Here is a 55,910-nt window from a genome sequence, read left to right as displayed (position 1 = left end):
CGCCCTGCGGACCAGCGTGGCACTGTCCCGGCTCGCCGAGTCGCGCGGCTACCACCGGCACTGGGTGGCCGAGCACCACTCCATGCCCGGCGTCGCCAGCTCCTCGCCCGCCGTGATCCTCGCCCACCTCGCGGCCCACACCGACCGGATACGCCTCGGCTCCGGCGGCGTGATGCTCCCCAACCACGCCCCGCTGGCCATCGCCGAGCAGTTCGGCACCCTCGAAGCGCTCGCCCCCGGCCGCGTCGACCTGGGCCTCGGCCGGGCCCCCGGCACCGACGGCGGCACCGCGGCCGCCCTGCGCGGCGCCGCCCGCCCCGACCGCGGCGGGGACGACTTCCCGCGGCAGCTGGCCGAGCTGACCCGGTTCCTCGACGACGACTTCCCCGACGGACACCCGTACGCCCGGGTGCACGCCGTGCCCGGGCCGGTGCAGGGGCCCACCGGGCGGCCGCCGCTGTGGCTGCTCGGGTCCTCCGGCTTCAGCGCCCGGCTGGCCGGCGAGCTGGGGCTGCCGTTCGCCTTCGCCCACCACTTCTCGGCCGCCAACACCGTGCCCGCGCTCGACCTCTACCGGGAGTCCTTCCGGCCCTCCGCCGTGCTCGACGCCCCGTACGCGCTCATCGGGGTCGGCGTGCTGGCCGCCGACGACGCCGAGCAGGCCCGCCGGCAGGCCATGACCGGCGCCCTGTCGATGCTGCGGCTGCGCACCGGCCGCCCCGGCCTGATCCCGACCCCCGAGGAGGCCGCGGCGTACGACTACTCCCCGGCGGAGCGGGAGTTCGTCGACGGCTGGCTGCGCAACGTGGTGCACGGGTCGCCCGAGGACGTCCGCAAGGGCCTCGACGCCCTGGTGGCGCGGACCGGCGCGGACGAGCTGATGCTGACCTCCAACGCCCACGGAGGGGACGCCCGGTTGCGTTCGTACGAGCTCGTCGCAGATGTGTACGGGCTGCCGGGGGCCGCCGGCTGAGCCGTCAACGGGGTGCGAACGGGGATTGGCTGGTTTGTTGCCAAAACCTGTCGCAGGGCCACCTGAAGAGATCCTTAAACCGCTCGTCACCGGGGGTGGCGGGCGGTTTCTCGTGCCCGGTCACGTCTCTGACCGGCCATTTTGCCTCGGGACTGGTCTAGTCCTTATTTGGCCTGAACCATTGACGCGGTCATGGCGGGACGACTATCACTCTCCTCAACACGTGGACCCCCCACCCCTCCCAACTCCGGAGGCAGTTCATGCACATCCGTAAACCGCTGCTCGCGGCCGCCACCACCGCCGCGCTTGCCGCCGGAGCGCTGGCCGGTTTCGCAGGACTCACCACCGCCGAGGCGGCCGCCACCGCCACGGCCGGCACCACGGCCGGCGGCGTGAGGATCGCCTACTACGACCAGTGGAGCGTCTACGGCAACGCCTTCTACCCCAAGCACCTCGACACCCGGGGCATCGCGGGCAAGCTGGACGTCATCAACTACTCGTTCGGCAACATCCACCCGACCAACCTCACCTGCTTCGAGGCCAACAAGGCGGCCGGCGACGACAACAACCCGAACGCCGGCGACGGCGCGGGCGACTCGTACGCCGACTACCAGAAATCCTTCAGCGCCGCCGACAGCGTGGACGGCGTGGCCGACAAGTGGGACCAGCCGATCGTGGGCGTCTTCAACCAGTTCAAGGAACTGAAGGCGAAGTACCCCCACCTGAAGATCAACATCTCCCTCGGCGGCTGGACGTACTCGAAGTACTTCCACGACGCGGCGCTCACCGACGCCAGCCGGAAGAAGTTCGTCTCCTCCTGCATCGACCAGTACATCAAGGGCAACCTGCCCGTCGAGGGCGGCTACGGCGGCCCCGGCACCGCGGCCGGCATCTTCGACGGCATCGACATCGACTGGGAGTACCCCGGCTCCTCCGGCGGCCACCTGGGCAACCACTACGGACCCGAGGACAAGGCCAACTTCACGCTGCTGCTGAAGGAGTTCCGCACCCAGCTCGACGCCCACGGCGCGGCCAACGGCGGCAAGAAGTACATGCTGACCGCGGCCCTCCCGGCCGGCCAGGACAAGATCAAGCACATCGAGACCGACAAGATCGGCGCGTACCTCGACTACGCGAACATCATGACGTACGACATGCACGGCGCCTGGGACGGCGACGGGCCGACGTACCACCAGTCCCCGCTGTACTCCGGTGCCAACGACCCGACCGACCCGATCGCTCCGGGCACCCAGAAGTACAGCATCGACAACGCCATCGACTCCTGGATCGACGGCAACCCGGCCTACGGCATCGCGGGCGGCTTCCCGGCGAACAAGCTGACGCTGGGCTACGAGTTCTACTACCGCGGCTGGAAGGGCGTGCCCGCAGGCACCGCGAACGGCCTCGCCCAGCCGGCCACCGGCGCCTCCGGCGCCCGGCCCACCAGCCAGCAGGCCGGCATCGCGATGTACAAGGAGCTCGGCGGCATCGTCGACAACCCGGCGACCACCTTCTGGGACGACCAGGCCAAGGCCTCGTACTTCTACAAGGACGGCGAGTGGTTCACCGGCCTGGACCGGAAGGCGATCCAGGCCCGGGTCGACTACGGCAGGCAGCGCGGCCTGGGCGGCGCCATGATGTACTCGCTGCTCGGCCTCGACGCCAACACCACGCTGCTCAACCAGATCTCGGACGCCCTCGGCGGAGCCACCCAGCCGCCGACCACCCCGCCCACGACGCCGCCGACCACCCCGCCGACGACGCCGCCCACCACCCCGCCGACGACCCCGCCGGCCGGCAGCTGCACCGCCCCGGCCTACGTCGCGGGCAGCGTCTACACCGGAGGCACCCAGGTCTCCCACAAGGGCCGCACCTGGAAGGCCAAGTGGTGGACCCAGAACGAGGAGCCCGGCACCACCGGTGACTGGGGCGTCTGGCAGGACCTCGGCGCCTGCTGATCCCCCCACCCGCGCGCCGAGCAGCGAACCGCCCCGCACCCCCGACCGGGGTGCGGGGCGGTCCCGTGCGCAGGGCGCCTACCGGTCCTGCTGCGAGGGCACCGCCCGGGCGCCGATCATCTCGGCGATCCGCTCCGGGGCCACCGCCCGCGAGTACAGCCAGCCCTGGCCGGTGTCGCAGCCCACCCGGCGCAGCCGCGCCGCCTGCCCGGCCGTCTCCACGCACTCGGCGGTCACCGTCAGCCCGAGCCGGTGCGCCAGCTGCACCAGGGCCTCCACGATGGTCTCGTCCGCCGGATTGGGGTGCGTCCCCTCCTCGTAGCGGAAGCCGCGGACGAACGAGCCGTCCAGTTTGAGGACGGACACCGGCAGCCGGCTCAGGTAGGCGAGGTTCGAGTAGCCGGTGCCGAAGTCGTCGATGGCGATCCGCACGCCCATGTCGCTCAGCTCCTGAAGGGCCTGGAGCGGCCGGCCCGCCGAGCCCATCACCGCCGACTCGGTCAGCTCCAGCTGGAGCAGCTGCGGGGCCAGCCCGGTCTCGGCGAGGATCGCCGCCACGTCGCCGACCAGGTCCGAGTCCCAGACCTGCCGGACGGCCACGTTGACGCTCACGAACACCGGGTTCTCGGACGGGTGGTCCAGCTGCCACCGGCGGGCCTGCCGGCACGCGGTCCGCAGCACCCACTGCCCGAGCTGGACGATCGAGCCGTCCTCTTCGGCAATTCCGATGAACCGATTCGGCGTCAGCACGCCGAACTGCGGGTGGTTCCAGCGCACCAGCGCCTCCACCCCGCGCACCACTCCGGTCTCCAGGTCCACCAGCGGCTGGTACTCCAGCGCGAACTCGCCGCGCTCCACCGCCGGCCGCAGCGTCGAGGACAGCGCCTGCCGGGTCATCCGGTGGGCGTTGCGCTCCGGGTCGAACAGCGTCCAGCGGGCCTTGCCGTCGGCCTTCGCCCAGTACAGCGTGGTGTCGGCCATCTGCATCAGGGCGGTCGCCGAGGTGCCGTCGGTGGCCCGCTCCACCACCCCGATCGAGGCCGACACCGACAGCCGCTGCCCGGCCAGGTCGAACGGCTCCTGCACCGCCGCCAGCACCGCCCGGGCCAGCTCCGCCAGCTGCTCGGTGCCGGTGGAGTCCTCCACGAGTAGCGCGAACTCGTCGCCGCCCAGCCGGGCCACCAGGTGCCCGCCGCTGCGTCCGTACCCGGCCTGGTCCGCGCAGTGCGTCAGCCGGGCCGCCACGGCGGTCAGCAGCCGGTCGCCGACCCGGTGCCCGAGGGTGTCGTTGACTGCCTTGAACCCGTCGAGGTCCAGGTAGCACAGCCCGATCCGGCCGGTGCCGCCGTGCTCGTACGCCGAGGACTCCAGGGCGGCGGAGACCCGCTCGAAGAACAGGGCGCGGTTGGGCAGCCGGGTCACCGGGTCGTGCATCTGGAGGTGCCGCAGCCGGGCCTGGAGGTCGCGCCGGTCGCTGATGTCGGACACCGACAGCAGCACGTCCCGGGTGCCGGGCACCGGCCCGAGGGTGACCTCCGTCCACAGCGAGTGCCCGTCGGCGTGCTTGAGCCGCCGGGTGCAGCGCAGCCGGGCCTGCCGGCCGCGCAGCACCTCCAGGTACGCCTGCCAGGTCCGGGCCTCCGCGCCGAGGTCCACCAGCTCGGCCGCGGACTGCTCGACGAGCGAATGCGGCTCGGCGCCGAGCAGTTGGGCGAGGGCGTGGTTGGCCGCGACCACCAGCCCCTCGCGGTCGACGACGGCCATGGCGAGGTGGGCCGCGTTGAAGGCGGCCCGGTAGTCGCGCAGTTCGGCGGCCGACCGACCGGTGAAGTGACGTTCCGTAGTGGTTCCCCGGAGGCTTTCGGCCACTGCACGGGGTCCTTCCGATGTTCCGCTCACGGGCTCGCTCCCGGTGTCCGCGCAGGAAAGTGTGCCGATCATAGAGGCACGTCGGAGCCCTATCCAGCTGCACGGCGGTCATTCCGGGCCGGTGGAAGGGGGTGTCGATGATCGTCCCGGATGCCAGGCCGATCGTTTCTGCGCAGCTGCGCGCGTTTGTGCGCGGCCGTGTGCATGACTGAACAGCCCTGGCTGTCACTCGATCGAATGTGACGTTCCGTGATGTTAACGAGGGTCAGCAGCGTGGTGTCGTGCTCACTCGTGTGGGGCACTGGAACAGGACAACACGCCTGATTTCGGCACAAGGTGGATGGGATGTTCCGATCCCTCACCGGAGGTCCATGTGCCGCGACAGCAGACACCCGGCCCAGGGGAGCGCGTCCGTGCCCGCAGTGCGGCGGCGGCGCTCACCTCCCTGACGGCACTCGCCGCGATGTCGCTCGTCGCCGGACCCGCGGACGCGGCCTCCGGAGCAGTCCCGTGCGCGCTGACCCGGACCTCCGCCCACCACTCACTGGGCCTCGACACCTGGAACACGGCCTACCCGAAGCCCGCCCGCACCCTGAACGCCGTCATGGTGTTCCTGTCGTTCCCCGACGCCCGCCCGCACACCACCCCCGAGGAGCTCGCCGCCGACCACTTCCCCGCGACCAGCCGCTTCTTCGAGCAGGCCTCCTACGGGAAGTTCCGGCTGGTGCCGCATCCGGGCGCCGCGTGGATCCCGATGCCCAAGCCGTCCACCGCCTACCGGATAAAGAGGGACTGGGCCCCCGAGGACCGGGCCGCCTACCTGCGCGACGCGGTTGCCGCCGCCGACCGGACCGTGGACTTCAGCCGGTACGACGTCGTCTACTTCGTCGCCGACCCGGACGCCCCCGGTGTGGACTCCGACGCCACCAAGGTCGTCAACTTCGACCGCCCGGTCCGCGCGGACGGCGCCGACCTGTGGCGCATCGTCACCGTCTTCGAGCAGCACCCGCCGGACCGCAACGTGCTGGCCCACGAGACCGGGCACGTCTTCGACCTGCCGGACCTCTACCACCGGCCGACCGACGGCAAGGGCGACTGGGACACCCACGTGGGCGACTGGGACGTCATGGGCAGCCAGTTCGGAATGGCCCCCGACCTGTTCGCCTGGCACAAGTGGAAGCTGGGCTGGCTGGAGCCGGACCAGGTGGACTGCGTACGGAGCGGCACCTCGCTGCACACGCTCCAGTCCCTCGGTGCGCCCCCGGCCCGCGGTGCCCGCGGCGGCACCCGGCTCGCCGTGGTCCGCACCGGCGAGAACAGTGCGATCGCCGTCGAGGCGCGCGGCTCGGCCGGCAACGACGAGGGCACCTGCACCGAGGGGGTCCTGATCTACCGGGTGCGCAACGAGGCGCCCTCGGGCGGCGGACCGGTCGAGGTGCTGGACACCCACCCGGACACCGAGGCCTGCTGGGACGACTCGGTCTACCCGGCGCTCGCGGACGCGCCGCTGGACGTGGGGGAGGCGTACACGGTGCCGGGCGACGGCATCCGGGTGGAGGTGGCCGACCGGACCCCGTCGGGGGACTGGATCGTCAAGATCACGGCCTAGCCGGGCGGCGGCCTCGAGCGCCGTCGCCGGGAGCCGCCGGAATACGAAGAAGCCCCTCGCTGCTGCGAGGGGCTTCTTCTGTCGGTGCGCCGCCAGGGACTCGAACCCCGGACCCGCTGATTAAGAGTCAGCTGCTCTAACCAACTGAGCTAGCGGCGCCTGCTGACGTCGTAGACATTAGCATCCGGACCGGCCGGAGGAAAAATCGATACCCGCACCGCCGCGGCCGAGGCGGCGCGCGCGGCCCGCACGCAGGCCCACAGGAGCACCTCGGGGCCCGGCAGCCAGGGCTGCCGGCTGTCCGGTGCGACCAGCCAGCGGGAGGTGGTCCGCGCGCCGTCCGCCGGGGCGCTGAGCGCGGGTACGGCCACCGCGTCGCCGCGGCCGTGGCACAGCAGGGACGGGATCGCCCCGCCCCACTCCTCCCAGTGCAGCAGCGCGGGCAGCCGGTGGGCCGTGCCGGGCGCGGCGAACAGCAGCATCCGCCCGCGGTGCACGGCCACCGGGCCCGAGCCCGGGCCTTCCTCCCAGAGCCGGTCCAGCATCCGCCGCCCGAACACCGCGGGCACGTTCACGACGTCGAAGGCCGAACCACAGGGCAGCACCGCGGGCGCCGTGGGGCGCGACTCCCACAGGGAGAGGGTGCTGCGGGGGTAGGGGGAGGCGGAGGCGAGCCACGCGGCGCCGGGCGGGGTCACGTGGGCGGCCGCGTGCCGGCCGAGCCCCTCCGCCTCCAGCAGCCCGAACAGATCGGCCTCGTCGGCGCCCAAGGCGGCCTGACACCCGGTGGCCGGTTCGTCTCGCGTCTCGTCTCGCACCCAAGAGCTCATGGACCAGGTGTACCGGGCGTGCCGATCCGGTTGCGAGGAGTTGCCGGAAACCGGGACAGGGCGCCGCGGGGTGGGGTATCTTCCGCCCCGGCATATGCCAGTGGCGTCCCCGGCCGGGTGTTCGCGTGATCACCCCGGCCGGATGTTCGCAACGTCACCCTCGGCCGTACGGGGTACGCCCCCGCCCGGCCGCGGCCTACGCCGGGTCGTGCTTGCCGCTCAGCAGGCCGCGGCCGAACTCGATCATGCGGTCCGCGTAGTCCTCGGTCCACTCCGCCCGGGCCGCCACCTCCGCCGCCGACAGGCTGTCGAACCGGCGCGGATCGGCCAGCTGCGCCGCCGCCACCGCCTGGAACTCCATGGCCCGGTCCTGCGCCGCCCGGAAGGCCAGCGTCAGCTCCGTGGCCCGCGCCAGCAGCTCCCGCGGGTCCTCGATGGACTCCAGGTCGAAGAAGTGCTCCGGGTCCGCGACGGCCTCCGAGGGCTCGAAGAGCAGCGGCGCCGGCCGCATCCTCCGCTCGGTCCGCTCGGGCTCTGCCATGCGATTCCTCCGGCTGGTCTGTGCGTACGCGCGGCGCGACGAGGGCCGCCGCGCCGTCCGGCCCCTGCTTCCGGGCCACCCTCCATTGTCCAGCCCCACGCAAGACCGCCCCGGCGGGACGGCCCGGCCGGCCCGGCCGGCCCACCCGGCCCACCCGGCCCACCCGGCCCACCCGGCCCACCCGGCCCACCCGGCTCAGCCGTCAAGGTGGCCTGTGTCGTTCCACCGCTCCAGCGCCGGCGCGCCGTACGCCCAGCCCAGCACCGACAGCGACGTCGGGTCCAGCCGGATGCGGGCGCCGAACGACACGTCCTCGCCCAGCCAGCGCGCCGCCAGCGCCCGCAGCACGTGGCCGTGCGCGAAGACCAGCACGTCCCGCTCCGAGGACCGCGCCCACGCCACCACCTCGTCGGCGCGCGCCGCCACGTCCGCGGTGCCCTCGCCGGCCGGCACGCCGTCCCGCCAGATCAGCCAGCCCGGCCGGACCGCCTGGATCTCCGCCGGGGTCATGCCCTCGTAGTCGCCGTAGTCCCACTCCAGCAGCGCGTCCCACGGCTCCGCCTGCAGCCCGAAGCCCGCCAGGTCGCACGTCTCGCTCGCCCGCACCAGCGGACTCGTACGGACCTCCACGCCGGGCAGCCCCGACCACGGCGCCCGCGCCAGCCGTTCGCCCAGCAGTTTCGCCCCCTGGCGCCCCTCCTCCAGCAGCGGGACGTCGGTGCGCCCGGTGTGCCTGCCGGAGCGGGACCACTCGGTCTGTCCGTGACGGGCGAGCAGGATGCGCGGTGCCATGACGTTTCTCCCGGAATGAGGCGGTGCGGACTCCCGGCCATCATCGCCCACGTGAACATCACACAACTCCCGGGCAACCCCCGGATGGGAACACGCGTCTTACCGCGTATGCCTGAACGTCTGGACCGCCGCCCCCGCTGGTGGGCCGAGCTCCTGCTCATAGCCGTCGTGTACGCCGCCTACTCCGGCGGCCGGCTGCTCGCCCGCGGAGACGTCTCCACGGCCGTCGACCACGGCCTGGCGATCCTCCACTACGAGAAGCTCCTGTACCTCAACGCGGAGCACCCGCTCAACCGGCTCTTCACCGCCGAACCCTGGATCGGCATACCCGCCGACTTCGCCTACGCCTCCCTGCACTACCTCGTCACCCCGGCCGTCCTCGTCTGGCTCTACCTGCGCCGCCCCGGCAGCTACCTCGCCGCCCGCACCTGGCTGATGGCCTCCACGCTCCTCGGCCTGGTCGGCTTCACCCTCATGCCGACCTGCCCGCCGCGCCTCCTCGACGCCGCGTACGGCTTCACCGACACCATGGCCCAGTACAGCTCGTACGGCTGGTGGGGCGGCGAGGCCAGCGCCCCGCGCGGCCTGGGCGGACTCACCAACCAGTACGCCGCCATGCCGAGCCTGCACGTCGGCTGGGCCCTGTGGTGCGGCATCCTCGTCTGGCAGCACGCCCGCACCCCGCTGGTCCGCTACCTCGGCGCCGCCTACCCGGCGCTCACCCTGCTCATCGTCCTCGGCACCGCCAACCACTACCTCCTCGACGGCGTCGCCGGCGCCGCCGTCATGGGCATCGGGTGGCTGCTGACCCCGCACGCCCTGCGGCTGGCCGGGCGTTTCCGCCGGAAGTCCCCGGATGTCAGTGGCGGATGGGACACTTCCGCGGGTGAGCTCCTACCCGCCCAGCGGTCCAGCGCAGACGACGACACTCCGGCAGCGGCTCGCTGAGCTGCGCGGCCCCGCGGTGCCGCCGCGCCCCCTGGACGCGCGCGCCCTGGCGGCCCTCGCCGCGAACCCCGGCTGCCGCAGACGGGCCCTCCTGGACGGCGCCGGGGTCGACAAGCCGGCCCTCGCCGCCGCCCTCGGCGCCCCGGCGGGATACGGCCAGTCGCAGTTCGCGATGATCCGCGGCAACTCCTTCGAGGCCAAGGTCAAGGCCGACGGCGGCACCGAGCTGCTGCGGCTCGTCCACGAGAAGCTCGGGCGCGGCGCCGAACCGCCGCGCGCCGCGCACCTCCCCGACCTGGCCGCCGCCGGGCCCGAGGGCCGCGCGGCCCGCACCGCGCTCGCCCTGCGCGAGGCGACCGCGTCCGGCACCTGGACCCTGCTCGACCACCCGATGCTCGCGCTGGAGGTGGCCGGCACCCCCGCCTACCTGGAGCCGGACGCGGTCGTCGTGCACCCCGACGGCCGGTGGACCGTCGTTGAGATCAAGTCGTTCCCGCTGATCGACGGGGCCGCCGACCCCGCCAAGGTCGGCGCCGCCGCCCGCCAGGCCGCCGTCTACGTGCTCGCCCTCGAACGCGTCGCCGCCAAGCTCGACGGCGCCCGGGTCGGCCACGAGGCCCTCCTGGTGTGCCCGAAGGACTTCTCGAACGTGCCGGCCGCGGCCGCCGTCGACATCCGCAAGCAGCGCGCCGTCACCCGGCGCCAGCTCGACCGGCTCGCCCGCGTCGAAGACCTCGCCGCCGCCCTGCCCGACGGCACCAGCTTCGCCCCCGACCGCACCCGCGCCCAGCTCACCGAAGCCGTCGAAGCCGTCGGCGCCGCCTACGCCCCGGACTGCCTCGCGGCCTGCGAGCTGGCCTTCCACTGCCGGGACCGGGCCCGCGCCGCCGGCGCCGTCGGCACCCTCGGCCGCCAGGTCCGCGGCGAACTCGGCACCCTCACCACCGTCGAGGCCGCCCTCGACGCCGCCGCCGGCGGCTGCCCCGGAGGCCCGGCCGAGGACCCCACCGCCGAAGCCCTGCACCGGGCCGCCCGGCTGCGCGCGGGCGCCCTGGCCGCCGCCGGACTGCCCGCCGACCGCACGGAGGGCCCCGGATGTCCCTCCTGACCACCCTCGCCCGCCTCGAAGCCGTCCGCGCCGGACGGGCCCGGCCGCTCGCGACCGTCCGCCACCGCCACCTCACCGACCGGCCCCTGGTCTTCGTACCGCTGACCACCGCCGGTGAAGCCGGTGCGCCGCTCGGCGCGCTCGTCGGCACCGACCGGGACGCCCCGCGGCTGCTCGTCGTCCCGCAGCCCCGCGACCGGGACCTGCGCTGGACCTTCCTCGCCGACCTCGCCGAGGAAGTCCTCCCGTACATCGACGCGTACGCCGACCACGTCGAGCCCGCCGAGCGCACCGAGACCGACCCCGTCACCGGCAAGAAGGCCAAGGTCGCCACCGAGCTGTGCCTCGACGCCCCGCAGATCGTCGTCCCCAGCCCCGCCGGCATCGAGTACGTCCGCCTGCTCGGCCGGTCCATGCGGTTCCGCCGCACCGCCGAGGAGGACCCCGACGCCCCCTACCCGGCGCCCGCCCGGGTGCCGCTGCTCGGCCGCTGGTTCACCCACCTCGCCGAGCGCTCCCGGATGCCCGGATCCGCGCTGCTGCTGTCCGCCACCGGACTCCTCTCCCGGCACTGGGCCACCGGCCAGAGCAGCCTGGAGGACCAGCACCTCGGCGCCCTGCTCGCCTGGATAGCGCCCGACCCGAAGACCGGCGGCACCGGCGCCGAGCAGGCGCTGCGCGCCGAACTCGCCCGTGACGCGCAGGGCCTGCTGCTCGTGCCGCCCGCCGGCCCGGCCACCGACCCCGCCTTCGACAACAAGCTGCTGGCCCCCGCCATGGCCCGGTTCGACGCGGCCCGTGCCGCAGACCCCGCCGACCCGGCCGCCCGCAGCGCCGCCGAGGACGCCGTCCGCGCCCTGGTCGCCTCCCAGCTCCGGCCCACCTGGGACGCCGTCTGGCGCAGCCTCGACCTGGTACGGGAGCTGCCGCCCGGCGCGCACACCGAGCAGCGCTGGACCGGCGACCGCTGGTCGTACACCGGCCACCGGGACCGGGTACGTGCCGGCGAACCGCCGCAGCCGCGCCGCGACGACGCCGTCACCGCCGCCCGCAAGCTCGGCCGCCGCGAGACCGAGCAGGTCCGGCTCGACGCGCAGGAGGCCCTCGACGACCCGCTGGTGATGGCCGCCCGCCGGTTCGCCGGCGAGGCCTTCGCGGGCGAGATCACCGAAGTCGTCATGGAGTGGACCGACTCCAAGCGGCCCAGCCCGCGGCCGCTGCTGGCCGTCGCCACCGAGGACGGGCCGCAGTTCGACGGCCCCGCCAAGGTCTACCGCTCGCTCGACGGCCGCGCCCAGACCGCCGAACACGTCCGGACCGAGGAGGACGGCACCGTGGTGCTGCGGCTCCTCGACAAGATGGGCCGCGGCCGGGAACCCGAACCGGGCACGGTGCCGGAGAAGGGCGACCAGGTCTGCTGGACCCTGTTCGAGCACGAGCCGCGCAGCGGTCCCCGGCTGCCGGAACCCGAGGACACCCCCTGGACCCACGGCGGCCCGCCCGCGGCCGGCCCCGAAGCAACCGACCCCGTGACCGACGAGGACATGCTGTGACCACGCCCGCCCCCGAAGCAGACGGCCCGGTCGCCGACCCCGGTGCGGCGGCCGCCCGGGCCACCGCCGGGATCCTGCACGACACCCTGCACGGGACGGCGCGCGGCGTGGTCGTGGACTCCCCGCCGGGGGCGGGGAAGTCCACCCTCGTGGTCACCGCCGCCCGTGAACTCGCGGCCGCAGGCCGCCGGCTGATGATCGTCGCGCAGACCAACGCCCAGGTGGACGACCTGGTGCTGCGGCTGGCCGACAAGGACCCGGAGCTGCCGGTCGGACGGCTGCACAGCAGCGACGGCGACGCCTACGACAAGGCGCTGCTGGACCTGCCCGCGGTCACGCTGTCCGCCAAGGCCGCCGACCTGGCACCGCTGCCCGTGGTGATCTCCACCGCCGCCAAGTGGGCGCACACGCAGGTGGACGGGGCCTGGGAGCACGCCATCGTGGACGAGGCGTACCAGATGCGCTCGGACGCGCTGCTGGCCGTGGCCGGGCTCTTCGAACGGGCGCTGTTCGTCGGCGACCCGGGGCAGCTGGACCCGTTCAGTGTGGTCGGCGCCGAGCAGTGGGCGGGGCTGTCGCACGACCCGTCGGCCAGTGCGGTCGCCACCCTCCTCGCGCACAACCCGGACCTGCCCCAGCACCGGCTGCCGGTGTCCTGGCGGCTGCCCGCCTCCGCCGCACCGCTGGTCTCCGCCGCGTTCTACCCGTACACGCCGTTCCGCAGCGGCACCGGGCCCGCGGACCGCCGGCTGTCGTACGCGGCGGCCTCGGACGGGTCGGGCCCGGACCGGGTGCTCGACGAGGCCGCGGAGGCCGGCTGGGGGCTGCTGGAACTCCCCGCCCGGCACGCCCCGCGCACCGACCCGGAGGCCGTGCGGGCGGTGGCGCTGGTGGTGCGGCGGGCGCTGGACCGGGGTGCGGTCGCGGTCTCCGAGCAGTCCCCGGACCCGGTGCCGCTGACCGCCGCGCGGATCGCCGTGGGCACCGCCCACCGCGACCAGGCGGCCGCGGTCCGGGCCGCGCTGGCCGGACTCGGGGTCACCGGAGTCACCGTGGACACCGCCAACCGGCTCCAGGGCCGCGAGTACGACCTGACGGTGGTGCTGCACCCGCTGTCCGGCCGCCCCGACGCCACCGCCTTCCACCTGGAGACGGGCCGCCTCTGCGTCCTCGCCTCCCGCCACCGCCACGCCTGCATCGTGGTCGCCCGCGCCGGCATCCCCGACCTCCTGGACGAGCACCCCAGCACCGACCCGGTCCAACTCGGCGCCGCAGTCAAATTCCCCGACGGCTGGGAAGCGAACCACGCGGTGCTGGCCCATCTGTCGGAGCACCGGGTGCCCTGGCGGCCGTGACCGGCTTGGCGGCCGCAACACCCCATAGCCGGGCGGAGTCCGGCCTGCCGCCGGAGGCGGCTGTTGGTTGCAGCCCCGACGGCTGGGAAGCGAACCACGCGGTACTGGCCCACTTGTCGGAGCACCGGGTGCCCTGGCGGCCGTGACCGGCGGGTCCGGGCGGTGGATTCATGCGGTGACCGGCCGGGCGGTCACCCCGCGACGTGCCGGGACAGGAATTCCGACACCCGGGGCGAGCGCTGGTGCGGCAGGAGGGCCGCGGCCGTGGCCGACAGCAGGGTCGTCACGCGCTGGGACTGGACCTGCGGCAGGAGGTCGAGCACCTGGTGCCCGGCCGCGGCCGCCTGGTCCGGCACCCCGGCCCGCGCCAGGTCGTCCGCCAACTGCGCCGTGTACAGGGCCACGTTGCGGGCGAAGTGCGGCTCCTGGAGGTTCGCCGCCCGGCCCGCGTGCCGGGCGGCCCGGCCCCACTCGCCGAGCGCGGACCAGCACCCCGCCTCCTGGGCCTCCAGCTCCGCCTCGCCGAAGAAGCTCATCCACTCCGGGTCGGCCGGCCCGGCCCCGCGCCCGAACAGCGTGTGGGCCCGCCCCAGCGCCTCCTGGCACCCGGCCCGGTCGCCCAGCCCGGCCCACCCGGCCGCCTCCCGCAGCGTGAGCAGGCACGACAGCCGCGCCGAGCCCACCGACCGGGCCGCCCGCTGCCCCGCCTGCGCGGCCCGTACGCACTCCCGCGGCCGGCCCGCGTCCCGGGCCAGGAAGCTCATGTTCGCGAACGCGTGCGCCTCCAGCCCCGCGTCCCCGGACACCCGCGCGGTCGCCAGCGCCTCCGCGTAGTGCGAGCGGGCGTCACCGAACCGGCGCGAGTCGTGCGCCAGCCAGCCCACCGAGATGGCGAGCTCACCGGCCCCCGCGTGCAGCCGGTCGGCCGTCGACTGCCGGGCGGTACCGGCGTCCAGCAGCGCGTACGCGGTGCGCAGCGGCTCGGCCGCCCGCCGGTAGAGGCCGTCGGCGCCGTGCCGGTCGTCCAGCAGCCGGATCTGCCGTACGGCCGCCTCGACGGCTTCGGCTTCGGCCTCGCCCGCACGGCGCGGGAGCTCGGACCGGCGGGGCAGGGTGAAGCCCAGGGTCGCGGCCGCCATGGTGGCGGATCCGCCGGAAATGAACGCGCGACGCAGCACGTCGCTCTCCTCGGAGGAAGGGGGATCGGTGGCAGGAGGTGCGGGGAAACGGTTCGGCCCCCGCCCGCGCACGGTTTCGCGCGGCGAGAAGCCCAGGTCGGCGAGCGTGCGCCCGGGGAACATGTGGAGGAACACCCGTTCGTACGCGTAGTTGGGGCAGCGGATCTCGCCGGCCTCCACCCGCCCGATGTAGCGGGCGTCGCACGCGACCGTCTCGCCGATCTCCCGGGCGGCCCGGCGCACCAGGGCCGCGAACTCGGCGGGGGATTGCTGCCCGCGCAGCCGCCGGAAGGACTCGTTGGGTGACGCCGCCATGGGACGTGCCTCTCTGGCCAAGGTGCCGCCGGAGCCTGGGGGCCGGCGCGCATGAACGTACCGCCAGTCAAAGACGCCCCTGCCAGCGTTTGGCTACAAAACGGATATCTCACCCGCGATCCGCCATGAACTGCCATCCTTTGCGGCAGCATGCCGCCGCCACCGTTGACGACTCCGCGCGTTGAACCATGCGGAGTGGGAGCTGGCTCCCCGCGCACGAGGACGACCGAGGAGGGGTTCCCCATGGTGGAGGCTGGTTTCGAGACGGGCACGGCCGCCGGCGGCACCGGAACCGAGCCGGGTGCGGCCCCCGATCTGGTGACCGTGCCGGCCCGGCAGGGCCTGGAGGCGGTCGACATCATCCGCCGCACCGCGGCCGCCGCCCCCGGCGGTGCGGCCGGCGGCGTCGGCCCCGTCCTGCACGACGGCTCCGGCGACACCCTCGGCTTCCTGGTGCCCCACGGCACCGCCGACTGCTGGGACCTGCCGGGCAGTGCCTGTACGCACACCTCCGGCCGCGGCATGCGCTTCGACGTGGCGGCCGCCCCCACCAGCGAGGGCACCGGCTGGCTGCTCCCGCCCGAGGCGGCCGGCCCGGTCACCGACCCCGAGGTCCTGCGCGCCGCCCTCGGCGAGGCGGCCCGCCTCATCGAGGCCGCCGACAACTGCCGCTGAGGCCGCCTCCCGGGCCACTGCCGGAGCCGGCCCGCCGCGCAGCGGCGATAATGGCCGGATGGCAAAGGGCAGGCGTGGCCGAATATCCTCCGAGGCCGTCGTCGCACAGGTGGACGGCGGTCTGGCCGAGCTGGAGCCGGACCGGGAGCGGACCGGCGCCCGGACCCTGCTGATCGACGGCGCCCCGCAGTCCCACGTGGACCTCGACGACCCGACGTGCCTGGACTTCGCGTACCAGCGGCGGATCGGGCACGTCATCGACCTCGCGGCCCCCGCCCGGCAGCCGCTGAACGTGGTCCACCTCGGCGGCGGCGCCTTCACCCTGGCCCGCTACACCGCGGCCACCCGGCCCCGCTCCACCCAGCAGGTCGTGGAGATCGACGCCCGCCTGGTGGCCTTCGTACGGGAGCACCTGCCGCTCGATCCGCAGGCCCGCATCCGGGTCCGCACGACGGACGCCCGGGCCGGGCTCGCCAAGGTGCCCGACGGCTGGGCGGACCTCGTGATCGCCGACGTGTTCAGCGCCGCCCGCACCCCCGCGCACCTGACCAGCGCCGAGTTCCTGGACGACGTACGGCGGGCGCTGTCGCCCACCGGCTGGTACGTGGCCAACCTCGCGGACGGGCCGCCGCTCGCGCACCTGCGCGGCCAGATCGCCACCGCCGCCACCCGGTTCGAGGCGCTGGCGCTTGCCGCCGACCCGGTCGTCTTCCGGGGGAAACGATTCGGCAATGCCGTGCTCGTGGCGGCCGACCGGGAGCTGCCGGTCGCCGAGCTGACCCGGCGGGTGGCGAGCGACCCGCACCCGGGCCGGGTCGAACACGGCCGCGCGCTGGCCGACTTCACCGGCGGCGCGAGCGCGGTCACCGACGCCTCGGCGGCCGCCTCGCCGGCCCCGCCGCCGTCGGTGTTCCGGTGAAACGTTTCAGCTGACCCTTCCGCCGGATCTTCCGCCGACGTGCCCCGCCGTTCTCAGCGCTCGTCGACCTCGATCGCCGGCGCGTGGTCGTGCCACGTGCAGAACACGTTCACCTCGCGCCCGTCGCGCGTGAACGTCACCCGGATCCAGAACTCCTGCTTCCACACCTGCATCCGCCAGCCCGGCGCCGGCGTCGCCGACACCAGCTCCGCCGAGGACGCGCCCAGGTCGAACGCCACCCGGCCGCCCGCCACCGTACGGCTCTCCACCGAACCGGAGCCCGTGCCCCGCGCCCCGGACCGCTTCGCCCCGGACCGCCCGCCCGCGGACCCCGACGGCCCGGGAGCGGCCGCCGACGACACGGCCGGCGACGGCTCGCGCGACGGCGGCACGGACGGCGAGGGCGGCGCGGCCGACGGCGCCGGCCCCACCGGGAACGACGGCGGGGCACCGCGCTGCGTCGACGAGGACAGCGGCCGGTCCGCCGAGGACAGCGGCAGCGCACGCGGCGGGTCGTACGCCGTCCCCGCCATCACCGTGTGCACCCCCCACCACGACAGGGTCACGGCCGCACCCGTCGCCAGGGACCACGCCAGCGCGTGGACAAGTCCTCGTCTCATCGGGGGACATACTGCACCACCGCCCCAGAACCCGTCCCGGCGCCCGTACGGGTCCCCCGCATGGCGTACGGTGCCGCCCATGGCAAGTGTGCTCGTGGTCGAGGACGACCAGTTCGTACGATCCGCCCTCATCCGGCACCTCAGCGAGGCCGCGCACACCGTGCGCAGCGTCGGCACGGCCCTCGAAGCCCTGCGCGAGGTCGCGCACTTCCGCTTCGACGTGGTCGTGCTCGACCTGGGCCTGCCCGACCTCGACGGGGCCGAGGCGCTGAAGATGCTGCGCGGGATCACCGACGTGCCCGTGATCGTCGCCACCGCCCGCGACGACGAGGCCGAGATCGTCCGGCTGCTCAACGACGGCGCCGACGACTACCTGACGAAACCGTTCTCCGTGGAGCACCTCTCGGCCCGCATGGCCGCCGTGCTGCGCCGTTCCCGGTCCGTCGCCGGGGCCGAGCCGCCGTCCCGGGTGCTGCGCGTCGGCGGCCTGGCCATCGACCCGCTGCGCCGCTCCGCCGAGCTGGACGGGACCGTACTGGACCTGACCCGGCGGGAGTTCGACCTGCTGACCTTCCTCGCCGGCCGGCCCGGCGTGGTCGTCCCGCGCAAGGAGCTGCTCGCCGAGGTCTGGCAGCAGTCGTACGGCGACGACCAGACCATCGACGTCCACCTGTCCTGGCTGCGCCGCAAGCTGGGCGAGACCGCCGCGAACCCCCGCTACCTGCACACCCTGCGCGGGGTGGGCGTGAAGCTGGAACCCCCGCAGTGAGCCGCCGGTGAGGACGCCCGAAGGGAGCGGCCGGCGGGCCGGGGCGGGCCGGGACGGCGGTGGGCCGATGCGGTGGGCGCTGGTCCGGGTCTGCCTGGCCGTCACCACCATGGTGGTCCTCGCGTTCGCCGTGCCGCTGGGCCTGGTCGTCCAGGAGATGGCCCGCGACCGGGCCGTGTCCAACGCCGAACGGCAGGCCGCGGCCATCGGCCCGACCCTGTCGATCACCACCGACCGCCGCCAGCTCGCCCGCGCCGTCGCCTCCACGCAGATGGGTGCGGCCGGCCGGATGGCCGTGCACGTGCCGGCGGTGGCCGCCGATCCCGGCGCCGGGGTGCCGGGCAGCGGGCCGGTGGACATCGGCGCCGGCTGGGCCGGCGAGCGGGCCGTCGCCGACACCCGGCAGCTGGGCCGGGCCACCACCGTCGGCCTCGGCGGCGGTGCGTCCGTGCTGCTCCAGCCCACCGCCCTCGGCTCCGGCGGCATCGCCGTCGTGGAGATCCTCATCCCGGAGGGCGAGGTCAGCAACGGGGTGGCCACCGCCTGGCTGGTGCTCGCCGGCGTCGGCGCCGCCCTGATCGTCGGCTCGGTGGCGGTCGCGGACCGGCTCGGCGTCCGGATGGTCCGCCCCGCCCGGCGGCTGGCCGACGCGGCCCAGCAGCTCGGCGAAGGGCGGCTGGGGGCACGGGTCCCGGAGGACGGGCCCAAGGAACTCCGCTCGGCGGCCGCCGCGTTCAACTCGATGGCCGACCAGGTCGTGGAACTCCTCGCCAACGAGCGGGAACTCGCCGCCGACCTCTCGCACCGGCTGCGCACCCCGCTCACCGTGCTCCGGCTCAACGCCGCCTCGCTCGGCGACGGCCCGGCCGCCGAGCAGACCCGCGCGGCGGTGGAGCAGCTGGAGCGCGAGGTGGACACGATCATCCGCACCGCCCGCCAGCAGCGGCCGCAGGCCGGCCAGCCCGGCGCGGGTGCCGGCTGCGACGCCTCCGAGGTGATCCGCGAGCGGATGGCGTTCTGGTCGGCGCTGGCCGAGGACGAGGGCCGGGAGGTCCGGCTGGCCGGCGTGGACCGCACGGTGCGGGTCCCGGTGGCCCGGCCCGAACTGGCCGCCGCCCTGGACGCGATGCTCGGCAACGTGTTCCGGCACACCCCCGAGGGCACCCCCTTCGCGGTGGACGTCCACGACGCCGGCGAGGCCGTGATCGTGCTGGTCTCGGACGCCGGTCCGGGCATCGCCGACCCCGACGCGGCGCTGCGCCGCGGCAACGACGGGGACCGCGACGGCTCCACCGGTCTGGGCCTGGACATCGTCCGCCGGGTGGCCGAGGCCACCGGCGGGGACGTGCGCATCGGGCGGTCGGTGCTCGGCGGCACCGAGGTGCGGGTGTGGATCGGCCCGGACGGACGGAGCCGGGCGGGGGAGCGGGCGCGGCGCGGCCACCGCGGGGCGGTCCGGCGCCGGAAACGGGCATCGGCGTAGTCGGGACCGGGGCGCGGGCGCGCCTCATGGGGCGTATGTCCTGATCTGGGTACCGTCCGGGCTCATGGACACCCTCATCTTCGGCGGCATCCTCGCCACACTGCTGGCCGTCTACCGGCAGGCGTCCAGGACGGTCGTCCTGGGAGCCTGGTTCGTCATGCTCGTCGCCGTGATCCTGCTGATGGCCCACCACATCACCAGCAGCCTCGCCCTCGACCTGAGCTACTGACCCATGGCGATGAACAGCATCCTCCCCGACGCCGCCCCGATCGCGGGCGGCGTCCTGGGGCGGGTCCAGTACTGGTTCGCGTGCTTCTTCGCCGTCGGCTGGACGGGTGTGGTGTGCGGCGGGCTCTACTACCAGTTCGTCGAGTGGGAGTACCCGTGCCCGCTGTGCATCGTCCAGCGGATGTTCATGCTGCTGGCCGCCATCGGCGCCGGGGTGATCGTCCGGCGCGGCATGGACGGCACGGTCTCGGGCCGCGACTACATGATGGGCTGGGGCCTGTCCCTGGTCGCCGTCATGGCCGGCTCCTTCGCCTCCTGGCGGCAGACGATGCTGCACATCCTGCCCGGCGACAAGGGGTACGGCAGCGAGGTCTTCGGCCTCCACCTGTACGTGTGGGCGTGGATCCTCTTCTCCGCCTCCGTCGTCGCGATCGGCATCGTGCTCGCGTTCGCGCACTCGACCGCGGACCGGGCGCTGCCGCCCTCGTACCGGCTGCCGGGGCAGCTCGTGCTCGGCTTCCTCGGCGTGGTGATCGCGATCAACGTGGTCGCCGTGTTCTTCGAGGAGGGCTTCCACTGGTTCCTCCCGGACGACCCGACCCGCTACGAACTCCTCTACGACCTGGGGATCCTGGACTGACCCGGACCCCGCCCGGACCCCGCCGCGCACCGGGCCTGTCCGGGTGAGGCGGTGCGCGGACGGGGGCCCGCCGGCGTTCGCACCGGCGGGCCCGTCTCAGGAGGCCGGGGGCAGGGCGCCGGTGCGGGCCAAGTCCGCGTACCAGCGGGCGCTGGAGCGGGGCGTGCGGACCTGCGTGCCGTAGTCGACGTGGACGATGCCGAACCGCTTCGCGTAGCCGTAGGACCACTCGAAGTTGTCCATCAGCGACCAGAGGTAGTACCCCTCCACGGGCGCGCCGTCCGCCAGGGCACGGTGGACGGCCGACAGGTGCGCGTGCAGGTAGGAGATGCGGGCCGGATCGTGCAGGTCGGCGGTGAAGGCCGCGCCGTTCTCCGTCACCAGCAGGGGCAGCCCCGGCGCCTCCCGGGTGAAGCGCATCAGCAGGTCGTACAGGCCCGTGGGATCGATCGACCAGGCCATGTCGGTCAGCTCGCCGGGCGGCTGGTGGAAGGCCACCCCGTCGGCGGCCGGCCAGGGGGAGTGGGCGGAGGCGCCGTGCCCGTCGGACCGCGGGCCGCCGGATGCCGCCGACACCACCGCCGGCGTGTAGTAGTTCACGCCCAGGAACGACAGCGGCTGGTGGATCAGGGCCTCGTCGCCGGGGCGCACGAAGGACCAGTCGGTCAGCTCCGCGGTGTCCGCCAGCAGGTCCTGCGGGTAGCCGCCGTGCAGCAGCGGGCCCGTGAAGATGCGGTTGGCCAGCGCGTCGATGCGGCGCTGCGCGTCCAGATCGGCCGCCGAATCCGTCAGTGGCCGCACCGCGCTCGGATTGAGCGCGATCCCCGCCCGGGAGCCCGCCGGCAGGGCCCGGACGGCCAGCCCGTGGGCCAGGTTCAGGTGGTGCGCCGCCTTCAGCGCATCCGCCGGAGACGTCCGGCCGGGCGCGTGCACCCCCGAGGCGTAGCCCAGGAAGGCGCTGCACCACGGCTCGTTGAGGGTCGTCCACAGCGACACCCGGTCGCCCAGCACCCGCGCCACCGTGTCCGCGTACGTGGCGAAGGCGTACGCGGTCTCCCGCACCGGCCAGCCGCCCGCCTGTTCCAGATGCTGCGGGAGGTCCCAGTGGTACAGCGTCAGGCACGGCTCGATGCCCCGCGCGAGCAGTGCGTCCACCAGCCGGTCGTAGAAGCCGATGCCGCCGGCCAGCACCCGCGGCCACGACACCGAGAACCGGTACGAACCGAGGTTGAGCTCCGACATCAGCCGCACGTCCTGCTGCCAGAGCCGGACGTGGTCGGCGGCGACGTCACCCGTGTCGCCCGCCGCCACCTTCCCCGGCGTACGGCAGAAGGAGTCCCAGATCGACGGGCCGCGGCCGTCCGCCGCCCCCTCGATCTGGAAGGCCGCGGTGGCCGCACCCCAGAGGAATCCGGGCGGAAACTGAATCGCTGTCATCCCTTGACGGCTCCCTGCATGATGCCGCCGACGATCTGGCGGCCGAAGAGGACGAAGACCAGGAGGAGGGGAAGGGTGCCGAGCAGCGCGCCGGCCATGATGACCGACTGGTCCGGGATGTAGCCCCGGCCCAGGCCCGTCAGGGCCACCTGCACGGTCGGGCTGCCGTTCTGCGTCAGCGCGATCACCGGCCAGAAGAAGTCGTTCCAGGCCATGACGAAGGTCAGCATCCCGAGCACCGCCATCGCCGGGCGGGCCACCGGGAACACCACGTGCCAGACCACCCGGAGCGAACTCGCCCCGTCCACCCGCGCGGCCTCCACCAGCTCCGCCGGCAGGGCCTGGGCCAGGTACTGGCGCATGAAGAACACACCGAACGCCGAGACCAGCGCGGGCAGCACCACCGCCTGCAACCGGTCCGTCCAGGACAGCTCCGCGATCATCATGTACAGCGGGACCACGCTCAGCTGCGGCGGCACCAGCATCGTGCCGATCACCAGCATGAGCAGCAGCCGCCGGCCGCGGAACCGCAGCCGGGCGAACGCGAAGCCGGCCAGCGTGGAGAACACCACCGTGCCGGCCGCGACCGTGCCGGCCACCACGGCCGTGTTCAGCAGCGCCGTGCCCATGTTGGCGTCCGTCCACGCGACGGACAGGTTCCGGCCCAGGTTGCCGCCGAACCAGAACGGCGGCGGGGTCTGCGCCAGCCGCGTGTTGCTCCGCGACGCCGCAACGGCCGTCCACAGCAGGGGGAAAAGGGACCCGAGGGTGAAGAGGCCGAGGACCACGTAGGTCAGCCGGCCCGCCCGGAGCGCTCTCACCGGCCCTCACCCCGACCCCGCAGCAGCCGGGCCAGCCCGCCGACCAGCACCAGGATCAGGAACATCGCCCAGGCGATCGCCGACGCCCGCCCCAGGTGCAGGTTCACCCAGCCCTGCTCGTACAGGTACAGCCCCAGGGTCTGGAACTGGTGGTCGGACCCGCCGGTCGCCCCCGCGCCCCCGTTGAACAGCAGCGGCTCACCGAACAGCTGGGTCGCCCCGATCGTCGAGACCACGCACGTGAACAGGATCGTGGGACGCAGCGAGGGAACGGTGACGTGCAGGAACTGCCGGAACCGCGAGGCCCCGTCCAGCTCCGCCGACTCGTACAGCTCGTGCGGCACCGCCTGCATCGCCGCCAGGTAGATCAGGGCGTTGTAGCCCGTCCACCGCCAGATCACGATCGTCGACACCGCCAGCTGGCTCGCGAACGTGCCGTTCTGCCAGTCCACGGCATCGAACCCGGCCAGCCCCAGCACCCAGTTGACCATCCCGTGGTCCCGGCCGAAAAGCAGCACGAACACCAGCGTCGCCGCCGCCACCGACGTCGCGTACGGGGTGAGCACCGCCACCCGGAAGAACGCCGAGCCGCGCAGCCGGTAGTTCAGCAGGTGCGCCAGGCCCAGCGCGATCAGCAGTTGCGGGACCGTGGACAGCAGCCCGATCGTCACCGTGTTGCGCAGCGCGTTCCAGAAGAACTCGTCACTCAGCAGCCGGGTGAAGTTCCGCGCCCCCACCCACCGCATCGTGTCCGGATCGGTCAGCTCCACCTGGTGCAGCGCCGCCCAGCCCGTGTACAGCAGCGGGAACAGCCCGAAGGCCGCGAAGAACAGGAAGAACGGCGCCACGAACGCGTACGGGCTCCAGCGCAGGTCCCACCGGTAGCGCCGGGACCGCCAGGCCCCGGCCCGGTCCCCCGCCCGCACCGCGCGGGCGGGGAGCACCGCCGCCGGGGCGGCGGACTCGTCGGTCAGAGAGGTCTCGGCCATCCCCGGTCACTGGTCCAGCGCGTTGTCGATCGCCTTCACCGCGGCCTGCCAGCCCTGCTCCGGCGTACGGCCCTTCTGGTCCACCTGGAGCATGCCGACGTCGGCCAGGTTCTGCGCGATCACCAGGTCCTTGGGGCCGACGGTCTGCACGGGCACGCCCTGCGCGGCCTTCGCGAAGATCTCGCCGATCGGCGCGCCGCCGAAGTACGCGTGCTTCGCCCCCGACACCGCCGGCAGCGCGTACGCGGCCTGCGCGCTCGGGAAACTGCCCCGCTTCTCGAACAGCCGGGCCTGCTGCGCCGGCGCGGTCAGCCAGGCGGCCAGCTTCGCCGCCTCCGCGGAGTGCCGGCCCGCCTTCGGCACCACGAGGAACGAGCCGCCCCAGTTGCTCGGCCGCGGGGCCTGCGCCACGTCCCACTTGTCCCGCCCGGCCGGACCCGCCTTGTCCTGGATGTAGCCGAGCATCCAGGCCGGGCAGGACACCGTCGCGAAACCGCCGTTGGCGAAGCCCTGGTCCCAGCCGGGGGTGAACTGCTGGAGCTTCGCGCTCAGCCCGCCGGTGGCGAACGCGGCCGCCAGGTCGAAGGCACTGCGGACCGCCGGGTTCGACTTGTAGACGACCTTGCCGTCGGCGTCGTAGAACCGCCGGGCACTGCTGCCGGTGACGGCCGCCATCACCCCCGACGCCGAGTCGACGAACGGCTTGCCCGCGCCCGCCTTCGCCCGGTACTGCCGGCCCACCTCCAGATAGCGCTTCCAGTCGCCCGCCCACAGCGCACCCACCGCGGCCCGGTCCGTGGGCAGCCCGGCCGCGGCGAACAGGTCCTTGCGGTAGCAGATGCCCTGCGGGCCGACGTCGGTGCCGAGGCCCACCGTCCGCCCGTCGCGGGCCGTGCCCTGCGCCCACTTCCACGGCAGGAACGCCGACCGGTCCACACCCGGCGCCGTGCCCAGGTCCACCAGCTTGTCGGCCTGCGTGGCGGTGATCTCCGCGATGTTGTTGACCTCCACCGCCTGGATGTCGGCCAGGCCGCTGCCGGCGCCCAGGTGGGTGAGGAGCTGCGGGTAGTAGTTCTCGTTCCGCTCGATCGAGGTCTGCTTGATCACGACGCCCGGGTTCGCCGCCATGTACTCGTCGTAGAGCCCGGCCTCCTTGAGGCCGAAGGCCCCGAAGACCCCCACCGTGAGGGTGGTCTTCCCCTTGCCGCCGGCCGTTCCCCGGTCCTCGGGGCCCTCCGGGTCGGAGGCGCACCCGGCGAGCAGCAGGGCGGCTCCGAGGGCGGCGGCGAGGGACGTGCGGAGAGCTGTACCGGGACCTGTTCTGGCGCGCATGGGCTTCTCCCTGAAGGGCTGACGTGCCGAGTGTCGTGTGCCACAGTGTGGGAGCGCTCCCACACCCGTCAAGAGGTAGATTCCAGGAGGGAGGAAGCCATGAATGGTCGTGGGCGCAGCGGGGGACGGCCGACCCTCGAGGAAGTGGCGGCGCGGGCGGGGGTGGGCCGCGGCACCGCGTCCCGGGTGATCAACGGGTCGTCCCGGGTCAGCGAGCACACCAGGGCCCTGGTCGAGGCCGCCGTCGCCGAACTCGGCTACGTGCCCAACCGCGCGGCCCGGGCGCTCGCCGCCAACCGGACCGACGCCATCGCCCTCGTCGTCCCCGAGCCGGAGTCCCGCTTCTTCGCCGAGCCGTACTTCTCGGACGTGCTGCGCGGGGTCGGCGCGGCGCTCGCCGAGACCGACATGCAGCTGCTCCTCACCCTGGCCGGCAGCGACCGGGAGCGCCGCCGGCTGGCCCAGTACCTGGCCGCGCACCGGGTGGACGGGGTCCTGCTGGTGTCCGTGCACGCCGACGACCCGCTGCCGGAGCTGCTGGAGGAGCTCGGCATCCCCGCCGTGATCACCGGCCGCCGGTCCGCCGACGAGCCGCTGGCCTGTGTGGACTCCGACAACCTGGAGGGCGCCCGGGCGGCCGTCCGGCACCTCCTGGGCCGCGGCCGCCGGGCCATAGCCACCATCACCGGCCCGCTGGACGTGTACGGCGCCCAGTGCCGCCTCGACGGCTACCGGCAGGCGCTGGCGGCCGCCGGAGCGGCCCCGGACGAGGGGCTGACGGCGGTGGGCGACTTCACCGAGGAGGGCGGCGGCCGGGCCATGGCGGAGCTGCTGGAGCGCCGCCCGCAGCTGGACGCGGTGTTCGCGGCCTCCGACGTGATGGCCGCGGGCGCCCGCCAGGTGCTGCGGGCCGCCGGCCGCCGGATACCGCAGGACGTGGCCCTGGTCGGCTTCGACGACTCGGTGGTGGCCCGGCACATGGACCCGGCGCTGACCAGCGTGCGCCAGCCGATCGAGGAGATGGGCCGGACCATGACCCGGGTGCTGCTGGAGCAGATAGCCCGCGGCCCGGCGGCCCCCGGCGAGCGGCCGCGGATCGTCCTCCCCACGGAGCTGGTCGTACGGGAGTCCACGTAGGGCCGACAGGCCCTGGCGGGGCGGCGGGGCCGGAAACGGCGAGGGCCCCGGTCCGCTTCCGCGTACCGGGGCCCTCGTGCAGGGTGAGTGACGGGACTCGAACCCGCGGCCACCTGGACCACAACCAGGTGCTCTACCAACTGAGCTACACCCACCATGTCCGGTCGGAACTCCGACCGGCCGAGGAAAAGAGTACAGGGTCCGGGCGGGTGCTCGCTCCTCCGTTTCCCCGCGGCCCTTCTCCCCGGGGCCGCCGGACGGGTGTCAGGCGGCCGCCGACGCTATTCGGCGGGCAGTACGTGCCGGGCGGCGATGGTCTTCGCGGTGTCCGAGTCCGGTCCGGGCTGGGGCACGAAGACGGCCTCGCGGTAGTAGCGCAGCTCCGCGATGGATTCCCTGATGTCGGCGAGGGCGCGGTGGTTGCCGTTCTTCGGCGGGCTGTTGAAGTACGCCCGCGGGTACCAGCGCCGGGCCAGCTCCTTGACCGAGGACACGTCCACGATCCGGTAGTGGAGGTGGCGCTCCAGGGCGGGCATGTCGCGGGACAGGAAGCCGCGGTCGGTGCCGACCGAGTTCCCGCACAGCGGGGCCTTGCCCGGCTCCTTGACGTGCTCGCGGATGTACGCGAGGACCCGCGCCTCGGCGTCCTCCAGGGTGGTCCCGCCGGCCAGCTCGTCGAGCAGACCGGAGGCCGTGTGCATCTCGCGCACCACGTCGGGCATCTGGTCCAGCGCGCCCTCCGGCGGCCGGATCACGATGTCCACGCCGTCGCCGAGCACGTTGAGCTCCGAGTCGGTGACCAGTGCGGCCACCTCGATAAGTGCGTCGTCCGTCAGCGAGAGCCCGGTCATCTCGCAGTCGATCCACACCATGCGATCGTTCATGGCCCCCACCCTATGGGAGGTCCCGCGGATCGTACGTCGACAGATCCGCGGGACCTCGGCTCATCCGGGCGTGGCGGCGACCGCTACGCGTGCTCCCGCAGCGCCCGGCCGGGCGCGTACAGCTCCGTCACGGACGGACCGCTGGCCGCGAGGGCCGCCGCCGTCCGCTGGGGCTGCGGGGTGCGCTGGTGCGGCACCGGACCGCCCGGCAGGTCCGACACCGGGACGTCGGCCTGCGGCCGCCGGGCCCGGTACGCGGACCGGTAGGCGGCCGGGGAGGACCCCAGCTGCCGCCGGAAGTGGCCGCGCAGCGCGACCGGCGAGCGGAAGCCGCACCGGCCGGCGACCTCGTCGACCGAGTAGTCGGAGGTCTCCAGCAGCCGCTGTGCCTGGAGCACCCGCTGGGTGATCAGCCACTGCAGCGGCGCGCTGCCGGTCAGCGAACGGAACCGCCGGTCGAACGTGCGCCGGCTCATGTACGCCCGGGCCGCCAGCGTCTCCACGTCGAACTGCTCGTGGAGGTGCTCCAACGCCCAGGCGACCACCTCGGCCAGCGGGTCGGCGCCGATCTCCTCCGGCAGCGACCGGTCGAGGTAGCGCTCCTGGCCGCCGGTGCGGCGCGGCGGCACGACCAGCCGGCGGGCCAGTGCTCCGGCCGCCTCGCTGCCGTGGTCCGTGCGCACGATGTGGAGGCACAGATCGATTCCGGCCGCGGTGCCCGCGGACGTCAGTACGTCGCCGTCGTCCACGAACAGCTCGCGCGGGTCGACATGGACGGACGGGTACCGCTTGGCCAGCGTCGGCGCGTACATCCAGTGCGTCGTGGCGGGCCGGCCGTCGAGCAGTCCGGCGGCGGCGAGCACGAAGGCACCCGTGCACAGTCCGACGATCCGGGCGCCCTCCTCGTGCGCCAGACGCAGTGCGTCCAGCGCCTCCGGCGGCGGCGGTGAAGTGATGGACCGCCAGGCCGGGACGACGACGGTGCCCGCGCGGGCGATCGCCTCCAGGCCGTACGGCGCGGAGAGTTCGAGCCCGCCGGTGGTCCGGAGCGGCCCTTCCTCGCCGGCGCACACCAGCAGTCGGTAGCGTGGAACTCCTGCGTCCTGCCGGTCAATGCCGAACACAGAGAGTGGAATGGAACTCTCGAAAATCGGACCGCCGCTGAAGAGCAGCACCGCGACAATCTCCCTGCGGCGGCGCCCCGCGAGCTTTCGTCCCGCGTCCGCGATGACGGCGGTGGAATCCTGGCTCATGGCGCTAAGCCCCCCTTGGGTGTCGCGACTCCTTGGTCTGGTCGCACCTGCACGTTTCCCCTCGGCCTTGCACGTGGTTCCCCCGCCGTAAAAACATGATCGAATCTACTGCGTCGCGTGCTGTCGGCGTGACAAGTTCAGCACGCACCGCTATGTCGACTTGGCAACTTGGCGTGAAGCATTCGATCAGGAAGCGTTCCATTACGCGACCTTGGTGGGAAGCTCGCCGGACCCGGGTGGCCTGTACGCATCGGGTCCAGACCCCCCTCCTGGGCCGTCGTCGCTGGTGGTGGGGGGGTTGGGTGGACATTCCGCCAAGGGTTGTGCTCGGACGTGAAGTTGGCTGAAAACCTACGTTGTGCGGGTGTGCGAACCAGTCAGCCCTGCGGGGGCCGGGAGTGCCGGCCCCGCGCGACGGCCGGCGGCTCGGCCGCGAGCACCCGGGCGGCGGAGCGCTCCGTCTTCTCCGCGTGCCGCAGCATGATGCGGCACGCGGTGGTGACGGCGACCAGTCCCAGAGTGGCCACGGCGGCTCCGCCGAATGACGTGCCGTACACCACGAGCACCACGGGGACGAGGATGCAGCTGAAGGCTGCCCACCGGACGACCTCGCCGGCCGGGTCCCCGGAAGGGTGAACCGGATGCGGGGTCGTGGGCGACTGGACGGGGTGAACCGGATGACCGGGCACGGAGTGCTCCCTGCGGGCTCTTCCTGGGCAGTCGGACTCTTGTCCAACGCGGGCCGCCCGGACTCGGTCACTCTTCCAAAGGGTGGGTCGTCACTGACCGTAGGGGGCTCCGGGCATTGCCAAGGAGGCCCGGCTCCGGCATGCTCCGGGGGACGCTCTCCCAAGGGCGGCGGGCCCTGTGCAGGAGAGGAGTGTCGCCGTACCCTTGGGGGTATGGGCTTGGGAAGATGCTTCCCGGACATAGCCCCGGACAGCACCGTCACCCTCTGTTGCCTCTCCAAGGACTTTCTTCGCCGAGACATCCATGGCCGGTCACGAATTCCACGAACCCGCGGACCGCAAGCGCAAGCAGGTCGCCGACCCCGCGTCGGACCTCCGAGCGGTCGAAGAGGCACGCCATCCCTGCGACCCGGCCTTCCGGCACGGCGTCGTCGTCGGATTCGACGGTTCCACATCCAGTGAGCGGGCGCTCGCGTACGCCATCGGCATGGCCCGCCGCTCCGGATCCGGCCTGATCATCGTCCATGTGGCGAACCGGCTGCCCACCACGGTGTGGGCCGGCTGCGAGCCGCCCGTCTTCGTCGACGTGCCGGACCACCGCACCGAGGTGCTGGGGCTGGAACTCGCCTGTGCCGACTACCTGTCCGAGGTCCCCTGGATCCTCGTCGAGCGGGGCGGCGACATCTGCCACGAGCTGGAGGAGGTCGGCCGCGAGTACTCGGCCGACGCCATCGTGGTCGGCTCCACCCACGGCATCGTCGGCCGGATCTTCGGCTCCGTCGCCGGCCGGCTGGCCAAACGCGCACAGCGACCGGTCGTTGTCATCCCGTGACCGAATTCGCGATGCTTGGCCGGTTGTGGCGGGTTGTGAAGGGTACATAAAAGTCGCTGGACGACAGCCAAACAACTGCAGATCGAAGGGAGCCCGCCGTGGACAACGAAGTCTCCGCGGGAAACACTGCCTCCATCTCGACCCTGGGCCACGTCGCTCTCGGTCTCACCCTTCTCGCGATCGGTCTCGGCCAGACCGGCGTCCTCGACGGCGTCGGTGCCGGGGACGCGGTCACTCTCGCCAAGTACGTCGGCGGCGGCGCGCTGTTCCTGCTCGGGCTGCTGGAGTTCCGGGGCGGGAACGGCTTCAACGGCACCGCGTTCGCCGGTATCGGAGCCTTCTTCTACACGTGGGCCGCGGGCAGTGGCGGAAACGCTTCTGCGGACGCCGCGGGCCTGTTCATGGTGCTGTTCGCCCTCCTCGCGCTCACCCTGGCCATGGGGGCGTCGAGCGGGCTCTTCGGGCAGGGGATGTACGCCCTGCTGTGCCTGTCCCTCCTGCTGACCGGCATCGGGTCGTTCGCGGACACCGGCGGTCTGGTGAAGGCCGGCGGCTGGGTGGCCGCGGTGACCGGCCTGCTCGCCTGGTACGGCGCGACGGCGGCGCTGGCCCACTGGCCGATGGCGTTCGGCAAGGTCCGCGGCGGAGCGGTCGCGGCCTGACGGCAGGCGTGAAACGGACGGCCCCCCGTGCGGGATGCACGGGGGGCCGTCCGGCGTTCCGGAGCGTTCCGGGAGGCGTCGACTACTCGACGGTCACGGACTTCGCCAGGTTGCGCGGCTTGTCGATGTCCCGGCCCAGGGCCAGGGCGGTGTGGTACGCCAGCAGCTGGAGCGGGATGCCCATGAGGATCGGGTCCAGCTCGTCCTCGTTCTTCGGCACGACGATGGTGTGGTCGGCCTTCTCCTGCGGGGCGTGGGCGACCGCGAGGATGCGGCCGCTGCGGGCCTTGATCTCCTCCAGGGCGGCGCGGTTCTTCTCCAGCAGGGAGTCGCCGGGGACGATCGCGACGGTCGGCATGGCCGGCTCGATGAGGGCGAGCGGGCCGTGCTTGAGCTCGGAGGCGGGGTAGGCCTCGGCGTGGATGTAGGAGATCTCCTTCAGCTTGAGGGAGGCCTCCAGGGCGACCGGGTAGCCGCGGACCCGGCCGATGAACATCATCGACTTGGCGTCGGCGTACTCGGCGGCCAGCTTCTTGATGTCCTCTTCGCCGTCCAGGATCTCCTGGATCTGGGCGGGGAGCTTGCGCAGGCCCTCGATGATCCGCTTGCCGTCGGCGACCGACAGGTCGCGGATCCGGCCCAGGTGCAGCGCGAGCAGCGCGAAGGCGGTCACGGTGTTGGTGAAGCACTTGGTGGAGACCACGCAGACCTCCGGGCCGGCGTGCACGTACACGCCGCCGTCGGCCTCGCGGGCGATGGCGGAGCCGACCACGTTGACCACGCCGAGGACGCGGGCGCCCTTGCGCTTGAGCTCCTGCACCGCGGCGAGCACGTCGTACGTCTCACCCGACTGGGAGACGGCGACGTACAGGGTGTCGGGGTCCACGACCGGGTTGCGGTAGCGGAACTCGGAGGCCGGCTCGGCGTCGGCGGGGATGCGGGCCAGGCCCTCGATGAGGGAGGCGCCGATCATGCCCGCGTGGTACGAGGTGCCGCAGCCGAGGATCTTCACGCGGCGGATGCCGCGGGCCTCGCGGGCGTCGAGGTTCAGGCCGCCCAGGTGCACGGTGGAGAACTTCTCGTCGATCCTGCCGCGCAGCACGCGGTCGACCGCGTCGGGCTGCTCGGAGATCTCCTTGTGCATGTACGTGTCGTGGCCGCCCATGTCGTAGGAGGCGGCCTCCCACTCGACGGTCTCGGGGGTCGCGGTGGTGCGGGTGCCCGAGGTCGTGTAGGTGCGGAAGTCGTCGGCCTTCAGGGTGGCCATCTCGCCGTCGTCGAGGGTGACGACCTGGCGGGTGTGGGCGATCAGCGCGGCCACGTCGGAGGCGACCAGCATCTCCTTCTCGCCGATGCCGAGGATGACCGGGGAGCCGTTGCGGGCCACGACGATGCGGTCGGCGAAGTCGGAGTGCATCACGGCGATGCCGTACGTGCCCTCGATCTGCTTGACGGCCTCGCGGACCTTCTCCTCCAGGGAGTCGGCCTGGGAGCGGGCGACCAGGTGGGTGATGACCTCGGTGTCGGTCTCGGAGGCGAAGACCACGCCCTCGGCCTCGAGCTTGGCGCGCAGCTCGGCGGCGTTGTCGACGATGCCGTTGTGGACGACCGCGACCTTGTTCTCGGGGTCCAGGTGCGGGTGCGAGTTGACGTCGCTCGGGGCGCCGTGGGTGGCCCAGCGGGTGTGCGCGATGCCGGTGGTGCCGGCGAAGCGCTTGGGCACGCGGGACTCCAGCTCGCGGACCCGGCCCTTGGCCTTGACGACCTTGAGGGCCGGCGCCTTGGGGCTGTTCACGACGATGCCGGCGGAGTCGTAGCCGCGGTACTCCAGCCGCTGGAGGCCTTCCAGCAGCAGAGGCGCCACGTCACGCTTGCCGATGTAACCGACGATTCCGCACATAAGGTTGTTACCCCTCCTGAAGTTCCTGGGTGTGCCCCGGCCGTCCCGTCCGTGTCGCGGACGGTTCAGCCGTAGACGATGCGGCGCAGCTGCCGGAGGGACAGCTCCGGCGGCGCCACGGCGCGGTGCGGCAGTTCCGCCGCGATCCGCTCGAAGATCTCCGCGTTGACCGCTCCACCGGACTGCAGCTCCCGGTGGCGGCGGCGCACGAACTCCTCGGTCGTCTCGTCGAAGTACGCCAGCACGTCCAGCACCACCCGGGCGGCCTCACCGCGCTGCAGCGCGGTGCTGCGCACCAGGTGGTCCACGAGGTCGTCGTGAGACGGTCGGCGATCGAGCACCCGTAGATACTGAGGTGTCCACCCCTCGGAATGCAAGAATCCTGCCCGATTCCGGGCAGGATCAGCTTGGTGCAGACCAACGGAACCGAAGAATCCGGTCAGAACGCCCTCAGACGGGTCCGAATCTCCGGTCCGCCGCCCGGTCCGCCGCACCGGCCCGGAGATGGCCTATACCTGATGCATGCGACTTCTCCGCGCCCTGCGCCCCCTCGCCGCGCTGCTGGTCTGCGGTGCCCTCGCGGTCTCGTGCACCGAGGCGCGGAGCGCGGACTCCGCGAAGTCCGGCGGGCCCGCCGGGGTCGCCGGGGTCGCCGCGCTCTCCGCCCATGAGCGGATCGTCCCCGCGCCCGCGAGCACCGCCCCCGGCGGCCCCGGTTACACCCTCGGCCCCGGCACCGCCGTCCGCGCCACCGCCGGCTCCGCCGGGGCGAAGCGGGTGGCCGAACTGCTCGCCGAGGCCTGGCGGCCGGTCACCGGGCTGCCGCTGCCGGTCAGCGGCAGCGACGCCGGCACCGGCCGGGACGGCCTGCGGCTGCGGCTGGACGGGAACGCCGGCGCGTTCGGTGAGGAGGGCTACCGGCTGGAGGTCGACGAGGACGGTGCGGTGCTGACCGCCCACCGCCCGGCCGGGCTGTTCCGCGGCGCGCAGACCCTGCGCCAGCTGCTGCCCCCGGCCCGCGGCCCGTGGACGCTCGCCGGCGGCACGGTCACCGACACCCCCCGGTTCGGCTACCGCGGGGCGATGCTCGACGTCGCCCGCCACTTCTTCACCGTCGAGCAGGTGAAGAAGTACGTGGACCAGCTCGCCCTGTACAAGATCAACACGCTGCACCTGCACCTCACCGACGACCAGGGCTGGCGGATCGCCGTCGCCTCCCGGCCGCGGCTGGCCTCGTACGGCGGCGCCTCCGAGGTGGGCGGCGGGCCCGGCGGCCACTGGACCCAGGAGCAGTACCGGGACCTGGTGGCCTACGCCGGCGAGCGCTACATCGAGGTGGTCCCCGAGATCGACGTGCCGGGCCACACGAACGCGGCCCTCGCCTCGTACGCCGAGCTGAACTGCAACGGCATCGCGCCCGCCCGCTACACCGGCGTCAAGGTCGGCTTCAGCTCGCTGTGCGTGCCGAAGGAGGAGACGTACGCGTTCGTCGACGACGTGCTGCGGGAGATCGCGGCCCTCACCCCCGGCCGCTACCTGCACATCGGCGGGGACGAGGCCCACTCCACCAGCCGCACCGACTACCGCGCCTTCATGGACCGGGTCCAGCCGATGGTGGCGGACCGCGGCAAGACGGTCCTCGCCTGGCACCAGCTGACCGGGGCGCAGCCTGCCCCGGGCGCGGTGGTCCAGTACTGGGGCCACGACCGCACGACCGCCGCCGAGAAGGCCGCCGTCGCGGACGCGGCCCGGGCCGGCACCAAGGTGGTGCTGTCGCCCGCGGACCGCATCTACCTCGACATGAAGTACGACCGCGGCACCGTCATCGGCACGGCCTGGGCCGGGTACGTCCCGGTCCGCCGGGCGTACGAGTGGGACCCGGGCGCGTATCTGCCCGGCGTGCCCGAGGAGTCGGTGCTCGGGGTCGAGGCCCCGCTGTGGACCGAGACCGTCACCAACGGCCGCGAGCTGGAGCAGCTGGCCTTCCCGCGGGTGATCGGCGCGGCCGAGCTGGGCTGGTCGAAGGCCGCCGCCCTGGACTGGGACGCGTACCGGCTGCGGCTGGCCGCGCAGGGCCCGCGGCTGGACGCCCTCGGCGTCCGCTACTTCCGGGCGCCGGACGTGCCCTGGGAGTAGCCCCCCCGGGGCACCGGCGGGAAAAGGGGAGGGCGGGCGCACCTCCCGAGGGACCGTTTCGGGGAAAGGTGCGCCCGCCCTGGCAACTGCCGGCCGACGAGGGCCTGGTACGCCGGCCGGCGGTCTGGGGCGTCTCAGGAAGAGACGGCCCGGCGGCGCGCGAAGGGCGCGACCGGGTTCTTGAGCGTGCCGACCAGCTGGAGGGCGGCGGCCGGGTCGGACAGGTCGACCATCTGCTGGTTGTTGCGCAGCTGGAGCCGGTTGAGGCAGGACAGCTGGAACTCCTCGGCGAACAGGTCGTACCGCTCGAAGCGCTCCGCGAGCTGCGGCATCGACTCCTGGTAGGCGTGCCCGCAGTCGGCCACGGCCTGCCAGAACACGTCCTCCGCGCAGACCCCCTCGGACTCCAGCACCGAGCCGAGGAAGCGGAAGAAGCAGTCGAAGACGTCCGTGAAGACGGACAGCAGCTTCATGTCCTCCGGGATGTCGGCCCGGATCCGCTCGACCGCCGGCGGCAGGACCGCGTCCGGGTCCATGACGACGATCTCCTCGGCGATGTCCTTGAAGATCGCCCGCTTCACCACGCCGCCCTCGATGACGAGGATGGTGTTCTCGCCGTGCGGCATGTACGCGAGGTCGTACTGGTAGAAGCAGTGCAGCAGCGGGACCAGGTAGGCGCGCAGGTAGTGGCGCAGCCACTCGGCCGGGGTGAGGCCCGACTCCTCGATCAGGGCGCCGGCGAACGAGCGGCCCTCGGAGTCCACGTGCAGCAGCGCGGCCATGGTGGTCAGCCGCTCGCCGTCCTTCAGGGAGCCCACCGGGGACTCGCGCCACAGGGCGGCGAGCATCTTCCGGTACGGCGAGTAGCGGTCGGTGGCGGCCTCGAAGCGGAGGTTGCGGTAGCCGATGGCGGCCCGCTCGCGGATGATCGAGAAGTCCACGGACTGCAGGACCTCGTCACCCTCGATCAGCTGGTGCAGCCAGTCGTTGATGGCCGGGGTGGCCTCCATGTACGCGGCCGACAGGCCCCGCATGAAGCCCATGTTGATCACGGAGATCGCGGTCTTGACGTAGTGCTTCTCGGGCGCGCTCGTGTTGAAGAACGTCCGGATCGACTGCTGGGCCAGGTAGTCGTCGGTGCCCTCGCCGAGCAGGACCAGCCGGCGGTCCGCGATCTCGGCGGCGAAGGTGACGGTGGTCTTGTTCCACCACTGCCAGGGGTGCACCGGCAGCAGGTGGTAGTCCGCGAGGTCGAGGCCCTGGGCGGCCAGCTGCCGCCCGAAGCCGGCGACCGCCTCCTCGCCCAGCTCGGCCCGGACGAAGGACTCGTAGTCCAGTCCGGCGCCCGCGCTGAAGGCGGACACGTCGCGGTGGGCGGCGACCCAGACCAGCCGGACCGGGGCCGCGGCCTCGGGGGCGTACGCGAAGTACTCGTGGAGGCCGAAGCCGAGGCGGCCGTTGCTGGCCACGAAGCACGGGTGGCCCTCGGTCATGCCGGTCTCGATGTCCTGGAACGAGCCCTTGGCCAGCACCGCGGCCGGGGTCTGCTCCTTGGTGTACTTGAAGGCGTACCCGGACAGGGTGGAGGACAGCTCCTCCAGGTAGACCGGCAGCACCGCGGCGCTCAGGCCGACGGTCTCGCGCATCTCGACGTGGAAGTCGATGGCGTCGAGGGGCAGCTCGGCGCCGTCCCGGTGCCGGGTGATGGAGGCGCCGTCGACCGCCCAGTGGTCCAGCGCGTGCCGGGCGGCGCGGAAGCGGTACTCGACGGTGCCGTCGTCGCTGGTGACCGCGTAGCGGCCGTCGCCCAGCTCGGCGGGGGTCAGCAGGCGCTCGTGGGAGTACTCGGAGAGGGCCTTGCGGACCAGGTGGCGGTTGGCGCGGGCCCACAGCTCGGGGGAGAGGTGGGAGACGGCGCCGGCCAGGTCGGTGCGGGCGGCGGTCATATCGACACCTCCGTGGTGAGGCCGGTGGCGGCCTCGAACCGGGACCGGGTGCAGAAGGACAGCAGGGCCTTCTTCTCGGGCTTCTGGATCTCGCGCTCGGGTTCGAACCCGACGGCCTCGTTGAGGGCGTGTACGGCCTTGTTGGAGACGTCCGGCTCCACGACCACCCGGCGCACCGAGGGGTCGGCGAACAGGGCCGCCATCACCGTCGTGATCACGGCGCGGGTGAAGCCGTGCAGGGGGGTGTCGGTCGGGGCGACGAGGAAGTGCATGCCGACGTCCCCGGGCTCCGGGTCGTACAGGCCGACCAGCTCCAGCTCCGTGGGGTCGTACCGCTCCATCAGGAAGGCCGGGCGGCCCTCGTGGAGACCGATGAGGGCCTCGTGGTGCGGGTGCGCGTCGATCCGCGCGTACTCGGCCTCGACGTCCGGCAGTGACGCGTCCTGCATCATCCAGAACGCGGCCTTGGGGTGGGTGACCCAGCCGTGCAGCAGCTCGGCGTCCGCGTGGGGGTCGAGGGCGCGGATTTCGAACCGGCCGAGGGCCGCGTCCGTCCGGGCGTAGAGGAGGTCGGTGGTGCTCATGCGAGGGTGCCTTCCGGGGCTGCGAACTGCTGGAACGCGATGGACTTCTCCACCTTGTAGTACTCGCGGCCGAGGAGCTCGGCGACGAGGTACGCGTTGCGGTACGCGGCCATGCCCAGGTCGGGCGAGGTGATGGAGTGGTTGTGGGTGGTGCCGTTCTGCAGGAACACCCCGCGGCCGGTGACGTCGACGCTGTAGTTGCGCGCGGCGTCCAGGCGGCCGCGGCCGTCGACGTTCAGGCGGTCGGCGACCGGCTTCAGGAAGTCGGGGGTCGTGTACTTGTAGCCGGTGGCCAGGATCAGGCCCTCGGTGGCGAGGGAGAAGTCCCGCTCCTGCTCCTCCTGGCGCAGCCCCAGCGTGTACGTGCCCGTGGTGGTGTCGTACGCGGTGCTGTTGAGGGAGGTGTTGGTCAGCAGGGTGGTCGGGACCGGGCCCGGCATCCCCACCCGCTTCTGGTAGAGCAGGTCGAAGATGGCGTTGATGAGGTCGCCGTCGATGCCCTTGAAGAGGTTCTTCTGCGAGGTCTCCAGGCGGTAGCGGGTGTCCTCGGGGAGCGCGTGGAAGTAGTCCACGTACTCGGGCGAGGTCATCTCCAGCGTCAGCTTGGTGTACTCCAGCGGGAAGAACCGCGGGGAGCGGGTGACCCAGTTGAGCTGGTAGCCGTGGACGTCGATCTCCGACAGCAGCTCGTAGTAGATCTCCGCGGCGCTCTGGCCGCTGCCGATGAGGGTGATGGACTTCTTCCGCTGGAGCTCCGCCTTGTTCTGCACGTAGACGGAGTTGTGGACGAAGTCGCCGCCCAGGTCCTTGCACGCCGCCGGGACGTGCGGCCGGGTGCCGGTGCCGAGCACCAGGCGGCGGGCCCGGTGGGTGTCGCCGCGGTCGGTGTGGACCTCGTACAGCTCGGCCTGCTCGTCGTACGTCACCTCGGTGACGGAGGTCGAGTACAGGACGTTGTCGAGGCGGTCGGCGGCCCAGCGGCAGTAGTCGTTGTACTCGGTCCGCAGCGGGTAGAAGTTCTCCCGGATGTAGAACGAGTACAGCCGGTCCTTGTCCTTCAGGTAGTTCAGGAAGGAGAAGGGCGAGGTCGGGTCGGCGAGCGTGACCAGGTCCGACATGAAGGGGGTCTGGAGGTGCGCGCCCTCCAGGAACATCCCGGCGTGCCACTCGAAGTGCGGCTTCGACTCGATGAAGAGTCCGTCGAGCTCGTCGATCGGCGCGGTCAGGCAGGCGAGCCCCAGGTTGAAGGGCCCGAGCCCGATGGCGATGAAATCGTGCGGCGCGCGGGGCTCACGAGGCGTGGACAAGGGATTCTCCCAGGTACTGCTCGGCGTGTTCGGCGAGGAGGTCGAGGACGGCCGCGATGTCGGACGTCGTGGTCTGCGGGTTGAGGAGGGTGAACTTGAGGTAGTGGGCGCCGTCCACCTTGGTGCCGGCGACCACGGCCTCTCCCGAGGCGAAGAGGGCCTTGCGGGCGTGCAGGTTGGCCTGGTCGACCAGTTCCCAGTTGGCGCCGCCCTCGGGGACGTAGCGGAAGACCAGGGTGGACAGCCGGGGTTCGACGACGACCTCGAAGCGCGGGTCGGCGGCGAGCAGCTCGTGGCCGGCGGCGGCCAGGTCGCACACCTCGTCGAAGAGCTGTCCGATGCCGTCGGCGCCCATGACGCGCAGGGTCATCCACAGCTTGAGGGCGTCGAACCGGCGGGTGGTCTGGATGGACTTGTCGACCTGGTTCGGGATCCGCTCCTCCGCCATCCGGCGCGGGTTGAGGTAGTCCGCGTGGTACGTGGCGTGCTTGAGGGTGTCGCGGTTGCGGACCAGCACGGCGCTGGAGCTGACCGGCTGGAAGAACGACTTGTGGAAGTCGACGGTGACCGAGTCGGCCAGTTCGATGCCGGTCAGAAGGTGGCGGCGGGTGGGCGAGACCAGCAGTCCGCAGCCGTACGCGGCGTCCACGTGCATCCAGGCGGAGTACGCGGCGGCCAGGCCGGCGATCTCCGGGAGCGGGTCGATGGAGCCGAAGTCGGTGGTGCCGGCGGTGGCGACGACGGCCATCGGGAACAGGCCCTCGGCCTCGCAGGCCGCCAGCTCGCGGGCCAGGGCGTCGCTCTGCATCCGCTTCTTCTCGTCGACCGGGACGGTGACGACGGCCTCGTAGCCGAGGCCCAGCATGGCGGCCGACTTCTTCACGCTGAAGTGGCTGACCTCGGAGGTGAAGATGCGCAGCTTGGGCAGCAGCTCCGCCTTGGTGAGCTGCGGGTCGGCCTGCATGACGACCCGGCAGGCCTCGTCGCGGGCCAGCAGAAGGGCGTGGAAGTTGGACTGGCTGCCGCCGGAGGTGAACACGCCGTCGGCGGCGGCGCCGAAGCCGATGCGGCCGGTGGTCCAGTCGATGAGCCTGCGCTCGATCAGCGTGCCGCCGATCGACTGGTCCCAGGTGTCCAGCGAGGAGTTGACGGCCGACAGGACCGCCTCGCCGAGCACGGCCGGGATGACGACCGGGCAGTTGAGGTGGCCGAGGTAGCGCGGGGAGTGGAAGTACACCGCGTCCCGCAGGTACACGTCCTCCAGCTCGTCGAGGGCGGCGGAGGCGTCGGCGAGCGGGGTGTCGAGGTCGATGTCCGCGATGACCGGAGCGAGTTCGTCGACCGAGATGCCGGTGTGCGGCTTCCGGGTCGCCGCGAGTTTGGCAGCCACGCGCTCGACGCCCTCGATGACGGAACGCCGGTAGCTGTCCGCGGTGGTGTCGTTGAGCAGATGCGAACGCATCAGGAGTTCCTCCGGGCAGGGAGAGAGGGCGGGTGCGTGGTTCTTAGGTTAGCCTAACCTAAGTGGAACCCAAAACGAAGAGGGGCCCCGGTGTGAAAACCGGGGCCCCTCTCGGGCAACTGCCTTGCTACAGCGCGGACTCCGGGTCCTCGCTGGGAGCCTTGCCCGCGTACGCCTCGGCGAGGAGTTCCTCCTCGCTGGCGCCGAGCCGCCAGTAGCCGGTGAACCGCACGCAACGGCGGTCGATGTGACGTTCCTGCACGAAGTGCCGGCGGACGGCCCGCACGGTGCCCGCCTCTCCGGCGACCCAGGCGTACGTGCCGGGGGCCGGAGCGGAACCGGAAGCGGAACCGTCGGCGCGGAGCGCCTCCAGCACCTGGCCGGTGCGGCCGGAGCCGTCCGCGGCCGGCTGGATCCAGACCACCTCGGCGTCGGCGGGCGCCGCCAGGTCGAGCCGGTCGTCGGCGTGCGGGACCTGGAACCAGGCCTTGACCGCCGTCCCTTCGGGAAGCCGGGCCAGGATGGCCGCGGCGGCCGGCAGGGCCGTCTCGTCCGCGTACAGCAGGACCGTGCGGGTGCCGGCCGGCGGCTGGAAGCGGACCGACTTGTTGGCGCCGGTGCGCGGCCCGATCGCCATGATGCGGCTGCCCGCGCGGGCCCGCCCCGCCCAGGCCGAGGCCGGGGAGGCGTCGCCGTGCAGCACGAAGTCGACGTCCACCTCGACCCCGCCGGACGGCGAGCGCCGCTGGTCGCGCACCGTGTACGAACGCATCACCGGGCGCTCCGCCTCGGGCATCGCCCGCCAGGCGCCGAACCAGGTGTCCTCGTCCGTGGAGGGGAGGACGGTGTGCTCCTGGTGCGACAGCGGCAGGAACAGCGACAGGCTCTGGTCGTACCCGCCGGAGCGGAACTCCCGCAGGGACTCGCCACCGAAGGTGACGCGCAGGAACGAGTGGCCGATCCGGCGCGTGCGCTGTACCTCGAAGGTGAAGAAGCCGAAGTGCGCGGCGGCCGCTGCGGACGTGTCCGGCTCGGCCGGTGCCTCGGTCGGTGCGGTCATGGTGGCGGGTCCCCCGGGAGTCGGGTCGGTCTGACCGTGAGGTCAGCTGACCTTCTTGGCGTTCTGGATGGCCTTGGCGAGCTCTTCGAGGATCAGCGCGCACTTCTCGTACGAGTAGATCGGCTCGGTCGTGCGCGGGGTGATCTGGTTGGCCTTGACGGCCGGCAGCTGGGCCCAGGTCGGCTTGGCCGACAGCTCCTTGGGCTGGAGGGTGCCCGTGCGGTTGTCCAGCAGGATCAGGTCGGCCTTGTACTCGTCGGCCTTCTCCCAGCTGAGGCTCTGGAAGAAGCCGCCCTGGTCGAGCTTGTTCGGGATGACGAACTCGACGCCGAGCTGCTCGAAGTACTTCAGGTCCGCGGAGGTCTTCGGGGTGGAGACGTAGAACTTGTCGGCCGCACCGGAGCCGACGAGGACCTTGATGCCCGGGTTGGCCTTGGTGGCCGCGCGGACCTTCTCGGCCGCGGCCTCGAAGCGGGCCTTCGCGTCGACCGTCTTCTTCGCGTTCAGGTCGGCGCCCAGCGCCTTGGCCAGGTCCGCGGTGCGGGCCAGCGCCTTGTCGAGGGTGGCGTCGCCGCCCACGGAGATGGCGGCGGCCGGCGCCAGCTTCAGGATCTTGTCCTTGGACTCCTCCGGGACGTACCAGTACGTGCCGTCCCAGGTGTTGGTGACGAGGAGGTCCGGACGCAGGGCGGCGTACTTCTCGACGTTGAACTGGCCCCACTCGTTGCCGAGGATCTCCAGCTTGGAGACGTCCATGGTGCCGGCCTGCACGTCGGGCTTGCCGTCCGCGGTCTTGGTCGGGCCGAAGACGCCCTTGACCTGGACGCCGTAGTCGGACAGCGCGGCGGCGGTGCCGGTGAAGGCGACGATGTTCTTCGGGGCGGCCTTCAGGCTGATGTCCTTGCCCAGGTCGTCCTTGAAGGTGAAGGGGCCGGAGGCCACCGTGCCCTTGTCCTTCGTGCCCTTCTCGTCCTTCGCCGAGTCGGAGCCACCGCCGCATGCGGCGAGGGCGGCGACGAGGCCGAGGGCGCCACCGGCGGCGATCAGACCGCGGCGGGTGAGGGTGGTTCGGGACTGGGGCATGTCGATGTCCGCTTTCGTGCGTGCCAGGCGGCCACGGGGCCGTTCGGAGGGAAGGTTAGCCTAACCTTGGCCGAAAACGGTAAGGGGGTCCTAACTTTTTACCGGAGCCCCTCGAAATCCCGTGACCGCCGGTGCGGAACGCGACGGTTGTACCGAACCGGGGCGTCAGGCCCCGAAGCCGAGCTCGCGTGCGATGAGCATCCGCTGCACCTCGCTGGTGCCCTCGCCGATCTCCAGGATCTTCGAATCGCGCCACATGCGCGCCACCGGGTACTCGTTCATGAAGCCGTAGCCGCCGTGGATCTGGGTGGCCTCGCGGGCGTTGTCGACGGCCACCGTGGACGAGTACAGCTTCGCCAGCGCCGCCTCCTTCTTGAACGGCTCGCCGTGCACCAGCCGGGAGGCCGCGTCGCGCCAGCCCAGCCGGGCCATGTGGGCCCGCATCTCCATGTCGGCCAGCTTGAACTGGATGGACTGGTTGTCGCCGATCGGACGGCCGAACGCCTGCCGCTCCTTGGCGTACTTCACCGACTCGTCCACACAGCCCTGCGCCAGGCCGGTGGCCAGCGCGGCGATCGCGATCCGGCCCTCGTCGAGGATCCGCAGGAACTGGGCGTAGCCGCGGCCCTCCGCGCCCACCAGGTTCGCCAGCGGCACCCGGACGTTGTCGAAGGCGAGTTCACGGGTGTCCGAGGAGTTCCAGCCGACCTTCGAGTACGGCGCGGCCACGGTGAACCCCGGGGTGCCGGACGGCACGATGATCGAGGAGATCTCCGGACGGCCGTCCGCCTTGCGGCCGGTGACGGCGGTGACGGTCACCAGACCGGTGATGTCGGTGCCGGAGTTGGTGATGAAGCACTTCGAGCCGTTGATGACCCACTCGTCGCCGTCCTTGACGGCGGTGGTGCGGGTGCCGCCCGCGTCCGAGCCGGCGCCCGGCTCGGTGAGGCCGAAGGCGCCCAGCATCTCGCCCGAGCACAGCTTCGGCAGCCACTGCTGCTTCTGCTCCTCGGTGCCGAACAGGTACAGCGGCATGGCGCCCAGGGAGACGCCCGCCTCCAGGGTGATGGCCACCGAGGAGTCGACGCGGGCCAGCTCCTCCAGGGCGATGCCGAGCGCGAGGTAGTCGCCGCCCATGCCGCCGAACTCCTCGGGGAACGGCAGGCCGAACAGGCCCATGGCGCCCATCTCGCGGACGATCTCGTACGGGAATTCGTGCCGCTCGTACAGGTCGCCGATCTTCGGGGCGACCACGTCGTGCGCGAACGCCTCGACGGTGCGGCGGAGTTCCTCGTGCTCGGGAGAGAGCCGGTGGTCGAGGGACATGATTCTGCTACTCCTTGTGGGAGAGGGCGCGGACGGTACGGGAGGGGCTGGGACGGCCCAGCTGTTCGGCCATCCACACGCTCGTGGCGGTGAGGGCGGCCAGGTCGACCCCGGTCTCGATGCCGAGGCCGTCGAGCATCCACACCAGGTCTTCGGTGGCGAGGTTGCCGGTGGCGCTCTTGGCGTACGGGCAGCCGCCGAGGCCGCCCGCGGAGGCGTCCACGGTGGTGACGCCGTGCCGGAGCGCCTCGTACGTGTTGGCCAGGGCCTGGCCGTACGTGTCGTGGAAGTGGACGCCGATCCGGTCGGTGCCCACGCCCGCCCCGGCCAGCCCGTCGAGCAGGGCGGCCACGTGGCCGGGGGTGGCGACGCCGATGGTGTCGCCCAGGCTCAGCTCGTCGCAGCCGAGGTCCACCAGGGCCTTGGCCACCCGTACCACCTGCGGCACCGGGACGGCCCCCTCCCAGGGGTCCCCGAAGCACATCGACAGGTAGCCGCGGACGTGCATCCCGGCGTCCTTGGCGCGGGCGACGACCGGCTCGAACATGGCGAGCGACTCGTCGACCGTACGGTTCAGGTTCCGCGCGGCGAACGTCTCGGTGGCCGAACCGAACACGGCGATGCGGCGCACCCCCTGCGCGACCGCCCGGTCCAGCCCGCGCTCGTTGGGCACGAGGACGGGCAGGTCGGCGGCGACGCCGGTCAGCAGCGGCAGCAGCTCCTCGGCGTCGGCGAGCTGCGGCACCCAGCGCGGGTGCACGAAGCTGGTGGCCTCGATGGTGGTCAGGCCGGCGCCCGCGAGCCGGCGGACGAACTCCGCCTTCACCTCGACGGGCACGGTGGTCTGCTCGTTCTGCAGGCCGTCCCGGGCCCCCACCTCGTGGATGCGGACCCGGGCCGGGAGCCCCGGCGCGGGCACGGTCATCGGCAGGCCGATCACTTCGCGGCCTCCTCGTCGTCCTCGTGGGGCGTGACGACGGCGAGCACCTGGTCCATGGCCACGGTGGTGCCGGGGGTCACGTCGATCTCGGTGACGGTGCCGGCGTGCGGGGCGGAGATGACGTGCTCCATCTTCATCGCCTCGACCACCAGCAGGCTCTGGCCCTTGGCGACTTCGTCGCCGACGGCCACCTTCACCACGGTGACCGTGCCGGGCATCGGCGCCGCCAGGGTGTCGGCGCCGCCGTGCCGGGCGCTGCCGAGGCTCGCCGCGACCGGGTCGTGGTCCTGGACGTGCCAGGTGTCCCCGTCCCGGCCCAGCCACACGCCCTCGGCGCTCGGGGCGAACGCGAAGGTGTGCACGACGCCGTCGACGGTGACTGCCACGGTGCCGTCCGCCACCCGGTGCCGGGCGCGGTCCCGGGCCGCGTACTGCACCGGCTCCTGGCCGGGCAGCCGGAACCAGTGCCGCAGCGGGGCCGGGGTGCCGCCCAGCCGCCAGCCGCTGGGCTCGCCGAACGGGTCGGTCCAGCCGCCGGTCCGGGCCGGGGCCAGGGCGGCCTCGCGGACCGCGGCGGCCGCCTCGAACACCTCGGCCGGCACGCCCTCGGGCAGCAGCCCGTCGATGTCGCGCTCGACCAGGCCGGTGTCCAGGTCGCCGGCCACCACGTCCGGGTGGGCCAGCAGCCGGCGCAGGAAGCCGGTGTTGGTGGAGACGCCCAGCACGGTGTTCCGGGCCAGGGCGGCCCGCAGGGTGCGCAGGGCCGCGGCGCGGTCCGGGCCCCAGGCGATCACCTTGGAGAGCATCGGGTCGTAGGTGCTGCCGACCTCGGCCCCGGCGCTCAGGCCCGAGTCCGTACGGACGGCCGGGCCGGCCGGCTCGGACAGCGAGAGCACCGTGCCGCCGGAGGGCAGGAAGCCGCGGGCCGGGTCCTCGGCGCAGATCCGGGCCTCGACCGCGTGCCCGTTCAGCACGATGTCGTCCTGCGTGACGGGCAGCCGCTCGCCGGCCGCCACCCGCAGCTGGAGCTCGACCAGGTCCAGCCCGGTCACCAGCTCCGTCACCGGGTGCTCGACCTGGAGGCGGGTGTTCATCTCCATGAAGTAGTACGAGGAGGGGTCGCCGCCCGGGACGATGAACTCCACGGTGCCGGCGCCGACGTAGCCGCAGGAACGTGCCGCCTGCACGGCGGCCGCGCCCATCGCCTCCCGGATCTCCGGGGTCAGCAGGACGCTGGGCGCCTCCTCGATGATCTTCTGGTGGCGGCGCTGGAGCGAGCACTCGCGCTCGCCGAGGTGGACCACGTTGCCGTGGGCGTCCGCGAGCACCTGGATCTCGATGTGGCGCGGCCGGTCCACCCAGCGCTCCACGAGCAGGGTGTCGTCGCCGAAGGAGGAGCGGGCCTCGCGGCGGGCGGCCGCGATCTCGTCCGCGAGCACCGCGCCGTCGCGCACCAGCCGCATGCCCTTGCCGCCGCCGCCCGCGGAGGGCTTGAGCAGGACCGGCATGCCGATGGCGGCCGCGGCGGCGGCCAGTTCGGCGTCGGACAGGCCGCTGCCGGAGGAACCGGGGACGACGGGGACGCCCGCCGCCTTCACCGTCTCCTTGGCGGTGATCTTGTCGCCCATGAGGGAGATCGCGGCGGCCGGCGGGCCGATGAAGGCCAGCCCGGCGGCCTCGCAGGCGGCCGCGAACGCGGCGTTCTCGGCGAGGAAGCCGTAGCCCGGGTGGACCGCCTCGGCGCCGGTGCGGGCGGCGGCCTCGAGCAGCCGCTCCACCGAGAGATAGCTTTCTGCGGCCGCGGCCGGGCCGATCCGGACCGCGGTGTCCGCCTCCCGCACGTGCCGGGCGTCGGCGTCGGCGTCGCTGAACACGGCGACCGAACGCACGCCCAGCTCGCGCAGGGTGCGGATCACGCGGACCGCGATCTCGCCGCGGTTGGCGACCAGCACGGTGCTGAACATCGAAGACATGGAAAGGGTCCTCACATCCGGAAGATGCCGAAGGCCGGATCGCCCAGCGGGGCGTTGCCGCAGGCCGTCAGGGCCAGACCCAGCACCTGCCGGGTCTCCATCGGGTCGATCACGCCGTCGTCCCAGAGCCGGGCGGTGGCGTAGTAGGCGTTGCCCTGGTGCTCGTACTGGGAGCGGACCGGGGCCTTGAAGGCCTCCTCGTCGTCCTGGGACCAGTACTCGCCGCGGGCCTCCAGCTGGTCGCGCTTGACCGTGGCCAGCACCGAGGCGGCCTGCTCGCCGCCCATCACGGAGATCTTGGCGTTGGGCCACATCCACAGGAAGCGGGGGCTGTAGGCCCGGCCGCACATCGAGTAGTTGCCCGCGCCGTACGAACCGCCCACGACCACGGTCAGCTTGGGCACGCGGGTGCAGGCCACGGCCGTCACCATCTTCGCGCCGTGCTTGGCGATGCCGCCTGCCTCGTAGTCCCGGCCCACCATGAAGCCGGAGATGTTCTGCAGGAACACCAGCGGGATGCCGCGCTGGTCGCACAGCTCGATGAAGTGGGCGCCCTTCTGGGCGGATTCGGCGAACAGGATGCCGTTGTTGGCGACGATGCCCACCGGGTGGCCGTGGATCCGGGCGAAGCCGGTCACCAGCGTCTGGCCGAACTCGGACTTGAACTCCTGGAAGCGTGAACCGTCCACGATCCGCGCGATGATCTCGCGGGCGTCGTACGGGGTCCGGGAGTCCACCGGGACCGCGCCGTACAGCCCGGCCGGGTCCACCTTCGGCTCCTCCGGAGCCTCCACCGGCCACGGCAGCGGGCCGCGCTCCGGCAGGGTCGCCACGATGTTGCGGACGATCCGCAGGGCGTGCGCGTCGTCCTCCGCGAGGTGGTCGGTGACGCCGGAGACGCGGGAGTGCACCTCGCCGCCGCCCAGCTCCTCGGCGGTGACGACCTCACCGGTGGCCGCCTTCACCAGCGGCGGGCCGCCGAGGAAGATCGTGCCCTGGTTGCGGACGATGACGGCCTCGTCGCTCATGGCCGGGACGTACGCGCCGCCGGCCGTGCAGGAGCCGAGGACGGCCGCGATCTGCGGGATGCCCGCGCCCGACATGCGGGCCTGGTTGTAGAAGATCCGGCCGAAGTGCTCGCGGTCCGGGAACACCTCGTCCTGCATCGGCAGGAAGGCGCCGCCCGAGTCGACCAGGTAGAGGCAGGGCAGCCGGTTCTCCAGCGCCACCTCCTGGGCGCGCAGGTGCTTCTTGACGGTCATCGGGTAGTACGTGCCGCCCTTGACCGTGGCGTCGTTGGCCACGATCACGCACTCGCGGCCGCTGACCCGGCCGATGCCCGCGATCACGCCGGCCGCGGGCGCGGCCCCGCCGTACATGCCGTCGGCGGCCAGCGGGGCCAGCTCCAGGAACGGGGACCCCGGGTCGAGGAGGGTGTCGACGCGGTCGCGGGGCAGGAGCTTGCCGCGCGCCGTGTGCTTGGCGCGGGCCTTGTCGCCGCCGCCCGCGCGGGCCGTCTCCAGGCGGGCCCGCAGCCCGTCCGTGAGCTCCTGGTGGGCGGCCTCGTTGGTCCGCCAGGCCGCGGAGGCCGGGTCCGCGGCGCTCGCCAGCACCGGTGCCTGCTGCATCCGTCGAGCTCCCTTGCTCGTCCATGCGGTTAATGAGCGTTAACGCCGCCATCAGGTTAACGAGCGCTAACAGCCCTGTCTAGAATGAATTCCCATGAGCACCAGAGCCGCCGCGCCCACCCGCCGCGAGCAGATCCTGAAGGAGGCCGCGCGCCTCTTCGCCGAGCGCGGGTTCCACGGCGTCGGCGTCGACGAGATAGGCGCCGCGGTCGGCATCAGCGGCCCCGGCCTGTACCGGCACTTCGCGGGCAAGGACGCGATGCTCGCCGAGCTGCTCGTCGGCATCAGCGAGCGGCTGCTGACCGGCGGCCGCTACCGCGTGGCCGAGGCCTCCGGGGAACCGGCCGAGGTGCTCGCCTCGCTCATCGACGGCCACATCGACTTCGCCCTCGACGACCGGCCCCTCATCACCCTGCACGACCGCGAGCTGGACCGCCTCCGGGACGAGGACCGCAAGCTGGTGCGCCAGCTCCAGCGCCAGTACGTCGAGCTGTGGGTGGACGTCGTACGGCAGCTGCACCCCGGGGCGCCGGAGGCCGAGGCCCGGGCCGCCGTGCACGCGGTCTTCGGGCTGCTGAACTCGACCCCGCACCTCGGGTCCGCGCACGGCGCCGGACTGCCCGGCCGGGACGCCGCCGAATCGCTGCTGCGGCGGCTCGCGCACGGGGCGTTCGGGGCGCTCTCGAACTGACCCGGCCGACGGCCCGGTGCGTCCGGACGGTGGAACGGACCGCCCACCGGCGGGCGGGCGGCGGCAGAATGGGCGCCATGCCGATACCCAGCCGTGCCGCCCTGATCGAGCACCTCGTCCGTACGCGCATCGCCGGGGAGGTCGCGACCCCGCGGGACAACAACCTCTCCCACTACCGCAAGCTCGCCAACGGAGACCGCCACTACTGGCTGGGCCTGGAGCTGGGCGACCGGTGGGCCGACGAGCAGGACGTCCTCGCCGTGATGGCCGAGCGCTGCGGAGTCGGCGACGATCCGGCGCACCGGGTGGGCCAGGACACCATCGACCCCGAACTGACCGTCGACGCGCTGGAGCGGATGGCCGCCAGGCTGCGCAAGGCGGCCCTCGACCGGCAGTCCGTGCTGCTGGCCACCGGGCACCCGGGCGGTCTTCTCGACGTGCACCGGGCCACCGCGGCCGCACTCCGCGCCGCCGGCTGCGAGATCGTGGTGATCCCGCAGGGGCTGACCGCCGACGAGGGCGCGGTCTGGCAGTTCGCGGACGTCGCGGTCCTGGAGCGCGGCGCGACCCTGTGGCACACCCACTCGCCGAACCCGATGGCGGCGATCCTCGACGGCCTCGCCGCGGCCGGCCGCCCGCAGCCCGGCCTGGTGGTCGCGGACCACGGCTGGGCGGGCTGCGCCGGCCAGCGCGGCCTGGACGTGGTCGCCTACGCCGACTCCAACGACCCCGCCCTCTTCCTCGGCGAATCCGAAGGCACCCTGGAAGTGGTCGTCCCCCTCGACGACCACGTCCGCGACCCCCGCTACTACGACCCGATGACGGCGTACCTGCTGGCGGCGGCGGGGCTGACGGGGGAGTAGCGGGCCGCGTCAGGCGGGGCCGAACGGCAGCTCGACGTACTGGCGCACCGGCCGGCGGCCGGGTTTCGGCCCTCGGTCGTCGGGTCGGCCACCGTGCGCTGTCGCGGGCCCGGGCGCTGTCGGTGGGCGGGGTTAGGTTCGCGGCATGACGATGTCCGCGACGCCTTCGTTCCCGTTGTCCGTCCTTCCGCCCGGTGTGCTCGCCGGGCCCGTCCGCCGGCGGACGGTGTGGGTCGGTGACGTGCCGGCGGCGCCGGACGACTGGGTGCGGCTGCGCGACCTGGGGCGGCCGCACGGACTGCTGCCCCTGCTGCTCGCGGACGACGGGCCGTGGGGTCCGGGATGGTGGACGCGGGAGCACGTGTTCCGGCCGGAGCGGATGTCCGACCCGGACGACCACCATGCGGAGGTCGTCCTGCGCACCTGCTGGGCGGGCGTGGTGCCCGACGAGGAGGAGGACGAGGACCCCGAGGGCGAGGGCATCGAGGTGATCGCGCCGTTCGGCCGCACCTGGGCGGGCCTCGCCGAGCCCGGCCCGGCGGCCGGGGTGGACCCCGAGCGCACGGCGGCCGAGACGGCGGCCGTGCTGATCGGCGCCGGCGGCCGCGGAAGGCCCAGGCCGGCACTGGTCCCCGCCCGGCGCTCCGCCGATCTGCCCGCCGCGGCCGGCTGGACCGGACCGACCAACCACACGAACGACACTGCCGTGCTGAGTGCGGTCCTGCGGTCCTGGGAGGACCGTTACGGCGCCCGGGTGGTCGCACTGGGCTTCGACCACCTGCTCGCGTCGGTCGCGTCTCCGCCGGTCACCTCGGCAGCGGCCCTCGCCGTGGCGGCCGAACACTTCGCCTTCTGTCCGGACAACGTCTGGCAGGGTGCCGGGAGCATCCGCGAGTACGCCCGGGAGCTGCGCGGTGCGCACACCTGGACGTTTTGGTGGGACTGAGCGCGGGGGACCACTCCGGCCCCGGTCAGGGGTGGGGGACGCGGACCACGCCCTCCTGGATGACCGTGATGGCCAGGTGGCCGGACTGGGTGTAGATGCGGGCCTGGCCGAGGCCGCGGCCGCCGTGGGCGGACGGGGACTCCTGGTCGTAGAGGAGCCATTCGTCGGCGCGGAACGGCCGGTGGAACCACATCGCGTGGTCCAGGGAGGCGCCCACCACGTCGCCCACCGCCCAGCCGCCCCGGCCGTGCGCGAGCAGCACCGAGTCCAGCAGGGTCATGTCGGAGACGTACGTGGCCAGGCAGATGTGCAGCAGCGGGTCGTCCGCGAGCTTGCCCCGGGTCCGGAACCAGACCTGGGAGCGCGGTTCCAGCGGCTCGCCGACAGAGCCCCACGGCGGGGTGGTCGCGTACCGCAGGTCCACCGCGCCGCGCGCCTCCAGCAGCCGTTCGACGGTGCCGGGGTCACGGAAGGTGTCGCGGTAGGCGGGCAGTGCCTCGGCCGCCGTCGGCAGGGTCGCCGGGTCCGGCGCGGCCGGCATCGGGGCCTGGTGCTCCAGCCCCTCCTCGTACGTCTGGAAGGACGCCGAGAGGTGGAAGATCGGCCGGCCGTGCTGGACGGCGACCACCCGCCGGGTGGTGAACGACCGCCCGTCGCGGATCCGGTCCACGGAGTACACGATCGGCGCACCGGAGTCGCCGGTGCGCAGGAAGTACGAGTGGAGCGAGTGCGGCAGCCGGTCCGCGGGCACCGTGCGGCCGGCCGCGACCAGAGCCTGGGCCGCGACCTGGCCGCCGAACACGCGCGGCACCAGGGAGGTGCGGCTCGTGCCGCGGAAGATGTTCTCCTCGATCTGCTCCAGGTCGAGCAGATCGAGGAGGTCCGCCAGCGCGGCGTCTTCTTCGAACTCGGGCAAAGCGGGTTACAGGCCCATCGACTTGGCGATGATCGACTTCATGATCTCGCTGGTGCCGCCGTAGATGCGGTTGACGCGGTTGTCCGCGTACAGGCGGGCGATCGGGTACTCGTTCATGTAGCCGTAGCCGCCGTGCAGCTGGAGGCAGCGGTCGATGACGCGGTGCGCGACCTCGGTGCAGAACAGCTTCGCGGAGGCGGCCTCGGCCGGGGTCAGCTCGCCCGCGTCCAGGGCCTCCAGGGCGCGGTCGGCGACCGCCTGGGCGGCGTCCACCTCGGCCTGGCAGGCGGCCAGCTCGAACTTGGTGTTCTGGAAGTGCGCGACCGGCTGACCGAAGACGGTGCGCTCGGTGACGTACTGCTGGGCGAACCGGACGGCCGCCGCGGCCTGGGCGTACGCGCCGAAGGCGATGCCCCAGCGCTCGGAGGCCAGGTTGTGGCCGAGGTAGTAGAAGCCCTTGCCCTCTTCGCCGAGCAGGTCCTCGACCGGGACCTTGACGTCGACGAACGCCAGCTCGGCGGTGTCGGAGGTCTTCAGGCCCAGCTTGTCCAGCTTGCGGCCGATCGAGTAGCCCTCGGACTTGGTGTCCACGGCGAACAGCGAGATGCCGAAGCGGCGGTCGTCGGCCGACGGGGCGGAGGTGCGGGCGCAGACGATCACCCGGTCGGCGTGGACGCCACCGGTGATGAAGGTCTTGGCGCCGTTGAGGACGTAGTGCGTGCCGTCCTCGGAGAGCTTGGCGGTGGTCTTCATGCCCGCGACGTCGGAGCCGGTGCCCGGCTCGGTCATCGCCAGCGCCCACATCTCCTCGCCGGAGACGAACTTCGGGAGGAAGCGCTTCTTCTGCTCGTCGGTGGCGAGCATCTTGATGTACGGGAGGGCAAGCAGCACGTGCACGCCGGAGCCGCCGAAGTTGACGCCCGCGCGCGAGGTCTCCTCGTACAGGACGGCCTCGAACTTGTGGGTGTCCAGGCCCGCGCCGCCGAACTCCTCGGGCACGTTGATGCCGAAGACGCCCAGCTCGCCGAGCTGGTAGTAGAAGTCGCGCGGCGCCTGGCCGGCCGCGAACCACTCGTCGTAGACCGGGACGACCTCGGCCTCGATGAAGGCGCGCAGGGTCTCGCGGAACGCCTCGTGGTCCTCGTTGAATACCGTACGGCGCACGGCCGCCTCCTTGCGTCTACGGGCCGATTCGTCGATCGGACATTCGGCTAAGCGCTTGCTCAGATTGCTAAGTTACCGGGGAGTCACTGCGGCTGTCCAGAGCTGCCGGACACGCCCCGGAAACCTTTCGCCCACGGCCCGCCCGCCCGGCATCCTGGCGGCCGGGCCCGGGGCCGCGCCAGGGGGATGCGGCCGGGGCGGAACCGTTTTCGGGGGAATCATGAGCGGGTCGGCCGGAGCGTCGGCACACGGTGGAGCAGCGGCCCCGGGCCGGGGCGTACTGGAAGGGGCGTTCGCGCTGCTGGAAGCGCTGCGCCGGCACGGGGACGAGGCCGGGGTGACGGAGCTGGCGGTCGCCTGCGGGGTGCCGAAGGGGACCGTGCACCGGCTGCTCGACCAGCTGGCCGCGGTCGGCGCCGTCGAACGCCGGGGCACCCGCTACCGGGTCGGCCCCGAGATGTTCCGCCTCGGCCAGTCCTGGCAGCCGCACCCCGGCCTGCGCACCGCCGCCCGGCTCCCGCTGCACCGGCTGCGCGCCGCCACCGGGGCCAGTGCAGTGCTCACCGTGATGCGCGAGGACCTGGCGATGACCGTCAGCTCGGTGCCCGGCGACCCGGAGCCGCTGGTACCGGTCCGGGACGGCATGAGCTTCCTGCTCGACACGGCGGCCGGCCGGGCCCTGCGCGGCCCCCGGTCCACCGCCCCGGTGCTCGACCGCGAGTCCGTCATGGACGGCGTGACCTGCGCCGCGGTCCCCGTCCGGAGCGCCGACGGCCGTACGGTGGCCGCCCTCGCCGGCGTCGTACGGGCGGGCCGCTCGCTGGAGGCCCTGGCCCACGCGGTCGCGGAGACCGGCCTCGCGATCTCCCGCGCCCTGGCCCGCGGCGCGGCCGGCGCACGGCCGCTGCCGCCGGTGGTCGTCCCCTGACCCGAGGCGGGAACGCGGGCGGAGTCGCCCCGCCCCCGTTCCGCTCAGCGGAACGCGCGTGGCGGCGGGGCGGGCGCCGCGGGCACCGTGGTGGACGTGCCGGGGACGGGCCCCGGCGAACGAACGTCCCACGGGGGGAATTCCGATGTTCCGCAAGCACGCCGCACGCCTCGCCACCGCCGCCGTCCTGGGCCTCGGCAGCCTGGCCGCCCTCGCCGGCCCGGCCCACGCCGAGCCGATCGACTACGTGAAGATCGAGCTGCTCGACCTGACCTGCCACCGGCAGAGCGAGGGCGACCACGACGAGGCCTACCTGAAGATCACCGACGCCAACGGCAACCAGGTCAAGGTCTGGCCCGGCAGCGCCAAGTACCAGACCATGGGCACCAACTACGTCCGCTCCCTGACCGACGGCAACGGCAACGCCGCCCTGGTCCTCGGCAAGCAGCAGGCCCGCACCCTGACCCTGTGGGACTACGACACGACCAGCGGCGACGACAAGCTCGGCGCCACCCTCGTCACCGGCACCGAGGCCGGCTCCGAGATCCAGTACCGCTCCCTGGAGGGCTCCGGCGGCGTCTACACGATCGCCTACCGCGTGATCGACATCTGACGGACCGGACCGCCGCGCACCACCGCCGTCTCGGGGTCACCCCCGAGACGGCCCCCGAACCGGGGGCCCGCCACCCGCAGGGGACGGCGGGCCCCCGGGTCGTCTGCACGGAGGATCCGGCGCCGGACGGCGGCGCCAAGGATGGGTGGTGTCCGCAACCGCGTGCTCACCGAGCGCCATACCCGGGAGTGTCATGAACCGCCGTCTGCGCACCGCCACCGCCGCCGCCCTCCTGCTCGGCCTGGCCGCCGCCCCGGCCGCCACCGCCCTCGCCGCCCCGGCACCCGCCGCCTCGGCCTCCGCCTGGACCACGACCGGCCCCGACGCGGCCGCACTGCGTGCCGGGCTCGCCGGACTGCCCGACCGGGACGCCACCGCGGCCCTGGTCCGGGTCGGCGGGAACGGCCGCTGGTCCGGCACCGCCGGCGTACGCGACCTGCGGACCGGCGCCCCTGCGCTCGACCACGCCCGGTTCCGGGCCGGCTCCACCACCAAGGTGGTCACCGCCGCCCTCGTCCTCCAGCTCGCCGCCGAAGGCCGGGTCGACCTGGGCGCACCCGTCGGCACCTACCTGCCCGGCCTGCTCCCCGCGAGCTTCACCGAACCCGTCACGGTGCGGCACCTGCTGAACTTCACCAGCGGCATCCAGCCCGGCCGGGACTTCGGCAGCACCGTCGAGGAGGGCTACCCGCACCGCTTCGAGACCCTGCGCCCGCAGGACGTCGTGGCCGACGGCCTGGCCAAGGGCCCGGCACACGCCCCGGGCAGCCGGCAGGTCTACCAGAACATCGACTACACCATCCTCGGCCTGCTGATCGAGAAGGTCACCGGCGACAGCTACGCCCACCAGGCCGAGGTCCGCATCTTCCGCCCGCTCGGGATGACCGGGACCTCGTTCCCCCGGGCCGGCGACCCCCGCATCCACGGCGCCCACCACCGCGGCTACCAGCTGATGGACGGCAAGCCGGTGGACGTGACGGAGTGGAACATGACCGACCGCTTCGCCGCCGGCGACATGATCTCCACCACCCGCGACCTGGAGCGCCTCCTCGTCGCCCTGTTCCGCGGCCGGGTCGTGCCCGAACCCCAGCTCCAGGAGATGTTCACGGTCCCCGACATCCCGGGCGCCACCCGCAGCGCCGGCCTCCAGCGGCTCAAGGGCGCCGGACCCGGCGGGCGGGACATCTGGGCCAAGACCGGCTCACGCCCCGGCTTCCACACGGTCATCGCAGCCACCCGCGACCTGTCGCGGACCCTCGTCTACTCCGTGAACAGCACGGACGCGAAGGGTGACGGGATGAAGATCGTCCAGCGGTTCGGCCTGGCCGCCTTCAACCGCTGACCGGCCGCTGCGGCTCCTCCGCCAGCCGCAGCGCGAACCACAGCTCCATCCGGGTGTCCGCGTCGTCCAGGTCCCGGTCCAGCAGGGCGGCGCAGCGGGCGATGCGCTGGCGGACCGTGTTCCGGTGCACGCCCAGCGCGGCCGCCGTACGGTCCCAGCCGCCGTGGTGCGCCAGCCAGACCCGCAGGGTCGGCCGCAGCGTGGCGGACAGCGGCCCCAGCAGCGCCTCGGCGTGGGCCCGCGCCTCCGCCGCGCCGACCAGGCCCGCGAAACCGGCCGCCGCGTGCCGGACCAGCGGCGCCCGGGCCGCCTCGGCCCGCTCCAGGGCCCGGGCCGCCTGCGCGTCGGCCCCGGCCAGCGCCTCGGGACCGGCCGGAGCCGCGACGCCCAGCCGCCACCCCGGCTGAGGCCCCGGGACCCGGTCCGCGAGCAGCCGTACGTACGGACCCTCGGCCGTGTAGAGACCCGTGCCGAGGGCGGCCGCCAGGGCCGCCGGGTCGCCGCCGCCGCGGGCGTGCACCACCGTCCACGGGCCCGGCGGAAGCACCTCGGCCGGGCTCCCGCCGAGCAGCAGCCGCACCAGCGCGGCGGCCCCGCCCCCGCCCGGCTCGGCCCGCGCGGTCAGCAGGGTCAGCAGCACCGCGGCCACCCCGGCGATCGTGTGGTCGCCCGGCGTGCGGCCGGGCGTGGCGATGACCAGCAC

At 73.1% G+C, this 55,910-nt stretch carries 51 protein-coding genes and 2 tRNA genes (1 of these 53 running past the window's edge); 23 read left to right on the top strand and 30 right to left on the bottom strand.

The window, feature by feature from the left end:
* Together LG634_RS24060 and LG634_RS24055 are read left to right on the top strand one after the other, a co-directional pair.
* On the top strand, positions 1–973 hold the 3' portion of the coding sequence (locus LG634_RS24060) for an LLM class flavin-dependent oxidoreductase (RefSeq protein WP_226736155.1). 110 nt of this gene lie to the left of the window's left edge; only the last 973 of its 1,083 coding nucleotides appear in the window; its start codon lies off the left edge, out of view; the stop codon is at positions 971–973.
* A gap of 260 nt (positions 974–1,233) precedes the next feature.
* Positions 1,234–2,931, top strand: coding sequence for a glycosyl hydrolase family 18 protein (locus LG634_RS24055; RefSeq protein ID WP_226736153.1), 1,698 nt, complete (start codon positions 1,234–1,236; stop codon positions 2,929–2,931).
* Positions 2,932–3,009: 78 nt separating this feature from the next.
* Here the strand turns inward: LG634_RS24055 and LG634_RS24050 are convergent, their stop codons facing one another.
* Positions 3,010–4,830 carry a putative bifunctional diguanylate cyclase/phosphodiesterase gene (locus LG634_RS24050; RefSeq protein WP_372482480.1) on the bottom strand — a complete coding sequence of 607 codons (1,821 nt, stop codon included), beginning with the start codon at positions 4,828–4,830 and terminating at the stop codon, positions 3,010–3,012.
* Between the two features lie 343 nt (positions 4,831–5,173).
* On the opposite strand from LG634_RS24050, the gene LG634_RS24045 reads away from it, so the two are divergent.
* A complete protein-coding gene (locus LG634_RS24045; RefSeq protein ID WP_226736149.1) occupies positions 5,174–6,409 on the top strand; it encodes a M6 family metalloprotease domain-containing protein in 1,236 nt (411 codons plus the stop codon).
* Between the two features lie 85 nt (positions 6,410–6,494).
* Here the strand turns inward: LG634_RS24045 and LG634_RS24040 are convergent.
* The 4 genes from LG634_RS24040 to LG634_RS24025 form a co-directional block, all read right to left on the bottom strand.
* Positions 6,495–6,568: transfer RNA gene (locus LG634_RS24040), tRNA-Lys, on the bottom strand.
* A complete protein-coding gene (locus LG634_RS24035) occupies positions 6,559–7,239 on the bottom strand; it encodes a bifunctional DNA primase/polymerase (RefSeq protein ID WP_226736147.1) in 681 nt (226 codons plus the stop codon). Before LG634_RS24035 ends, LG634_RS24040 begins: the two co-directional genes overlap by 10 nt.
* Positions 7,240–7,435: 196 nt before the next feature.
* On the bottom strand, positions 7,436–7,780 hold the full coding sequence (locus LG634_RS24030) for a DUF8844 domain-containing protein (protein WP_226736146.1): 345 nt from the start codon (positions 7,778–7,780) through the stop codon (positions 7,436–7,438).
* A 195-nt stretch (positions 7,781–7,975) separates the two neighbouring features.
* Complete coding sequence (locus tag LG634_RS24025) at positions 7,976–8,572, bottom strand: histidine phosphatase family protein (protein WP_226736144.1); 597 nt, start codon at positions 8,570–8,572, stop codon at positions 7,976–7,978.
* 108 nt (positions 8,573–8,680) lie between these two features.
* On the opposite strand from LG634_RS24025, the gene LG634_RS24020 reads away from it, so the two are divergent.
* The 4 genes from LG634_RS24020 to LG634_RS24005 are packed head-to-tail and all read left to right on the top strand — an operon-like array spanning position 8,681 to position 13,536.
* Positions 8,681–9,520: a phosphatase PAP2 family protein gene (locus LG634_RS24020; protein WP_308072651.1), complete on the top strand. Its 840-nt coding sequence runs from the start codon at positions 8,681–8,683 to the stop codon at positions 9,518–9,520.
* The gene (locus LG634_RS24015) at positions 9,459–10,628 is read left to right on the top strand and encodes a hypothetical protein (protein ID WP_226736142.1); all 1,170 of its coding nucleotides are present in this window, start codon (positions 9,459–9,461) and stop codon (positions 10,626–10,628) included. The genes LG634_RS24020 and LG634_RS24015 overlap by 62 nt, the downstream gene beginning before the upstream one ends.
* Entirely contained in the window at positions 10,616–12,181 is a 1,566-nt protein-coding gene (locus tag LG634_RS24010) for a hypothetical protein (RefSeq protein ID WP_226736140.1), read from the top strand. The genes LG634_RS24015 and LG634_RS24010 overlap by 13 nt, the downstream gene beginning before the upstream one ends.
* Positions 12,178–13,536 (top strand): AAA domain-containing protein, encoded by a 1,359-nt coding sequence (locus tag LG634_RS24005; RefSeq protein ID WP_226736138.1) that lies wholly within the window; start codon positions 12,178–12,180, stop codon positions 13,534–13,536. Before LG634_RS24010 ends, LG634_RS24005 begins: the two co-directional genes overlap by 4 nt.
* A 191-nt stretch (positions 13,537–13,727) precedes the next feature.
* Here LG634_RS24005 and LG634_RS24000 read toward each other — a convergent pair whose 3' ends face one another.
* A complete protein-coding gene (locus LG634_RS24000) occupies positions 13,728–15,029 on the bottom strand; it encodes an NsdA family TPR-like regulatory protein (protein WP_226736137.1) in 1,302 nt (433 codons plus the stop codon).
* Positions 15,030–15,272: 243 nt separating this feature from the next.
* Between LG634_RS24000 and LG634_RS23995 the strand changes: the two genes are divergently transcribed.
* Positions 15,273–15,704, top strand: coding sequence for a hypothetical protein (locus LG634_RS23995; protein ID WP_226736135.1), 432 nt, complete (start codon positions 15,273–15,275; stop codon positions 15,702–15,704).
* A 58-nt stretch (positions 15,705–15,762) separates the two neighbouring features.
* Complete coding sequence (locus tag LG634_RS23990; RefSeq protein WP_226736133.1) at positions 15,763–16,623, top strand: spermidine synthase; 861 nt, start codon at positions 15,763–15,765, stop codon at positions 16,621–16,623.
* Between the two features lie 53 nt (positions 16,624–16,676).
* Here LG634_RS23990 and LG634_RS23985 read toward each other — a convergent pair whose 3' ends face one another.
* Entirely contained in the window at positions 16,677–17,243 is a 567-nt protein-coding gene (locus LG634_RS23985) for a hypothetical protein (RefSeq protein ID WP_226736131.1), read from the bottom strand.
* A gap of 79 nt (positions 17,244–17,322) precedes the next feature.
* On the opposite strand from LG634_RS23985, the gene LG634_RS23980 reads away from it, so the two are divergent.
* From LG634_RS23980 to LG634_RS23965, 4 genes are all read left to right on the top strand, one after another.
* A complete protein-coding gene (locus LG634_RS23980; RefSeq protein WP_226736130.1) occupies positions 17,323–18,012 on the top strand; it encodes a response regulator transcription factor in 690 nt (229 codons plus the stop codon).
* A gap of 67 nt (positions 18,013–18,079) precedes the next feature.
* Positions 18,080–19,495, top strand: a complete 1,416-nt coding sequence (locus LG634_RS23975) for a sensor histidine kinase (RefSeq protein WP_226736193.1) — start codon at positions 18,080–18,082, stop codon at positions 19,493–19,495.
* 64 nt (positions 19,496–19,559) lie between these two features.
* Positions 19,560–19,724, top strand: a complete 165-nt coding sequence (locus tag LG634_RS23970) for a DUF5993 family protein (protein ID WP_226736128.1) — start codon at positions 19,560–19,562, stop codon at positions 19,722–19,724.
* Positions 19,725–19,727: 3 nt separating this feature from the next.
* Positions 19,728–20,363 (top strand): disulfide bond formation protein B, encoded by a 636-nt coding sequence (locus tag LG634_RS23965; RefSeq protein ID WP_226736126.1) that lies wholly within the window; start codon positions 19,728–19,730, stop codon positions 20,361–20,363.
* Positions 20,364–20,459: 96 nt separating this feature from the next.
* Here the strand turns inward: LG634_RS23965 and LG634_RS23960 are convergent, their stop codons facing one another.
* The 4 genes from LG634_RS23960 to LG634_RS23945 are packed head-to-tail and all read right to left on the bottom strand — an operon-like array spanning position 20,460 to position 24,942.
* Positions 20,460–21,800 (bottom strand): GH1 family beta-glucosidase, encoded by a 1,341-nt coding sequence (locus LG634_RS23960; RefSeq protein ID WP_226736124.1) that lies wholly within the window; start codon positions 21,798–21,800, stop codon positions 20,460–20,462.
* Positions 21,797–22,621: a carbohydrate ABC transporter permease gene (locus LG634_RS23955; RefSeq protein ID WP_226736122.1), complete on the bottom strand. Its 825-nt coding sequence runs from the start codon at positions 22,619–22,621 to the stop codon at positions 21,797–21,799. Before LG634_RS23955 ends, LG634_RS23960 begins: the two co-directional genes overlap by 4 nt.
* Positions 22,618–23,610 (bottom strand): carbohydrate ABC transporter permease, encoded by a 993-nt coding sequence (locus LG634_RS23950; protein WP_226736120.1) that lies wholly within the window; start codon positions 23,608–23,610, stop codon positions 22,618–22,620. Before LG634_RS23950 ends, LG634_RS23955 begins: the two co-directional genes overlap by 4 nt.
* Before the next feature lie 6 nt (positions 23,611–23,616).
* Positions 23,617–24,942: an ABC transporter substrate-binding protein gene (locus LG634_RS23945; RefSeq protein WP_226736118.1), complete on the bottom strand. Its 1,326-nt coding sequence runs from the start codon at positions 24,940–24,942 to the stop codon at positions 23,617–23,619.
* A 99-nt stretch (positions 24,943–25,041) separates the two neighbouring features.
* On the opposite strand from LG634_RS23945, the gene LG634_RS23940 reads away from it, so the two are divergent.
* Entirely contained in the window at positions 25,042–26,079 is a 1,038-nt protein-coding gene (locus LG634_RS23940) for a LacI family DNA-binding transcriptional regulator (RefSeq protein WP_226736116.1), read from the top strand.
* Between the two features lie 82 nt (positions 26,080–26,161).
* Here the strand turns inward: LG634_RS23940 and LG634_RS23935 are convergent.
* The 4 genes from LG634_RS23935 to LG634_RS23920 all read right to left on the bottom strand — a co-directional run bounded on the left by LG634_RS23935 (position 26,162) and on the right by LG634_RS23920 (position 28,785).
* Positions 26,162–26,234, bottom strand: a tRNA-His gene (locus LG634_RS23935).
* A 126-nt stretch (positions 26,235–26,360) separates the two neighbouring features.
* Positions 26,361–26,963 (bottom strand): oligoribonuclease, encoded by a 603-nt coding sequence (orn, locus tag LG634_RS23930; RefSeq protein ID WP_226736114.1) that lies wholly within the window; start codon positions 26,961–26,963, stop codon positions 26,361–26,363.
* Between the two features lie 83 nt (positions 26,964–27,046).
* Entirely contained in the window at positions 27,047–28,216 is a 1,170-nt protein-coding gene (locus LG634_RS23925; RefSeq protein WP_226736112.1) for a helix-turn-helix domain-containing protein, read from the bottom strand.
* Positions 28,217–28,593: 377 nt separating this feature from the next.
* Positions 28,594–28,785, bottom strand: a complete 192-nt coding sequence (locus LG634_RS23920) for a hypothetical protein (RefSeq protein ID WP_308072648.1) — start codon at positions 28,783–28,785, stop codon at positions 28,594–28,596.
* Positions 28,786–29,209: 424 nt separating this feature from the next.
* On the opposite strand from LG634_RS23920, the gene LG634_RS23915 reads away from it, so the two are divergent.
* Both LG634_RS23915 and LG634_RS23910 read left to right on the top strand, forming a co-directional pair.
* A complete protein-coding gene (locus LG634_RS23915; RefSeq protein ID WP_226736110.1) occupies positions 29,210–29,737 on the top strand; it encodes a universal stress protein in 528 nt (175 codons plus the stop codon).
* A 98-nt stretch (positions 29,738–29,835) separates the two neighbouring features.
* Complete coding sequence (locus tag LG634_RS23910; protein ID WP_226736108.1) at positions 29,836–30,399, top strand: GPR1/FUN34/YaaH family transporter; 564 nt, start codon at positions 29,836–29,838, stop codon at positions 30,397–30,399.
* Positions 30,400–30,481: 82 nt separating this feature from the next.
* Here LG634_RS23910 and glmS read toward each other — a convergent pair whose 3' ends face one another.
* Both glmS and LG634_RS23900 read right to left on the bottom strand, forming a co-directional pair.
* Positions 30,482–32,299 carry a glutamine--fructose-6-phosphate transaminase (isomerizing) gene (gene glmS, locus LG634_RS23905; RefSeq protein ID WP_226736106.1) on the bottom strand — a complete coding sequence of 606 codons (1,818 nt, stop codon included), beginning with the start codon at positions 32,297–32,299 and terminating at the stop codon, positions 30,482–30,484.
* Between the two features lie 65 nt (positions 32,300–32,364).
* Positions 32,365–32,640 (bottom strand): hypothetical protein, encoded by a 276-nt coding sequence (locus LG634_RS23900; protein ID WP_030008735.1) that lies wholly within the window; start codon positions 32,638–32,640, stop codon positions 32,365–32,367.
* Positions 32,641–32,821: 181 nt separating this feature from the next.
* Here LG634_RS23900 and LG634_RS23895 point away from each other — a divergent pair, with 181 nt between their 5' ends.
* Complete coding sequence (locus LG634_RS23895) at positions 32,822–34,435, top strand: beta-N-acetylhexosaminidase (RefSeq protein ID WP_226736104.1); 1,614 nt, start codon at positions 32,822–32,824, stop codon at positions 34,433–34,435.
* Positions 34,436–34,569: 134 nt separating this feature from the next.
* Here LG634_RS23895 and LG634_RS23890 read toward each other — a convergent pair whose 3' ends face one another.
* The 10 genes from LG634_RS23890 to LG634_RS23845 all read right to left on the bottom strand — a co-directional run bounded on the left by LG634_RS23890 (position 34,570) and on the right by LG634_RS23845 (position 47,744).
* Positions 34,570–36,381, bottom strand: a complete 1,812-nt coding sequence (locus tag LG634_RS23890) for an IucA/IucC family protein (RefSeq protein ID WP_226736102.1) — start codon at positions 36,379–36,381, stop codon at positions 34,570–34,572.
* Positions 36,378–36,965, bottom strand: a complete 588-nt coding sequence (locus LG634_RS23885) for a GNAT family N-acetyltransferase (RefSeq protein ID WP_226736100.1) — start codon at positions 36,963–36,965, stop codon at positions 36,378–36,380. Before LG634_RS23885 ends, LG634_RS23890 begins: the two co-directional genes overlap by 4 nt.
* Positions 36,962–38,272, bottom strand: a complete 1,311-nt coding sequence (locus LG634_RS23880) for a lysine N(6)-hydroxylase/L-ornithine N(5)-oxygenase family protein (RefSeq protein WP_226736098.1) — start codon at positions 38,270–38,272, stop codon at positions 36,962–36,964. The genes LG634_RS23885 and LG634_RS23880 overlap by 4 nt, the downstream gene beginning before the upstream one ends.
* Positions 38,256–39,734, bottom strand: a complete 1,479-nt coding sequence (locus LG634_RS23875) for a pyridoxal phosphate-dependent decarboxylase family protein (RefSeq protein WP_226736096.1) — start codon at positions 39,732–39,734, stop codon at positions 38,256–38,258. The genes LG634_RS23880 and LG634_RS23875 overlap by 17 nt, the downstream gene beginning before the upstream one ends.
* A 127-nt stretch (positions 39,735–39,861) precedes the next feature.
* On the bottom strand, positions 39,862–40,794 hold the full coding sequence (locus LG634_RS23870; RefSeq protein ID WP_226736094.1) for a siderophore-interacting protein: 933 nt from the start codon (positions 40,792–40,794) through the stop codon (positions 39,862–39,864).
* 42 nt (positions 40,795–40,836) lie between these two features.
* On the bottom strand, positions 40,837–41,877 hold the full coding sequence (locus tag LG634_RS23865; RefSeq protein ID WP_226736092.1) for an ABC transporter substrate-binding protein: 1,041 nt from the start codon (positions 41,875–41,877) through the stop codon (positions 40,837–40,839).
* A 165-nt stretch (positions 41,878–42,042) separates the two neighbouring features.
* Positions 42,043–43,203: an acyl-CoA dehydrogenase family protein gene (locus tag LG634_RS23860; RefSeq protein ID WP_226736090.1), complete on the bottom strand. Its 1,161-nt coding sequence runs from the start codon at positions 43,201–43,203 to the stop codon at positions 42,043–42,045.
* A 7-nt stretch (positions 43,204–43,210) separates the two neighbouring features.
* Complete coding sequence (locus LG634_RS23855) at positions 43,211–44,128, bottom strand: hydroxymethylglutaryl-CoA lyase (RefSeq protein ID WP_226736188.1); 918 nt, start codon at positions 44,126–44,128, stop codon at positions 43,211–43,213.
* Positions 44,129–44,139: 11 nt separating this feature from the next.
* Positions 44,140–46,107, bottom strand: a complete 1,968-nt coding sequence (locus LG634_RS23850) for an ATP-binding protein (protein WP_226736186.1) — start codon at positions 46,105–46,107, stop codon at positions 44,140–44,142.
* A 20-nt stretch (positions 46,108–46,127) separates the two neighbouring features.
* Positions 46,128–47,744, bottom strand: a complete 1,617-nt coding sequence (locus LG634_RS23845; protein ID WP_226736088.1) for a carboxyl transferase domain-containing protein — start codon at positions 47,742–47,744, stop codon at positions 46,128–46,130.
* 94 nt (positions 47,745–47,838) lie between these two features.
* Here LG634_RS23845 and LG634_RS23840 point away from each other — a divergent pair, with 94 nt between their 5' ends.
* From LG634_RS23840 to LG634_RS23830, 3 genes are all read left to right on the top strand, one after another.
* Entirely contained in the window at positions 47,839–48,435 is a 597-nt protein-coding gene (locus LG634_RS23840) for an SACE_7040 family transcriptional regulator (RefSeq protein ID WP_226736086.1), read from the top strand.
* A gap of 77 nt (positions 48,436–48,512) precedes the next feature.
* Complete coding sequence (locus tag LG634_RS23835) at positions 48,513–49,298, top strand: phosphatase (protein WP_226736085.1); 786 nt, start codon at positions 48,513–48,515, stop codon at positions 49,296–49,298.
* A gap of 145 nt (positions 49,299–49,443) precedes the next feature.
* The gene (locus LG634_RS23830) at positions 49,444–50,244 is read left to right on the top strand and encodes a DUF4253 domain-containing protein (protein WP_226736083.1); all 801 of its coding nucleotides are present in this window, start codon (positions 49,444–49,446) and stop codon (positions 50,242–50,244) included.
* A gap of 25 nt (positions 50,245–50,269) precedes the next feature.
* Here LG634_RS23830 and LG634_RS23825 read toward each other — a convergent pair whose 3' ends face one another.
* Together LG634_RS23825 and LG634_RS23820 are read right to left on the bottom strand one after the other, a co-directional pair.
* Entirely contained in the window at positions 50,270–51,160 is an 891-nt protein-coding gene (locus LG634_RS23825; protein ID WP_226736081.1) for an acyl-CoA thioesterase, read from the bottom strand.
* A gap of 6 nt (positions 51,161–51,166) precedes the next feature.
* Positions 51,167–52,324: an acyl-CoA dehydrogenase family protein gene (locus tag LG634_RS23820; RefSeq protein WP_226736079.1), complete on the bottom strand. Its 1,158-nt coding sequence runs from the start codon at positions 52,322–52,324 to the stop codon at positions 51,167–51,169.
* A 220-nt stretch (positions 52,325–52,544) separates the two neighbouring features.
* Between LG634_RS23820 and LG634_RS23815 the strand changes: the two genes are divergently transcribed.
* The 3 genes from LG634_RS23815 to LG634_RS23805 all read left to right on the top strand — a co-directional run bounded on the left by LG634_RS23815 (position 52,545) and on the right by LG634_RS23805 (position 55,207).
* Positions 52,545–53,252, top strand: coding sequence for an IclR family transcriptional regulator (locus LG634_RS23815; protein ID WP_226736077.1), 708 nt, complete (start codon positions 52,545–52,547; stop codon positions 53,250–53,252).
* Positions 53,253–53,397: 145 nt separating this feature from the next.
* Positions 53,398–53,865 carry a hypothetical protein gene (locus LG634_RS23810; protein WP_226736075.1) on the top strand — a complete coding sequence of 156 codons (468 nt, stop codon included), beginning with the start codon at positions 53,398–53,400 and terminating at the stop codon, positions 53,863–53,865.
* A gap of 193 nt (positions 53,866–54,058) precedes the next feature.
* Entirely contained in the window at positions 54,059–55,207 is a 1,149-nt protein-coding gene (locus LG634_RS23805) for a serine hydrolase domain-containing protein (protein ID WP_226736073.1), read from the top strand.
* On the opposite strand, the gene LG634_RS23800 is transcribed toward LG634_RS23805, so the two are convergent.
* A partial coding sequence (locus tag LG634_RS23800; protein ID WP_226736071.1) for a helix-turn-helix domain-containing protein occupies positions 55,197–55,910 on the bottom strand: 714 nt, incomplete at its 5' end. The two genes, LG634_RS23805 and LG634_RS23800, sit on opposite strands and share 11 nt — an antisense overlap.

It is taken from the genome of Streptomyces bambusae (assembly GCF_020532645.1).
GTDB classification, from domain to species: Bacteria; Actinomycetota; Actinomycetes; order Streptomycetales; family Streptomycetaceae; genus Streptomyces; species Streptomyces bambusae.
This window is presented reverse-complemented; position numbering and strand designations above follow the sequence as displayed.

Excerpts from the sequence above, each read along its gene's own strand:
- LG634_RS23875 (WP_226736096.1), bottom strand. The coding sequence starts at position 39,734 with ATGCGTTCGCATCTGCTCAACGACACCACCGCGGACAGCTACCGGCGT.
- LG634_RS23850 (WP_226736186.1), bottom strand. The coding sequence starts at position 46,107 with ATGTTCAGCACCGTGCTGGTCGCCAACCGCGGCGAGATCGCGGTCCGC.
- glmS (WP_226736106.1), bottom strand. The coding sequence starts at position 32,299 with ATGTGCGGAATCGTCGGTTACATCGGCAAGCGTGACGTGGCGCCTCTG.
- LG634_RS23945 (WP_226736118.1), bottom strand. The coding sequence starts at position 24,942 with ATGCGCGCCAGAACAGGTCCCGGTACAGCTCTCCGCACGTCCCTCGCC.
- LG634_RS23885 (WP_226736100.1), bottom strand. The coding sequence starts at position 36,965 with ATGAGCACCACCGACCTCCTCTACGCCCGGACGGACGCGGCCCTCGGC.
- LG634_RS23975 (WP_226736193.1), top strand. The coding sequence starts at position 18,080 with ATGCGGTGGGCGCTGGTCCGGGTCTGCCTGGCCGTCACCACCATGGTG.
- LG634_RS23890 (WP_226736102.1), bottom strand. The coding sequence starts at position 36,381 with ATGACCGCCGCCCGCACCGACCTGGCCGGCGCCGTCTCCCACCTCTCC.
- LG634_RS23995 (WP_226736135.1), top strand. The coding sequence starts at position 15,273 with ATGGTGGAGGCTGGTTTCGAGACGGGCACGGCCGCCGGCGGCACCGGA.
- LG634_RS24030 (WP_226736146.1), bottom strand. The coding sequence starts at position 7,780 with ATGGCAGAGCCCGAGCGGACCGAGCGGAGGATGCGGCCGGCGCCGCTG.
- LG634_RS24020 (WP_308072651.1), top strand. The coding sequence starts at position 8,681 with ATGCCTGAACGTCTGGACCGCCGCCCCCGCTGGTGGGCCGAGCTCCTG.
- LG634_RS23805 (WP_226736073.1), top strand. The coding sequence starts at position 54,059 with ATGAACCGCCGTCTGCGCACCGCCACCGCCGCCGCCCTCCTGCTCGGC.
- LG634_RS23860 (WP_226736090.1), bottom strand. The coding sequence starts at position 43,203 with ATGTCCCTCGACCACCGGCTCTCTCCCGAGCACGAGGAACTCCGCCGC.
- LG634_RS23810 (WP_226736075.1), top strand. The coding sequence starts at position 53,398 with ATGTTCCGCAAGCACGCCGCACGCCTCGCCACCGCCGCCGTCCTGGGC.
- LG634_RS23925 (WP_226736112.1), bottom strand. The coding sequence starts at position 28,216 with ATGAGCCAGGATTCCACCGCCGTCATCGCGGACGCGGGACGAAAGCTC.
- LG634_RS23940 (WP_226736116.1), top strand. The coding sequence starts at position 25,042 with ATGAATGGTCGTGGGCGCAGCGGGGGACGGCCGACCCTCGAGGAAGTG.
- LG634_RS23965 (WP_226736126.1), top strand. The coding sequence starts at position 19,728 with ATGGCGATGAACAGCATCCTCCCCGACGCCGCCCCGATCGCGGGCGGC.
- LG634_RS23815 (WP_226736077.1), top strand. The coding sequence starts at position 52,545 with ATGAGCGGGTCGGCCGGAGCGTCGGCACACGGTGGAGCAGCGGCCCCG.
- LG634_RS23840 (WP_226736086.1), top strand. The coding sequence starts at position 47,839 with ATGAGCACCAGAGCCGCCGCGCCCACCCGCCGCGAGCAGATCCTGAAG.
- LG634_RS23855 (WP_226736188.1), bottom strand. The coding sequence starts at position 44,128 with ATGACCGTGCCCGCGCCGGGGCTCCCGGCCCGGGTCCGCATCCACGAG.
- LG634_RS24000 (WP_226736137.1), bottom strand. The coding sequence starts at position 15,029 with ATGGCGGCGTCACCCAACGAGTCCTTCCGGCGGCTGCGCGGGCAGCAA.
- LG634_RS24035 (WP_226736147.1), bottom strand. The coding sequence starts at position 7,239 with ATGAGCTCTTGGGTGCGAGACGAGACGCGAGACGAACCGGCCACCGGG.
- LG634_RS24025 (WP_226736144.1), bottom strand. The coding sequence starts at position 8,572 with ATGGCACCGCGCATCCTGCTCGCCCGTCACGGACAGACCGAGTGGTCC.
- LG634_RS23970 (WP_226736128.1), top strand. The coding sequence starts at position 19,560 with ATGGACACCCTCATCTTCGGCGGCATCCTCGCCACACTGCTGGCCGTC.
- LG634_RS24055 (WP_226736153.1), top strand. The coding sequence starts at position 1,234 with ATGCACATCCGTAAACCGCTGCTCGCGGCCGCCACCACCGCCGCGCTT.
- LG634_RS23865 (WP_226736092.1), bottom strand. The coding sequence starts at position 41,877 with ATGCCCCAGTCCCGAACCACCCTCACCCGCCGCGGTCTGATCGCCGCC.
- LG634_RS23960 (WP_226736124.1), bottom strand. The coding sequence starts at position 21,800 with ATGACAGCGATTCAGTTTCCGCCCGGATTCCTCTGGGGTGCGGCCACC.
- orn (WP_226736114.1), bottom strand. The coding sequence starts at position 26,963 with ATGAACGATCGCATGGTGTGGATCGACTGCGAGATGACCGGGCTCTCG.
- LG634_RS23895 (WP_226736104.1), top strand. The coding sequence starts at position 32,822 with ATGCGACTTCTCCGCGCCCTGCGCCCCCTCGCCGCGCTGCTGGTCTGC.
- LG634_RS23845 (WP_226736088.1), bottom strand. The coding sequence starts at position 47,744 with ATGCAGCAGGCACCGGTGCTGGCGAGCGCCGCGGACCCGGCCTCCGCG.
- LG634_RS23985 (WP_226736131.1), bottom strand. The coding sequence starts at position 17,243 with ATGAGACGAGGACTTGTCCACGCGCTGGCGTGGTCCCTGGCGACGGGT.
- LG634_RS23950 (WP_226736120.1), bottom strand. The coding sequence starts at position 23,610 with ATGGCCGAGACCTCTCTGACCGACGAGTCCGCCGCCCCGGCGGCGGTG.
- LG634_RS23990 (WP_226736133.1), top strand. The coding sequence starts at position 15,763 with ATGGCAAAGGGCAGGCGTGGCCGAATATCCTCCGAGGCCGTCGTCGCA.
- LG634_RS24010 (WP_226736140.1), top strand. The coding sequence starts at position 10,616 with ATGTCCCTCCTGACCACCCTCGCCCGCCTCGAAGCCGTCCGCGCCGGA.
- LG634_RS23830 (WP_226736083.1), top strand. The coding sequence starts at position 49,444 with ATGACGATGTCCGCGACGCCTTCGTTCCCGTTGTCCGTCCTTCCGCCC.
- LG634_RS23835 (WP_226736085.1), top strand. The coding sequence starts at position 48,513 with ATGCCGATACCCAGCCGTGCCGCCCTGATCGAGCACCTCGTCCGTACG.
- LG634_RS23870 (WP_226736094.1), bottom strand. The coding sequence starts at position 40,794 with ATGACCGCACCGACCGAGGCACCGGCCGAGCCGGACACGTCCGCAGCG.
- LG634_RS23915 (WP_226736110.1), top strand. The coding sequence starts at position 29,210 with ATGGCCGGTCACGAATTCCACGAACCCGCGGACCGCAAGCGCAAGCAG.
- LG634_RS23980 (WP_226736130.1), top strand. The coding sequence starts at position 17,323 with ATGGCAAGTGTGCTCGTGGTCGAGGACGACCAGTTCGTACGATCCGCC.